Genomic DNA, 57,671 nt, shown 5'->3' with positions numbered 1-57,671 from the left:
CCGGCTGCGAGATCCTGGGCAAGGCCGAGTTCATGAACCCCGGCCAATCGGTCAAGGACCGCGCGGCGCTGAGCATCATCCGTGACGCCGAAGCACGAGGCATGCTGAAGCCCGGCGGCCGCATCGTCGAGGGTACGGCCGGCAATACCGGCATCGGCCTGGCGATGGTCGCCGCGGCCCTGGGCTACAAGACGACGATCGTCATCCCGCGCACCCAGAGCCAGGAGAAGAAGGACGCCATCCGCCTGCTGGGCGCCGAGCTGGTCGAGGTGGACGCCGTCCCCTACTCCAACCCCGACAATTATGTTCGTTATTCCGGACGCTTGGCTGAAGAACTTGCCAAGACCGAAGCGAACGGAGTCGTGTGGGCCAACCAGTTCGACAATGTCGCTAACCGCGAGGCCCACTACCAGGGCACCGGCCCGGAGATCTTCGAGCAGACCGGCGGCAAGGTCGACGGCTTCATCTGCGCGGTCGGCTCGGGCGGCACCTTGGCCGGCGTCGCCCAGGCCCTGCGCGAGCGCAAGCCTGGCGTGAAGATCGGCTTGGCCGACCCCTACGGCGCGTCGCTCTACAGCTGGTACAAGGATGGCGAACTCAAGTCCGAGGGTACCTCGATCAGCGAAGGCATCGGCCAGGGCCGCGTCACCGCCAACCTTGAGGACCTGGCCATCGACTTCCCGTTCCGCGTCACCGACGAGGAGATGCTGGAGGTGATCTTCGACCTCGTGCGGCACGAGGGCCTGTGCATGGGAGGCTCCACGGGGATCAACGTCGCCGGCGCCATCAAGCTGGCGAAGGCGTTGGGGCCTGGCCACACCGTCGTGACCATCCTATGCGACCACGGCTCGCGCTATCAGTCCAAGCTGTTCAACTCGCAATTCCTGGCGGAAAAGGGCCTGCCGACGCCGCCTTGGATGTAAAGTCCGGGCCGAGTCAGATTCCGAAAGGCCTCGCCATGAGCATCCCGTCTGATCCGCTGGTCTCCACCGCCTGGCTGGCCAAGCATCTCGACGCTCCAGATGTGCGCGTGGTCGACGCCTCGTGGCACATGCCGGCCGCCCAGCGCGATCCCGGCAAGGAGTTCCTGACCGTCCACATCCCGGGCGCGGTGTTCTTCGACATCGACGACATCTCCGACGAGACCTCCGATCTGCCGCACATGATCCCGACCCCGGTGAAGTTCGCTTCGCGGGTCAAGAAGCTGGGCCTGGGCGACGGCTCGCGGATTGTCGTCTACGATAGCATCGGCATTCTGCCGGCCGCCCGCGCCTGGTGGCACTTCCGCGCCATGGGCCACGAGGACGTCGTGGTGTTGGACGGCGGCCTGCCCAAGTGGATCGCCGAGGGCCGTCCAGTCGAGGACGGCCCGGCCTCGCCGCAGGAACGGCACTTCACGCCGCGCTATCAGGCCGACATCTACCGCTCCGTCGAGCAGATGCGCGGCATCGTCGAGACGGGCCGCGAGCAGATCATCGACGCCCGCGCCGCCGGCCGCTTCGAGGGCAAGGATCCCGAGCCCCGCGCCGGCCTGCGCGGCGGCCACATGCCCGGCGCTCGCAACATTCCACTGTCGGCCCTGCTGGCGCCCGACGCCACCATGCTGCCGGGCGAGCAGCTAGAGGCCGTATTCGAGAAAGCCGGCGTCGACATCGACAAGCCGATCGTCTCGACCTGCGGATCGGGAATCACCGCCTCGGTCGTGGCCCTGGCCCTGGCGCGCCTCGGCAAACCGCGCTCGGCGGTCTATGACGGCTCATGGACGGAATGGGGCGGCCTGGCGGATACGCCCGTGGTGACGGGTCCCGCCGCCTAACGCATCGGCGGGGCGTAAAGCAGGCCCGGCTTGGGTGCGTTCCACAGAGCGTTCAGCCCCCGGTCCAACTTCAATGCCGAGCCTTGGCCGATATCGCGGTCGAAGATCTCGCCGTAGTTTCCGCCGGCCATGATGGCGCGCGCGGCCCAGGCGGCGTCCAAACCCAGCTTGGCGCCGTAGTCGCCCTCGCCCAGCAGCCGCCGCGCCTCGGGATCGGCGCCGGTCCGCATCTGCTTCATGTTCGCCTTGGTCACCCCGCGCTCCTCGGCCAGGATCAGGGCGTAGAGCGTCCAGCGGACGATATCGGTCCAGGCCGCATCGTCCTGGCGCACCAGCGGCCCCAACGGCTCCTTGGAGATGGCGTCGGACAGGATAACGTGGGCGCCGGGGTCGTCCATCAAAGTCCGCGCCGCCGCCAGCGCCGAGATATCGGCCGTGAAGGCGTCGCACGTCTCGGCCTGGTAGGCCGCGCGCGTCTGCTCCTCGCTGTCGAACACCATGGCCGTATAGGCGATGCCGCGCGAGCGGAAGAAATCCTCCAGATTCTGAGACGAGGTCGCCGCGCCCTGGACGCAAATCTTGGCTGTGTTCAGCTCGACGGCGCTGGTCAGGTTCAAGCTGCGCCGCACGAGGAAACCCTGGCCGTCGAAATACGAGATCGCCGCCATGTCCAGTTGGTCGCCAGCGTCGCGCGAGAAGGTCCACGAGGTGTTGCGCCACAGGACGTCGACCCTGCCCGAACGTAGGGCCGCGATCCGCTCCTCGTTGCCCAGCGGTACGAAGGTCACCTTGTCGGGCTTGCCCAGCACCGCGGCGGCCAAGGCGCGGCAGAAGTCGACATTGAAGCCGCGCCAGCGCCCGCCATTGTCCTGGAAGGCGAAGCCCGGGAGGGCCGGGTTCACGCCACAGCGCAGTTCACCGCGCGCTTTGATGGCTTTCAGCGTCGGACTGGGCGCGGCGCCCTTGATCGGCAGCGACGCTTCTACCGGCTTAGGGTCTGATTTTTTTGACGCAGGGCGCTCACAGCCTAGTAGAGCCAGCACCGCCAAAATCGCCAAGCCGAAACGCACCGACACCGATCGCTCCTTGAACCGCGCGCGGGTGGCCTTAAACCACAGGCTAAGCCGCGTCGCCGAAGAGTGCCCCCAATGGATGAAGAAACCCGCCTGATCCGCAAGGGCTCCGAACCGGCGAACCTGGCGCGGACAGTCAATCCGCCGATCCAGCGCGGTTCCACGGTGCTGCTGCCCAATGCCGCGTCGCTCTATGACGACGACCAGGTCACCTACGGCATCACCGGCCTCTCGTCGCCCGCCGCTCTGCAGCGCGCCCTGGCCGAACTGGAAGGCTCGCCGGATGTCACCCTCTATCCGTCGGGCCTGGCGGCGATCACCGGCGCCATGCTGGCGGTGCTGAAGGCCGGCGACGAGATCCTGGTGGTCGACAGCGCCTACAAGCCCACTCGCCGGTTCTGCGACCGCGTCCTGACCCGGTTCGGCGTCGCGACCACGTACTACGACCCGGCCCTGGCGCCCGACGCCCTGATGGCCCTGGCGACTCCGAGGACGCGGCTGATCCTGCTGGAGGCTCCAGGCTCGCTGACCTTCGAGATGCAGGACATCCCGGCCATCGCCAAGGCGGCCGACGACCGGGGAATCATCACCCTGATCGACAACACCTGGGCGGCCGGCTTCTTTTTCAAGCCGCTGGCGCACGGAGTGACGATCAGCGTCCAGGCCTTGACCAAATATGTCGGCGGCCACTCCGACTGCTTCATGGGCTCGGCCACGACCATGGACATCGATATCGGCAACGAACTTGGCGACGCCATGTGGGACATCGGCTGGTCGGTCTCGCCCGACGACGCCTACACCATGCTGCGGGGCCTCAGGACCCTGGCGACCCGCCTGCCGCGCCACCAGGAGAGCGGCTTGGCCATCGCCCGCTGGCTGCGGGACCGGCCCGAGGTGGCGCGCGTGCTGCACCCCGCCCTGCCCGGCGATCCAGGCCACGCGATCTGGAAGCGTGACTTCACCGGCGCCTGCGGCCTGTTCGGCGTGGTGCTGAAGCCGTGCAGCCAACGCGCTGTCCACGCCTTCCTCGACGCCTTGCAGCTGTTCGGCCTGGGCTTCTCGTGGGGCGGCTATGAGAGCCTGGCCATCCACTGCGATCCGCAGCTGAAGAACCGCGCCGTGCCGGTCAATCTGGAAGGCCCGCTGCTGCGCTTCCACATCGGCCTGGAGCACGTCGACGACTTGAAGGCCGATCTGGACCAGGCGTTCGAGAAGCTGGTCTAGACGACCGCGCCGTCCCTCCAGTCGCGAGCCATGAACCGGCCCGGCGCGCCGCCCAGCACCGCCAGGGCGTTCTCGATGTTGCGTGTCCTGCTAGCGTCGGACTTCACGCTGTCGAAGCGGCGCATGATCTCCTTCCGCAGACTAGGCGTCAGGCCGTCCCAGGCCCGGGCGGCGGCCTCGTCGCGCTCCAGGCCCTGGGTGAAGGTGTCGGGCATCGGATGGATCGGACCGCCGCGATAGTCCTCGTCGAAGGCCACCGACACCTCGACCTCGTCGCCCACGCCAACCCCGGCCGCCGCCTCGCGTACGATGCCGTGCAGATATAGGAAGAAGCCGCCGTCGCCGCGCGGCATCATGTTGATCCGCCAGGGCTGCGCGGGCGCTCCGTTGATCTGGACGAGCACCGGCATCGGCTTGCGCCACCCTTCGCGCAGGGCCGCGGCCTGCCCGGCGTCGACCGGCACGAACGGATTGATGCCGTTGATGTCGATACGGGCGCGGTAGCGAAGGCTGGTCATGATGGGCCTAGAGGTAGCGCATTTCGGCCGCGCTGGGCTGCTCCCACCACAGATTGTCTCGACCATTGCCGTAGCTTATGGGCGCGGCGGCCAGTTCCTCGGGCTCGGCGTCCAGCGTGGCCACCTGGACCGAGACGACCTCGCCGCCCAACTGCTCGACATTGGCCTCGCCGTACACCCGCACGCCGCAGGTCATGCAGAAGCGGTGGTCGCCGCTCATCGTGCCGAACTGATAGGCGCCGAGACGGTCCTGGCCGGCCAGCAGGCGAAAGGCGTCCGGCTTCATCAACACGCCCCACGAGCGGGTCTTGGCGCAGATCGAGCAGTTGCAGCGGCCCGTGCCGGCCGCCAGGTCGATCTCTGCCTCGTAACGAACCGCGCCGCAGTGGCAGCCGCCGGTGTAGGTCTTCAGCATGGGTCGTCCCTCTCGCTTGGCGTCGTTTGTTGAACGCCGTTCTAGCGGAGGGCTGCTGCCACCCTACTGTCAGTATCAGGCCGTGAGGCGCGATTGCTCGACGATCTCGGACACCGCGTGAGCCTGGGCGGCGACCTCGCCGACCACGATCAGCAGCGGGCCATCACCAGCCTCGGCCACCCGTTCAGCTAGGGTGGCCAGCGTCGCCGGATAGAGCCGCGCATCGGCGCCGCCCGCCTTCTCGACGGCCAAGGCTGGAGTGTCTGCTGGACGGCCGGCTTCGATCATCCGCTGGGCCAGTTCGCCGGCCACCTCGCCGCCCATGTAGACCGCCAGGGTCGCCTCGGGATCGGCCGCGGCGCTCCAGTCGCCGGACAGCTTGCCCGCCTCCAGCCGCGCGGTGGTGAAGACCACCCGGCGGGCCTCTCCGCGATGGGTGAGCGGGAAGCCGAACTGAGCGGCGGCGGCGCAAGCGGCGGTGACGCCGGGCACGACCTCGGTCTGGACGCCGAAACCGTTCAGGAAGGCGGCCTCTTCACCGACACGGCCGAAAATCGAGGGATCTCCGCCCTTTAGCCGAACAACTTTCAAGCCCTTGCGCGCCAGGCGCAGCATCAGACGATTGATCTCGTCCTGCTTCATGCTGGGTTTGCCGGCCCGCTTGCCGGTCTGGATGCGCACGCAGCCGGCCGGCGCCAGGGCGATGGCCTCTTCAGAGCAGAGGGCGTCATAGAGCAGCGCCTGGGCGCTCTCGACGGCGCGGAAGGCGCGGACGGTCATCAGGTCGACGGGGCCGGGACCGGCGCCAACCAGCAGGACCTTGCCGAGCGTGTTCTCAACCGACATGGGCGGGCTCCTTAAGATTGGCGACCTGGGCCTTGATCATTCGCGCGACTTCCGGACGGCAAGACCCGCAGTTGGTCCCCGCGCCCGTGGCGGCGCCGACGGCGTCCGGGGTGAGTGCTCCGCGGGCGATAGCGGCGTTGACTGCCTTCGCCCCGACCTTCAGGCAGGCGCAGACCATCGGGCCTCTATCGACAGGCGCCCCAGGCGGACGGCCAAACAGCAGGGCCGATCGGGCTTCGGCGGTCAGCGGTCCGGCGAACAGTTCCGCCAGCCAGTCTCGCGGCGGCAAACGGCCGATAGTGGTCATGTAGAGGACGGCGACCAGTCGGCCCTCCTCGACCCAGGCTTGGCGACGGGCGCCGCTCGCTGGATCCTCGTAGGTGACGAGTTCGCCGACCAGGCCCTTGGTCAGGGCCTTGCGGAGGGCGTCACGCTCGACAGCGTCGCCCCGGCCGGCGAACTCGTGCTGCTGGCAGGCGTCGTGGGGGATACGCCGCCAGACAAGGTCCGTCCCCGCCGGGGAAGCCAGGGCGGACCGATGGAGGAAGAAGCCCTTCCAGGTCTCGCGATAGGCGCGGACGCGGGCGGGCGTGTGCTTGAATTCCGGCTGACCGGAGATCGGATCGGTGTGCGGCGCAACCAGCGTGTTGGCGCGGCCCGACGGCGCGAAGGCGTCGGTCCAGTGCATCGGCATGAACAGCGAGCCGCGCCGCTGGCGGTCGCTGACCTTGGCCACGGCGACAGCCTCGGCGCGCGCGGTCGTCACCCGCGCCAGGTCGCCGTCCTTGAGGCCCAGCGCCTCGGCGTCGTCGGGATGGATCTCGACATAGGGTTCGGGCGCGTGGCGGCACAGGTCGGGAGCCAGGCCCGTGCGGGTCATGGTGTGCCACTGGTCGCGGATGCGGCCGGTGTTCAGCGCCATCGGGAAGGCGTCGCCGATGGCCTCGGCCGGGCCCCGCGGCTTGACCGGGACCATGCGGGCGCGACCGTCGGGCGTCTGGAAGCGGCCATCGACAAAGAGGCGCGGCGTGCCTTTGCCGTCGGCCCCGACCGGCCACTGGATCGGCGGGAGATCGCCGTAAGCCTCTGGTGTCAAAGCCGAAAGACCAGACAGATTCAGCAAGCGACTTTCATTCTCATAGGCCGTCAGGCGCGCCCATTCGCGGAAGACGCCGGCGTTGCTGGCCCAGCTAAAACCGTCAAAGCCCATGGCCGTGGCGACGTCGGCCATGATCTTCCAGTCGGCGCGGGCATTGCCCGGCGCCGGGAACAGCGCTCGCTGGCGCGAGATACGGCGCTCGGAGTTGGTGACCGTGCCGTCCTTCTCACCCCAGCCCAGGGCCGGCAGCTTGACGTCGGCGAAGGCGGTGGTGTCGGTCTCGACGCAGTCGGAGACCACCACGAACGGGCACTTGGCCAGCGCCTCGCGCACCGCGCCGCTGTCGGGCAGGCTGACGGCGGGGTTGGTGGCCATGATCCAGATCGCCTTGATCCGCCCTTCGCGGACGGCCTCGAACATCTCGATGGCCTTCAGGCCCGGTGCGCGAGCGGTGTCGGGCGCGCCCCAGAAGCGGGCGACACGGTCGCGATCCTCCGGCGCGAAGTCCATGTGGCCGGCCAGGGTGTTGGCCATGCCGCCGGTCTCGCGTCCGCCCATGGCGTTGGGCTGGCCGGTGATCGAGAATGGGCACGCACCCGGCTTGCCGATCCGGCCGGTGGCCAGGTGGGCGTTGATGATCGACAAGCCCTTAGCCACGCCCTGGGCCGACTGGTTGGCGCCCATCGAGAACAGGCTGACCGTCCGCGCATGGGCCGCGAACAGGTCGTAGAAGGCCTGAAGATCCTCGATCGCCAGGCCGCAGTCGGCGGCGACAGCGCTGAGAGACTGGTCGTTTTCCGCAAGTACGGCGAGCACTTGGTCGAAATTATTCACGTTGCCAGCGATGTAGGCGCGATCGATCGCGCCACGCCGGACCAGGTCCGCCAGCAGGCCATTCCACAGACGCACGTCGCTCTGGGGCGCGATGGCCAGATGCAGGTCGGCGCCCTCGGCGGTGTCGGTGCGGCGTGGGTCGATGACCACGTGCTTCTGGCCCCGCGCCTTGGCCGCCTCCATGCGGCGGAACAGCACCGGATGGGTCCAGGCGGCGTTGTGGCCGCTGAACACCACGAGGTCAGCCAGGTCGAGGTCCTCGTAGCAGCCTGGCACCAGATCGGCGCCGAAGGCCTGCTTGTGAGCGGCGACGGCCGAGGCCATGCAGAGGCGGCTGTTGGTGTCGATATTGCCCGAGCCGATGAAGCCCTTCATCAGCTTGTTGGCGACGTAGTAGTCCTCGGTCAGCAACTGACCCGAGACGTAGAAGGCGACACTGTCGCGCCCGTGGCGCGCGATCGTGTCCTTGAAGCGCTTGGCTACCAGGGCCGTGGCCTCACTCCAGCTCGCGACCTTGCCGTTGATCGTCGGCTCCAGCAGCCGCCCCTCCAGCCCGACCGTCGCGCCGAGCGCCGAGCCCTTGGAGCACAGCCGGCCGAAGTTGGCTGGGTGGACGGCGTCGCCGGCGACGGACACCGATCGTCCCTCGCCCACCACGCCCTCTACGCCGCAACCGACGCCGCAATAGGCACAGGTGGTCTTGATCGTCTGGAGCGAGATGGAGCCGTCAGCCATCAGTCCGCCATCACCGGTTGGGCCAGATACACCCGGCCGTCTTTGACCATGACGGGCGCCACGGGCGTGCAGCCCTTGCCGGCGTCGGCGCCCGTGGGTTGGCCGGTGGCCAGGTCGATGACCCAGCTGTGCAGTGGGCAGGTCACGCCATGGCCGTGGACGATGCCCTGACTCAGTGGGCCATGCTTGTGCGGGCAGCGGTCGACCAGGGCGAAGACCTGGCCATCGCCGGTGCGGAACACGGCGATGTCGCCCTGGGCCGTGGCTACGCGTCGCGCGCCGCGCTCGGGGATGTCGGTCACGGCGCCGACGTCACGCCAATCAGGATCGATATGGGCTTGAACGGTCATTCGGCCGCCATCTCCAAAGGAAGGATCGCCATGGGCTTGAACTCGTCGGCCGCCACGCGACCGGAGGCGCGCTCGGCCCACGGGTCGATCTGGGCGGTTTCCTGCGAGACCACGAAGCGCGCGAAGAGCGCCGCGCGGTTGTCGAGGTCGTCCACGGTGGCCGCGCGGATCGTCTCAAGGCCGATGCGGGCCATCCACTTGTAGACCCGCTCCAGGTACCAGCCGCCTTCGCGGTACATCTGCATGACCGCGGCGATCAGCTGGATCGCATCCTCCTCGGTGGCGACCTTGGTCAGCAGTTGCGTGCCCTGGACGTGCAGGCCGGCGGCGCCGCCGACATGGATCTCGTAGCCGCTGTCGACGCAGATCACGCCGATATCCTTGCAGGTCGATTCCGCGCAGTTGCGGGGGCAGCCCGACACAGCCAGCTTGACCTTGGCCGGCGCCCACGAGCCCCACATGAACTTCTCGAGCTTGACGCCGAGACCCGTGGAGTCCTGGGTGCCGAACCGGCACCAGTCGCTGCCGACGCAGGTCTTCACCGTGCGCAGGCCCTTGGCGTAGGCGTGGCCGCTGACCATGCCCGCCGCGTTGAGGTCGGCCCACACCGCCGGCAGGTCGTCCTTCTTGACGCCCAGGAGGTCGATGCGCTGGCCGCCCGTCACCTTGACCGACGGGATGTCGTATTTGTCGGCGACGTCGGCGATGGCGCGCAGTTCATCGGGCGTCGTCATGCCTCCCCACATGCGCGGCACGACCGAATAGGTCCCGTCCTTCTGGATGTTGGCGTGGACCCGCTCGTTGATGAAGCGTGATTGGCTGTCGTCCGCGTACTCGCCCGGCCAGGCGCACAGCAGGTAATAGTTCAGGGCTGGACGGCATGAGGCGCAGCCGTCGGGCGTGTCCCACTCCATGGCCTGCATGACGGCGGGCATGGACTTCAGCTCGAAATCGACGATCGCCTTGCGCACGTCGCCGTGCGGATGGTGCGTGCACTTGCACATCGGCTTGGGCCCCGTCTGAGCCTTGAAGCCGTCGCCCAGGGTCAGGCGGATGACCTGCTCCACCAGCGGCGTGCACGAGCCGCACGAGGCCGAGGCCTTGGTCACCGCGCGGACATCGTCCAGCGTGGTCAGGCCGTTGGCCGTGATGGCCCCGGTGATCGCACCCTTGCAGACGCCGTTGCAGCCGCAGATTTCCTGCGTGTCGGGCATGGCCGCAACGGCCGCGCTAGGGTCCAGGCCCGAGAGGCCCTCCGTGATCGCTTGCCCGAAGATCAGGGTCTCGCGGATTTCCGCGACATCGGTCCCCGCCCGCATCAAGTCGAAGTACCAACCGCCGTCGGCCGCGTCGCCAAACAGCACCGCGCCGGCGACCTTGCCGTCCTCGATGACCACGCGCTTGTAGACGCCGCGCGCGGCGTCGCGGAACACGATGTCCTCGCAGCCGTCGCCGCCGGCGAACTTGCCGGCCGAGAACACATCTACACCCGAGACCTTCAGGCGGGTCGACAGGACCGAGCCCTGGTAGCCGCCCTCGCCATCCGTCAGTTCTTCGGCCAGGGCCCGGCACATGTCCCAGATGGGCGCGACCAGGCCGTAGCAGGCGCCGCGGTGCTCGACGCACTCGCCGACCGAGAACACGGCCGGGTCCGAGGTGCGCATGACGTCGTCGACGACGACGCCGCGATTGACCTGCAGGCCCGAGGCCTTGGCCAGCGTCGAATTCGGACGGATGCCGACGGCCATCACCAGCAGGTCGCATGGCAGGACGCGGCCATCCTTCAGCTTCAGGCCGGCGACCTTGCCGTCCTCGCCGACAATCTCCTCGGAGTGCGCGCCCAGCACCGTCTCGACGCCGCGTTCGGCCAGGGCCTCGCGCAGCAGATAGCCGGCGCTTTCGTCCAACTGGCGCTCCATCAGGACGTCCATCAGATGGACGACCGTGGCCGCCATGCCCCGCCGGGCCAGGCCGTAGGCGGCTTCCAGTCCCAGCAGCCCCCCGCCGATCACCACGGCGCGGGCGCCCGGCTTGCCGGAGGCCTCGACCATGGCCTCGACATCGTCCAGGTCGCGGAAGGTCACCACGCCCGTCAGGTCCGATCCCGGCAGCGGCAGGCGGAACGGGTCCGAGCCGGTGGCCAGGATCAGCTTGTCGTAGGCGACTTCCAGACCGCCCTCGGCGACCACCTTGCGGCCTTCCAGGTCGACCGCCGTCACGGCGCGACCGGCGTGCAGGGTGATGGCGTTGTCGCGGTACCAGGCCTCGTCGTTGATGACGATGTCGGCGAAGGTCTTCTCGCCCGCCAGCACGGGCGACAGCATGATGCGGTTGTAGTTCACCCGCGGCTCGGCGCCGAAGATGGTGACGTCGTAGCGGTTCGAGTCGCGCTTGAGCACTTCCTCGACCGCCCGGCAGCCGGCCATGCCGTTGCCGATGACGACCAGACGTTCTCTAGTCATGGCTATCTCGTTTGTCGGAGGAAGGGGGTCAGACGCGGATGCTGGCGGCGTCGCCTTGCAGGGTCGGCCAGATGGCGCGCCAGCGGGCCTTGAGGCTGAACAGGGCCACGAAGGCGAACAGCGCCAGCAGGGCGAAGCCGAGGAAGCCGGACTGGTAGGAGCCGGTCATCTTCTTGGCCATGCCCAGGGTCGAGGCCAGGTAGAAGCCGCCGATGCCGCCGGTCATGCCGATCAGGCCGGTCATCACGCCGATCTCCTTGCGGAACCGCTGCGGCGCCAGCTGGAACACCGCGCCATTGCCCGCGCCCAGGGCCAGCATCGAGAACATCAGCGCGGCCAGGGCGAACCAGGCGGTGGGCAGCTGGAAGCTGGCCGTGGCCAGGCCCAGAGCGGCCAGGACGTAGACGAAGCTCAGGGTGCGCACGCCGCCGAACTTGTCGGCTAGGGCCCCGCCCACCGGACGGATGAACGAGCCGGCGAAAACGCAGGCGGCGGTGAAGAAGCCAGCGATCACCGGGTCCAGGCCGTATTCCGAGTTGAAGTACATCGTCAGCGACGAGGCCAGGCCGACGAAGCCGCCAAAGGTCACGCCGTACAGCAGCATCAGCCACCAGGCGTCCGGAACCTTCAGGACGTCGAGATATTCGGTCATCTTCTTGGGAGCCGGCTGTTCCGGCGCGTCCTTGGCCAACAGCATGTAGACCACGAAGGCCACCGCCAGCGGGATGGCGGCCAGGCCGATCACGTTCTGCCAGCCGAACATCTTGGCCAGGGCCGGCGCGAACAATGCCGCCAGGGCCGTGCCGGAATTGCCGGCGCCGGCGATGCCCAGGGCCAGCCCCTGATACTCTTGCGGATACCAGCGCGAGGCCAGCGGCAGGGCGACCGCGAAGGAGGCGCCGGCCACGCCCAGGATGACGCCAAGGGCCAGGACCTGGTGGTAGTTGTGGATGCCGACCGCCCAGGCCAGGACCAAACCCGTGAGCACGATCATCTGGCCCACCATGCCAGTCTTCTTCGGCCCGATCCGGTCGACCAGCACGCCATTGACCAGGCGCAGCACCGCGCCGGCAAGGACAGGAATAGCGACCATCAGGCCCTTCTGGGCCGGATCCAGGTGGAAGTCCTTGGCGATGGCCACGCCCAGCGGGCCCAGGATCACCCAGACCATGAAGCTGAGATCGAAATACAGGAACGCTGCGAACAGGGTCGGCGCATGGCCGGCCTTCAGGAAGTCGCGGGAGATCATGACGGCCTCGGATGTTTGCGTGTCTGCGAGAGCGGGACGTCATCGCCCCGGACGGTTGACCGCATCCGAGCGGTCCTCTGGCAGCCGCGAACGCCGTTGTTCGGAGGCCTTGAACCTATGTGAGACCCGCGCCGGGCTTCATGTCACGGCCAATGCCGCGCCGCGGCGTCAGGAAGTGTGCGGCGCACGCTTGCTCAGCAAACGGGCGCCGGCGACGCCCTGGAAATGTGCAGATCAGGCCGGAACAGGGCTGGCGGGGTCGGCGAAGGCCAGCGCTTCCAGCAAGCCGAGCGACAACGCGGCCTCGCGATAGAGGTCGGGCCGGTAGACCCGGTCGACCAAGCCTTGCGGATCGGCGGCCGCGTCGAGCTGCCCCCAACGCTCCATCTGCGACAGGAACCACAGGCCGTGCTCGCGACGCGGCAGGCCGGCGGCGTCACGGTGGAAGACGATCTCGGACTCCAGCGCCCGCGCGATGGCGGCTGGCGCGGCGTCGATCCGATCCGGTCGCGCCAGCAACTCGATCAGCGCCATGCGGTTGTCGGGATCATCCGCCCAGGCCGCGCCACGGATCACGGCCCGCAGGCAGGCGCGCAGGTCGTCGGGCCGCTGGGCTTCCAAGTCGGCCGTGACGCCCAGCACCTTATCCGGCCCGCCCGGCCAGAACTGCGAGGCGGTGATCAGCATGCGCCCGACACCTTCGGCCTCGGCGACGGCGTTCCAGGGCGCGCCGACACAGAAGCCGTCGACCTCGCCGGCCCGCATCCGCTCGACCATGCGCGGCGGCGGGATGACCACGATACGGACGTCTTGATCGGGATCGACGCCGCCTCGCGCCAGCCAATCGCGCAGGAAGAAGTTGTGCATCGAGTGCGGGAAGACCATGGCGAAGGTCAGCAGCCCCTCCCCGCTCGCCTTTCGCGCCGCGATGACCGTCGCCAAATCCGCCGCACCGCCGACCGCCATGGCTTCGGCCAGAGCCGTCGAGACCGTGATCGCGCTGCCGTTTCGGTTCAGGGCCAGCGGCGCCAGGATCGCGCCCTGGGCCGCCAGCGCCATCGGCGCCAGCATGTGGGCGCCGTCCAGGGCGCCGACCGCGACCTTGTCGCGGATCGTGGCCCAGGAGCCTTCGCGGACCAGTTCGACCGCCAGCCCCTCTTCCTCGAAGAAGCCGAGCGCCTGGGCCACCGCCAGCGGCGCGCAGTCGGTCAGCGGGATGAAGCCCAGCTTCACGTCGGAAAGCCCGCTCACGACGCATCCCCCTTCAGCACGCCGGCGAAGGCCAGCAGGTCGGCGGCGATCGCGCCGATCGGCTTGCCCCGGTCCATGGCCAGCTTGCGCAACAGCCGATACGCGCCGTCCTCGTCCAGGCCACGCTCCTTCATCAGCAGGCCCTTGGCGCGCTCGACGGTCTTGCGGGATTCGAGATCGGCCTTCGCCTTGGCCAAGTCGCCCCGCAGCTGCTGGGTCAAGGCGAAGCGGCTCATGGCCACGTCGAGGATCGAGCGCACACGATTGGGCGCCAGTCCGTCGACGACATAGGCCGCCACGCCGGCGCGCACCGCCTGTTCGGCCAGGCCCGGCTCGGAGCGGTCGACGAACATCACCACCGGTCGCCCATGGCCATAGTCCTTGAGGCTGTCGAGGGTGTCGCGGTCGGGGCTCTCGGCGGCGATCACCACCACGTCCGGCGCGAAGGCCAGGACCTCGACCTCGTCATAGACCGCCGAGCGACGCACCTCGAGCGGCTGCACGCCCTCCAGCCCCTCGGCCACGAGGGCGGCGCGCGCGGTATCTGGATCAATGACGAGCACCCGCATCGCCCTTGTCCTAAGCGGCGCCGGCCGGCACGGGGGAACTTTCCCCTTCCAAGGGCGCCGGCGCTGGGGTTCGCCCAAAAAGCGGGCGTCGGCGATTATTCCTTGGGCGCCTCCCCAATGCGATGAGAACGTGCAAGACCGTCGATCGACCTTGCGTTGCCCTGCGTGAACGCGCCAGATCGGCGCGAAGACCAAGCGGAGCCATTCATGACCCTCTATCTGCTCGCCTTGCTGATCGGCGTGATCGCCGGCCTGCGCGCCATGACGGCTCCGGCCGCTGTCGCCTGGGCCGCCCGACTGGGCTGGCTGCCGCTGGCGGGCTTTCCGCTGGCTTGGCTGAGCGGCTGGATCGCGGTCGGCGTCCTGACCGTGTTGGCCGTTCTGGAATTGGTCGGCGACCAGCTTCCCAAGACGCCCAGCCGCAAGGCGCCCGTCCAGTTCGGCACGCGCGTGCTGACCGGCGCCTTCAGCGGCGCGGCCCTGATGATGCCCAGCGGCCACTGGCTGCGCGGCGCCATCATCGGCGCGGTCGGCGCGGTGCTCGGCACGCTGGGCGGCGCCGAACTGCGAGGCCGCCTGGCCGCGAAGTTCGGCAAGGACGCCCCGGCGGCCTTCATCGAGGACGCCATCGCCGTCGGCGGCGCCCTGCTGATCGTAGCCCTGGCCCGATGACCGCTCCGCGCGCGTTCGACGCCATCATCATCGGCGCGGGCCAGGCCGGCCCGTCGCTGGCCGGCCGCCTGACCACCGCCGGCCAGACGGTGGCGCTGATCGAACGCAAGGATTTCGGCGGGACCTGCGTCAACACCGGCTGCATGCCGACCAAGACCCTGGTCGCCAGCGCCTATGCCGCCCATCTGGCCCGCCGCGCCGCCGACTACGGTGTCGAGATCCCAGGTCCGGTCGGCGTCGACATGAAGCGGGTCAAGGAACGCCAGCAGACGGTCGTCCGCAACGCGCGCGGCAATGTCGAGACGTGGCTGCGCGGCATGCCCGGCATGACGGTGATCCAGGGCCACGCTCGCTTCGAGAGCGCTGACACCGTCCGCGTCGGCGACGATCTGCTGACCGCGCCGAAGATCTTTCTGAACGTCGGCGGTCGCGCCAACGTGCCGGACATGCCGGGCGTCGGCGACATCCAGTACCTAACCAATGTCGGCATGATGCAGCTCGATACCCTGCCCGAGCACCTAGTCATCGTCGGCGGCAGCTATATCGGGCTGGAGTTCGCCCAGATGTTCCGCCGCTTCGGCAGCCAGGTCACGGTGGTCGAGATGGGGCCGCGCCTGATCGGTCGCGAGGATCCGGAGGTGTCGGACACGATCCGCGAGATACTGGAGGCCGAGGGCATCGCCGTCCGCCTCAACTCCGAGTGCATCAGCTTCGCGCCGCACGAGGGCGGCGTCCGCGTCCACGTCACCTGCGAGGACGGCGCGCCGCAGGTGACCGGCTCGCACGTGCTGCTGGCCGTGGGTCGCAAGCCCAACACAGACGACCTGAACCTGGCCGCCGCCGGGATCGAGACCGACAAGCGTGGCTACGTCGTCGTCGACGACCAGCTGCGCACCAATGTCCCGGGTGTCTGGGCGATGGGAGACTGCAACGGCAAAGGCGCATTCACCCACACGGCCTACAACGACTTCGAGATCATCGCCGCGAACCTGCTCGACGATGATCCTCGCAAGGTCAGCGACCGCATCTCTTGCTACGGTCTATTCGTCGATCCGCCCCTGGGCCGGGTCGGCATGACCGAGGCCGAGGCCAAGGCGACCGGCCGTCCGCTGCTGGTCGGCAAACGCCCGATGACCCGCGTCGGCCGCGCCGTCGAAAAGGGCGAGACGCAAGGCTTCATGAAGGTGGTGGTGGACGCCGAGACCAAGCAGATCCTCGGCGCGGCGATCCTGGGTCTGAACGGCGACGAAGCCGTCCACGGCATGATTGACCTGATGTACGCCAAGGCGCCTTACACGGTGATCTCGCGGGCGGTGCATATCCACCCGACGGTGTCCGAGCTGATCCCAACGATGCTGCAGGACCTTAAGCCGGCTTAGACCTCAGATTTTGGCCGGGCCGCTATCAGACGAAATAGATCCTGTTGCGGTTGCGATAAGCGGCGCCATCCCCAGATAGCTGCGCAGACGCCGACGGAGGGTTGGCGCCCGTTCTTACGGAAACCGCGATGACCAACCTGTTCGACCCGCTGCGCGTCGGCGACTTGATCCTTCCCAACCGCGTCGTGATGGCGCCGCTGACCCGGCTGCGCGCTGGTCCGACCCACACCCCCAACGCTCTGATGGCCGAGTATTACGGCCAGCGCGCCTCGGCGGGCCTGCTGATCACCGAAGGCGTGCCGGTCACGCCGCAGGGCGTTGGCTACGCCGGCGTACCGGGCATCTGGTCCAAGGACCAGGTCCAGGCCTGGAAGCAGGTGACCAAGGCCGTGCACGACAAGGGCGGCCGCATCTTCATGCAGATCTGGCATGTCGGTCGGATCTCCGACCCCGAGCACCTGAACGGCGAACTGCCGGTGGCCCCCAGCGCCATCGCCGCCAGCGGCCATGTCAGCCTGCTGCGTCCCGAGCGCCCCTACCCCACTCCCCGCGCCCTCACGATCGAGGAGGTCGCTGGCGTGGTCGAGGCCTTCCGCCAAGGCGCCCAGAACGCCAAGGACGCCGGCTTCGACGGCGTGCAGATCCATGGCGCCAACGGCTATCTGCTCGATCAATTCCTGCAGGACGGCGCCAACCAGCGCACCGACCAGTACGGCGGCCCCATCGAGAACCGCGCTCGCCTGCTGCTGGACGTGACCGACGCCGTGGTCTCGGTATTCGGCGCCGGCCGCGTCGGCGTCCACCTGGCGCCGCGCGCCGACAGCCATGGCATCAGCGACAGCGACCTGCCGTCCACGTTCGGCTATGTCGCCAAGGCCCTGGGCGAGCGCAAGATCGCCTTCATCTCGACCCGCGAGCATGAAGCCGCCGACAGCCTCGGCCCGGCGCTCAAGGCCGCGTTCGGTGGCGTGTATTTCGCGAACGAGAAGTTCGACTTGGCCAGCGCGAACGCCGCGATCGACGCCGGCAAGGCCGACGCGGTCATGTTCGGCAAGGCCTATATCGCCAACCCGGACCTGGTGGAGCGTCTCCAGAAGAACGCCCCGCTGAACGCGCCGGTCCCGGCCACCTTCTACGCCCCCGGCGCCGAAGGCTACACGGACTACCCCACGCTGGAGCAGGTGACGGAAGTCGCCTAGCTGTCGAAGCTATGAAGGTTGTTCACCCGGGGTCGGGCTGAGAAGCTGGGGTTGCGACGCTCCAACCTCCAAGCCGGGAGACCCCGGATGAACATGCACAAGAATGCTCGGCTGACGCCTGTTGGTCGAGCCCTGATGATTTTCCGCATCGAACACCAGGGCTGGTCGGTGGCGCGGGCCGCCGAGGCCTCGGGTGTTTCCCGGCGCACGGCCAGCAAGTGGCTGCAGCGGCATCGGCGGGGCGGCGAGCGAAGGCATCACGACCGCAGCTCGGCGCCGCGCCGATGTCCGCGCAAGACGCCGGCCGGGGTGGTCGAGCAGATCGGGGTGCTGCGCCGCCAGCGGATGACTGGTCCGGCCATCGCCCAGGCCCTGGGCCTGGCCCGCTCGACGGTAGGCTTGATCCTGCGGCGACTGGGCCTGGGCAAGCTGACGGCCCTGGATCCGAAGGTCCCGATCGTCCGCTACGAACGCGCCGCGCCCGGCGAGATGATCCACCTGGACATCAAGAAGCTGGGCAAGTTCAACACCCAGGGCCACCGCGTCACCGGCGACCCTCGCCTGGGCCGCTCGCGCAAGGCCGGCTGGGACTTCCTGCACGTCTGCGTCGATGACGCCTCGCGCCTGGCCTATACCGAGGTCCTGCCGTCCGAAGGCCAGCACGATACGACCGCCTTCCTCCAACGCGCCCTGGCCTGGCTCGCCCGCCACGGCGTCACCGTCCAGCGGGTGATGACCGACAACGGCTCGGCCTATCGCTCCAAGCTGTTCGCCAAGGCCCTCCAGGCCGCCGGCGCCAGGCACGTGCGAACCCGGCCCTACACCCCTCGCACCAACGGCAAGGCCGAGCGCTTCATCCAAACCAGCCTGCGCGAGTGGGCCTATGGCCGGCCCTACGCCTGCTCGGACGACCGCGCCAAGGCCATCAAGCCCTGGACGGACGCCTACAACCTCAAGCGTCCACACGCCGGCATCAAAGGCCTCACCCCCTGGCAGCGTGTGAACAACCTTCTTGGAAACGACACCTAGCGCAGCCTCGACCGGGGCGTCGGGTCCAGGCGAAGCACCTGGGCCGGGCGCTCCTGGGCGTCGGCGATGTCGGGGTCAATGGCCAGCCAGGCCTTGTCCTCTACCCGAGAGAACCACACGAGCACCTTCTCGTGCTGCCGAACCGGCAAGCGCGGGAAGGTGTTTTCGCTTGTTTCGGGAACATAGACGCCCAGGGTTGGCAGGCCCGCCCCCGCGACCCGCTCGGCGAACAATCGGCCAAAGCCCTCGGCCGGATCCTTCCAGAGGTAAAAGATAGTCACCACGACCGGGCTCGGTGGCGCCGGCGGCTCCTGCCGGTCAGTTTCGGCGAAGGCCAGATCCGGCGTCAGCGGCTTGAGCAGCAGGACATTGTCGTTGTCCAGCAGCAGCGGATTGGCCTCGTCCCGATGCGCCTGCCAGACGGGCCCGAAATAGAAGGCGTTCAGCGATCGCTCCCGCGCCGCCATGTTTGGAAAGCCGCGGATCCAGGTAAAGCGGTTCGGGTCATCCCGGTCGGTGAACTGGCCGACCAGGCGCATGCCCTCGGCCTCCTGGCTCTCGACGAACCAGCGCTCGAAGACATCGATCATCTCGTCCCGGCGACCAGGGACGATCTTGTACTGGCGGAGCTCAAGGACAGTGTTCATGGCCCCGCTTAGATCAGGCGCCAGGCCCGATCCTGTCAGCAGGCTTCGGCCAGCCCCTTGGCGATGTAGGCCTGCGCGACGGCCTCGGCGACCTTGATGCCATCCACCGCCGCCGAGAGGATGCCGCCGGCATAACCCGCGCCTTCGCCGGCCGGGAAGAGGCCGGGGGTGTTAAGGCTCTGGAAGTCCTTGCCGCGGGTGATCCGGATCGGAGATGACGTCCGCGTTTCGACCCCCGTCAACAGTACGTCGGGATGGTCGTAGCCGGCGATCTGGCGGCCGAAGACCGGCAGCGCCTCGCGCATGGCCTCGATCACGAAGTCCGGCAGACAAGCGGACAGGTCCGTCAGGGTGACGCCGGGCTTGTACGACGGCGCCACCTCGCCCAGTTCCGTCGAAGGCCGGCCGGCCATGAAGTCGCCGACCTTCTGGCCCGGCGCCTGGTAGGTCGAGCCGCCAGCCACATAGGCCAAGCTCTCCCACTTGCGCTGGAATTCGATGCCGGCCAGCGGATGGCCCGGATAGTCACGCTCGGGATCGATGCCGACCACGAAGCCGGAATTGGCGTTCCGCTCGTTGCGCGAATACTGGCTCATGCCATTGGTGACGACGCGGCCGGGCTCGGACGTCGCCGCGACCACCGTGCCGCCCGGGCACATGCAGAAGCTGTAGACCGTGCGGCCGTTCTTGCAGTGGTGCGACAGGCTGTAATCGGCCGCGCCCAGGTCCGGGTGGCCGGCGCAGGTCCCGAAGCGGGCCTTGTCCATCCACGACTGCGGATGCTCGATCCGCACCCCGATCGAGAACGGCTTGGCCTCGATGTGGACGCCGCGCTCGTACAGGACTTCGAAGGTGTCGCGGGCGCTGTGCCCCAGAGCCATGACCACATGCGCGGCCGGCAGATAGTCGCCGCCAGCTATGTGCAGGCCCCGCAGTTGGCGCGAACCGTCGGCACGGATCTCGATGTCGAAGTCCTCGACCTTGTGCTGCCAGCGGTATTCGCCGCCCAGGCTCTCGATCAGCGCGCGCATCCGCTCGACCATGTGCACCAGACGGAAGGTGCCGATGTGCGGATGGGCTTCTGTCAGGATCTCTTCCGGGGCGCCGGCCTTGACGAACTCCTCCAGCACCTTGCGGCCCAGGAAGCGCGGATCCTTGATCTGGCTGTAGAGCTTGCCGTCCGAGAAGGTCCCCGCTCCGCCCTCGCCGAACTGGACGTTGGACTCCGGGTTCAGCTCGCTTTTGCGCCACAGGCCCCAGGTGTCCTTGGTCCGCTCGCGCACGACCTTGCCGCGATCGACGATGATCGGCTTGAGGCCCATCTGGGCCAGGATCAGACCGGCGAACAGGCCGCAGGGACCGGCGCCGATGACGACTGGACGTGGGCCGTCGAACCCCTCCGGCGCCTTGGCCACGAAGCGATAGTCGGTATCGGGCGTGACGCGCACATGGTGGTCGCCCTTGAAGCGCTCCAGCACAGCGGCTTCGTCGCGCAGCTCCACATCCACCGAATAGACCATCAAGATCGCCGCCTTGCGACGCGCGTCGTGAGCGCGACGGGCGACGACGTGGCTCAGCAGATCCTCGGGCGGGATCCCAAGGCGCTCGACAATGGCCGGCGCCATGGCCTCCGGCGGGTGGCCGAGCGGCAGCTTCAATTCCGAAATACGCAGCATGGCGCGCCTCTTAGCCGGAACTGGGCCCGCGCGCCATCCGGGCGAGACGTCGCGGCGCCGCCTTTACCTGCCGCATAATCGCGCGGCCTCTCTGGCAAGGGCATCAAGAGCGGGCCTGGAGACGCCAGGCGCTTTGCAAGACGGAGACCCGCCATGACCGACGCCGCCCAAATCGCCCAACGTTATGTCGACAGCTGGAACGAAACCGACGCCGAGCGTCGCGCCGACCTGCTGGCCGCCCTGTGGACCGAGGACGCCCGCTATGTCGACCCGATGATGACCGGCGAAGGCCGCGCCCAGATCGACACCCTGATCGCCGGCGTCCACCAGCAGTTCCCCGGCTTCCGCTTCAATCTGGCGGGCAAGCCTGACGGCTATGGCGACAAGATCCGCTTCTCGTGGACCCTGGGGCCGGACGGCCAGAGCCTGGTCGAGGGCACCGACTTCGGCGTCGTCGAGAACGGCCGCCTGCGCGCCGTCACCGGCTTCCTCGACAAGGTCCCAGCCTAGGCCTTGGGATAGCCGCCGACCTCCTGCTCGTCGTCGATCACGCGGCCTGTCCCGGTCTTCACCTCGCGGACGATCCGGCGGTCGACGGCGTCGCGGTCCCAGGGCCGCGCGCCGGCATTGGCCAGCACATAGGCCTCGACCTGGCTGGAGGGCATCAGCTTCAGCCCTTCCGGCCAGAACGGCGCCTTGGCCAAGTGCTTGATCCTGGGGAACGGGTCGGTGTTGAGGATCCGCACCGGCGGCATCTCGCCGCCATCGGCATAGTGGGCCGGATTGTCGAAGGCGTAGAGCTCCAGATCGCCCTGCCCCTCGACGATCAGGAACGGCAGATCCGGTCGCGTCGACGCCCCGCCCCTCACGACATTGCCGGCGATGGCCAGCTGGCCGACGCGCCACTGATGGCCGACCCACTCGCTGGCGTTCAGGGCGTAGTGCATGCAGCGCGTGCCCGGATCGTAGACGAAGTTGTTGACTGTCACGGCCTCGACCCCGCCCTTGAACAGCTGGTTGCGCTCGCGGTTGTGGGCATAGAGGTTGCGGGCGATCAGCACGTCATAGGCGTTGTCGTGGATCAGGCTGCCCTTGGAGTGCTCGCCCTTCACGTGACTGGCGTTCGACAGGCCCTCGGCGACGATGTTGTTGCTGAAGGTGATGCTGTGCGAAGTCCCGTCGCGCCACTTGGCCGGCTCCTCTCCGCCGGTGAAGCGTGGCCCCGAGGCCGACAGATTTTCATCGGTAGCCCAGCTGACCGAGCAGTGGTCGACGATGATGTCGTAGGCCCTCCAGCAAGTGATGCCGTCGACCTCCCAGCCGCTCTTGCTGGCCGCGCCGTCGCGGCCGGCCCGCACGCGGATGTGGCGGACGATGACGTCGTGGCTCTCGATGGCCAGGCTGCCCTTGATCAGGGTGATGCCCGGCGAAGGCGCGGTCTCGCCGGCGATGGTCAGGAAGGGCTCGGTGACCTTGATGCTGTGACGGGCCAGGTCGATCACGCCGCCGACGTCGAAGACGATCGTGCGCGGTCCCTTGGCGGCGATGGCCTCCCGCAGCGAACCAGGCCCGCCGCCGGCCAGGGTCTTGACCCGGATGACCTTGCCGCCGTCGCCGCCGGGGGTCTTGCCGGCCCAGCCCAGGCGTTCGAACGGCGCCTCGCGCGGCGCGGCCATGACGAGGCCGGGCGTCGCCGCCAAAGCGGCGGCCAGCAGCGTGTCGCGTCGGGTGATCATCGAAACCCCTCCCTGCTTTCTTGTTTTCTAGGCGCCGGTCGCCAGCCAGGCGACGGCGTTGGCCAGCCAGCGCTGCTGCAGCGGCCCCACCATGTCCGGCAGGCGATGAACCAGCACCCGCGCCTTGTCCTTGCGGACGACGAAGCTGGCCGCGCCGTTCTTGCGATCGTGGTCGCGGCTGTAGGCGGCGATGACCTCGATGTCGTCTCCTTCGATGACGAGCCCGTTCGAAGGCTGGCCCTCGACCTGGTGCAGCACGCTCATGGCCATGTCGGCAGGCAGACCGGCGAAGGTGGAGTGAGCGCGGACATAGTTCCAGTTGCCCATCCACGGCGCGCGCAGGCCACCGACCTGGCCGGCGTAGCTGAACAGGCCCAGGCCCGAGAGCTGCTTGGCGACGCCGTCGGCCAGGCCGTCTTCCTGGACCATGGCCAGCAGCGGCGTGCCCGCCTTGGCGGCGGCCATCACCTCGGGCGGCAGTTCGCCCAGCACCACGACCGGCTTCTCGCCCTTCTTGGGCTGGGCCTCGAGACCGGTCTGCTCCCCGACCTGGCGGCGGATGATCTCGTCGGTCTTCAGGCCCGAGGCGACGATGCCGGCGTACCGCGCGCCCGGCTTGAAGTCCTCGATCACGACGTTCGGCAGGGCCGTGAGCTGTTCGCGCAGGCTCTTGGCGATCCCCGAGACACCAATCCTGACCGGCTTGGCGGGCTTCTCCGCGGCCGCCGTCACCCAGATCTCACGGTCCGAGACCACGTCGCCGAACGCCACGCGCAAGGTGTTCAGCCCCGCGCGGGTCAGGGCCGGTGTGCGGAAACTCTCGGCCAGCAGGTAGCTAAGCTGGTCGGGTGTCTGGGCAGGGACCGGCCAGCGGCCCAGTTCCTGGACCTGACCGCCATCGCCGACCAGGCTCAGCACGACGTCGCCCGTCGCGGCCTGGCCGGTGTCGTTGAAGAACCAGATATCCAGCTCGGCGGTCTCGCCGGCCGCATAGGCCAGGGCCCGGGGCTTGGCGATCGCCACGACCGGCCGTAGGGCCTGGCTCATCAGGGTCGGATCGGCCTTGAAGCCGCGCAGCGCGTCGACGATGCCCGAGTGGTTCTCGATCGAGGTCGTCTCCCAGCCCGAGATCGCCGCGACGTCGACGGTCTCGCCCAGGCGGATGTTCTCCAGGTAGTTGCGCCAGGACTCGTAGACCTTGCGACCGACCGACAACCACAGCTTCTCGCTAGTCGGGAACGCGGACTTGAATCCCCAGCGCTCGATATAGCTGTTGGTCGCCGCGACGATGTCCTTGTGGTCCTGCAGGTCGTAGCTCTTACCGCCCTTGGCTAGGATCTCGACGACCATGGCCTCGTGGTTGTCGGCTGTGGCGCAACCCTGCATCTCGCCGAACTCGACGATGAAGGGCTTGCCCTTCTGCATGTGGATGTAGTCGTCCTTGGACTTGTAGAAGCGGTCGTACCACTGGTCGCCAGCGCCCTGGTGCTCGACCCACCAACCGCCCCACTGCTCGACGTCCGAGCGGTAGTAGTGGTCGTTGTACGGCAGGTACATCGCCTGGGCCGCGCCGCGCTTGACGAAGCCGTCGTTCAGGATCATCGCCCGGCTGGGGTCCAGGTCGTGCATGGCCTTCAGGACGATCTGCACGTCAGGATTGGCCAGGTTCGCGCCGATCTCGTTCTGCAGGGTGTACTGCACCAGCGACGGCCGCGAGCGGAACGCGCGGACCATGGTCTTACACTTCTCGAGCAGGAAATCGCGGCTGAACGCATCCGCTTCCGACAGCTTCTCGCCGGGCTTGAGATCGCGACCGATGGCGTGACGACCGCCGCCGGGCTCCATGACCCGCAGCAGGCCCATCTCGTCCATCGCGTCGAACACCTCGGGCTTGCCGACATTGCGGTGGAAGTGCAGCGCGTTGAGGCCCAGGGCATGGGCCGAGGTGACCTCACGCTTGGCCAGCTCGGGCGTTGGCCACAGGCCGTTGAAGCCCCAATAGCCCCATGAGATCGCCGAATAGAGCCGCACGCGACGACCGTTCAGGCGCAACAGCGCGTCGGTCCCGACGCCGTCGACGCCGAACCAGCGGAAGCCGAAGCGGACCTCGCGCGTGTCGACCGCGCCCTTGGCCTCGGCCCACCGGAACCGCAGGCGGTGCAGGACGGGAGTCTTCAGGTCCCAGATCTGGGCGTTCGGGGCCGCGACCGTGAAGCGGACCCTCAGGCGGTGTTCGTCGAGCACCTCGACGGCCTCGACCGTGACGGCGGCCGAGACCGGCGCGCCGGCGTCGTCCACGAGCTCGACAGCGGCCTTGCTCTTCAACCTATCCAGGCCTGTCTTCGGCGCCGGTTTGTCGAGCACCACCTCCATGAAGCCGGTGACCTGGCGCGCGTTCGGCGTGTTCAGCACCCAGGCGTCGTCGATCCGCGCGGCGCGCGGGTGGACGCTCAGGGTCAGGCCACGATCGAGACCGCCGAAGCCATGCGAGGCGAAGAACTTCAGCTTGCCCCACATCATGGTGGTGGCGTCGCGCCAGTCGAAACGACCGCCGGGATTGGTGACGCGGATCGACAGGCGGTTGGCCTCGCCGGGCTTCATCGCCTCGGATAGATCGCAGTGGATCGGCAGCTCCGACATGATCGAGTAGCCGACCAGCTGCTCGTTCAGGAACACCTCGGCCCGCATCCGTGCCCCACGGATGTTCAGGAAAACCCGCTGCCCCTTGGCCGAGGCTGGGATGTCGATGGTGCGGCTCCACCACGACACGCCCTTGTAGGCGCCGTACTTGGGAACATCGTCGTCCTCGGCGTAGCGGTACTCGTCCGCGCCATAGGGCCGCGTGCCGAACGCGCCCCAGAAGTGCTGCTCGACCGTGGTCGGCAGTTGGACGGTGATCGCCTCGCCCGAGGCCAGCGCGCTCCAACCGCCGGTCGGCGGGTTCACGGGCAGCTTGGCCAGCTCGAACGTCCCCGGCAGGTGGATGACGTCGTCCTTCCAGGCCGCGCCCCGGTCGATCCAGAGGCGCCAGCCGTCGTCGGGAATGGCCAGGGACGGCTCGGCGGCCAGGCTGGCGGTCGGCGTCAGACCCGTGGCGGCGGCGACGCCCAGGCTGGTGGTCAGGAATCTGCGGCGGTCGATACGCATCGGGTCACTCGGTCTCAAGGTTTCCAGCCGTCGGAGCCGGCCAGGAATTTACGTCGGTCCCAGGCCTTGGCCTGGTCGTCGGTCAACTGATGGGTGCGCGGCTCGCGGGTCTGGGGGCTCGCGCCCGGACCGGTCGAGGCGTACTCGGCGAAATAGGCGGTGTTCAGGGTGTCGGTCTTGCCCGGCGTCCACTCGCGCCAGCCGGCGGGATCCAGCGGGGCCTCGATGCGCGAGCGCATGAAGATCACCGTGGCCAGCGGCCGCCAGGCGCGGCCGAAATAGATGCCCTGGGCGTCCTTGTCGGCGGTGATCAGGGCGTGGTCGAAGACATAGGCGCTGTCCTGGTCGGACTTGTTCTTGCTCTGCGCCGTGATCATCACGCTCTGGTGGGCGATGCCGTGGATATGGCAGCGGTCGAAGAACGCCTTGGCGTCGCCGAAGATGAAGTCGACATGGCCCTCGACATAGCAGTCCTTGAAGTACTGCCGGCTGGGCTTGTCCTTTTTGCTGCCCGCGAACAGCGTGTCCTGGGCGCCCAGCAGGCGGACCTTCTCCAATACGGCGCGGTCGGCGGTGATGAACAGCGCCACGGCCTGAGAGGGGATCGGGTCCTTCAAGTGATAGTCGTTCTGGATCGTCAGGTTCTTGGCGCGAAAGCCGTCGCCTGAGACGTTCATCGTGAACGACTTGAAGGTGCCGCCGGCGTTCCGAGCGCCGTCGCTCCAGACGATGACCACGTCCCGCGGCCTGGCGCCCTTGCCGACCAGACGGACGTTGGGCCTGGCGATCGTCACCTTCTCCCGGTACTCGCCGGGCTGGAGCTCGATCGTACCGCCGTCGGCCGGCAGCGCCTCGACCGCGGCGGTCAGGGTCTTATAGGCGGCCTTGGGACCGACCCGGAGGGTCTCGGCCAAGGCGACATTGGTCAGGGCCGTGGCCAGCAGGAAGCCGAGGAGCGCGTGTTTGCCGGTCATGCGCGCACCAAGGCGCCGTTACGGACCACGAGGCGAGCGCTCTGGCCCGTCTTCAGCGCGACCTTCAGCGTCGAACCGGCATGGACCACGGTGTGCTCGCCGTCGGCCTGAGCCGTCAGCATCGCCTCGGAAAGCTTGCCGCCCGTCCAGCGGACATCGACGCCAACCGCGCCGCGCGCCCGCAAGCCCGTGATGTGGCCGGTCGGCCAGGCCGACGGCAGGGCCGGCAGTAGGTAGATGCGGTCGTTGCGGCTTTGCAGGACCATCTCGGTCATGCCCGAGGTCCCACCGAAATTGCCGTCGATCTGGAACGGCGGGTGGGCGTCGAACATGTTCGGATAGGTGCGCTCGGGACCCAGCAACAGCTTCAGGATGCCGTGGGCATGGTCGCCTTCGCCCAGCCGCGACCACAGATTCAGGCGCCAAGCGATGGCCCAGCCCGTCGACAGGTCGCCGCGCGTCACCAGGGTGGTCTTGGCCGCCGCCGCCAGCTTCGGCGTGGTGTCGACCGAGATCTGGTCCGACGGGAACAGGCCGTACAGGTGCGAGACGTGGCGATGGTGGACATCCTTGGCGTCGGCGTCCCAGTCCTCCTGCCACTCCTGGAGCTGGCCATCCTTGCCGATCTTGTACGGGGCCAGCTTGTCGCGCGCCGCCTTCAGCTCGGCGACGAAGGCTTCGTCAGCGCCCAGAATGACTTCGGCCTTCAGGCAGTTGTCGAACAGGTCGCGGACGATCGCCTGGTCCATGGTCGGACCGGCGGCGATGGACGAGCCGTGGCCGTGATCATTCTCCGGCGAGATCGACGGGCTGGTGACCAGCACCCCGAACTTCGGATCGACCACCAGGGTATCGAGGAAGAACCGCGCCGAACCCTTCATCAGTGGATAGACCCGCTCCAGATAGGCCCTGTCGCGACTGTAGTCGTAGTGGTCCCAGACATGCTTGCAGAGCCAAGCGCCGCCCGTCGGCCAGACGCCGTACTTGGCGCCGTCGATCGGGGCCGTGGCGCGCCACAGGTCGGTATTGTGGTGCGTGACCCAGCCCCGCGCGCCGTACATGGCCTTGGCCATCCGAGCGCCGGTTTCCGAGATGTCCTTGACCAGGGCGATCAGTGGCTCGACCAGTTCCGGCAGACTGGTCGGCTCGGCCGGCCAGTAGTTCATCTCGGTGTTGATGTTGATCGTATACTTGCCGCCCCAGGGCGCGGACGGCTTGTCGTTCCAGATCCCCTGAAGGTTGGCCGGCTGGCTGCCCGGACGCGAACAGGCGATCAGCAGATAACGACCGTACTGGTAGTACAGCGCCGCCAACGACGGATCATCGGTGGTCGGCGATTGCTTGATGCGCTCATCGGTCGGCAGCAGGTCGGCGCGCGTGCGGCCAAAGTCGACGCCAACGCGGCGGAACAGTGCGCGGTGGTCGGCCTGGTGGTCGGCCAGCAACTTGGCCCACGGCTTGGTCACCAGCTTGGCCAGGGTCGCCTTGTTCAGCGCGGCCGGATCGCCCGAGACGTCATCATAGCGGCGATAGTTGGTGGCGGCCGCGATCAGCAGCAGCACCTCGTCGGCGCCGGCGACCGACAGCTTTCCGCGGTCGCCGGTCACCTTGCCGCCCTTGGCGCGGACGTCGACGCGGCACTCGAACTTCAGCTGGGCGGGAATGCCTTGCTGACTTTCGTTGACGCCGGCGAACACCAGGCTCCCGCCGTCGACCGAGGCGCCGGGATTGGACTTCAACGGGCTGGCGAAGCTCAAATCGACGCTGATCGCGCCCTTCCTGTTGGCCGTCAGGCGCACGGCGATGACGCCGTCCGGCTCGCTGCCAATCACTTCGCGGACATAACGGACGCCGCCCGCCGTGAAGCTGGTCGTGGCAAGAGCCCCGTCAATATCGAGATCGCGAACATAGTCGCCGCCCGCCTCGGCCAGGCCCGGGAAGTCCAGCTTCAGATCGCCGATCGTCTGGTACGACATCTGCCGCTTGGGGACGCCCATGAACTTGGCGTCGGCCAGTTCGGTGGCTTTGGCGTATTCCCCCGCGTTGATGAGGCGGCGGATCTCCGGCAAGGCCGCGTTGGCCTCCGGATTGATCGGCTCATACGGACCACCGGCCCACAGGGTGTCCTCGTTCAGTTGCAGCCGCTCGGCCGCGACGCCGCCGAAGATCATCGCCCCCAGCTTGCCCGAACCGACCGGCAGGGCCTCGACCCATTCCTTGGCCGGCTGGCGGTACCACAGACGCAGCGGCTGAGCCTTGGCCTGGGCGCGGGCGGGCGCGGCAGTCAGAGTCGAAACGGCGCCGAGGACGGCGAGCGTGGAGCGGCGGGTCAGGGTCATGGGGGGCCAAGCCTATTGGATCAGGTAGCGGCGCAGGGTCGGGACGGACTTCGAGAGCTCTTCGGTGACGATAGCCGAGAAATAGTCAGCGCCCACGACACCCAGATGAGTGTAGTCGAACGACAGCTTGGCCTGCCCCATCGGCTCGACGGCGGCGTTGTTCTGGCCGGCGGGCGACGCGCCGGGCGCGGCCGGAACGCCGGTGCTGGCGGCGATGGTCGTGCCGGTTTTGGTCGCGGCCTCCAGCACCTCGGCCGACGGCGGGCGCTGGGCGAACTTCATGGCTTCGACCGGGCCCAAGGCCTGGACGGCGGCCTGGCTGCGGGCGTGCAGGTCGACCAGCGGTGAGCCCGTTTCAGAAGCGACCTTGCGCACCGCGTCGGCCCACGGACCCAGGTCGTCCAGCAGCTTGCCGTCCTTGAACGAGCGACGGGTCAGCGGCGTGACTAGGATCGGCTTGCCGCCGGCCGCTTTCACCTCGTCGACATAACGCTTCATGTTGACCGGGAACTCGGTGGCTAGGTCCGTCGAGCGGCCCGGCTTGCCCGGCTGGTCATTATGGCCGAACTGGATCAAGACGTAGGTGTCCATGAAGCCGCCCGACTTGATCTCGTCCATGGCCAGGGCCCACGAACCCTCGGCGCGGTAGTTTCCGCTGGAGCGGCCGCCGCGCGCCAGGTTGATGCAGGCGGCGAACGAAGTGACGTGCCAGCCGCAGAAGCTGGGGCCCCAGCCGCCCTGAACGGCGCTGGTGGAGTCCCCGATCAGCACGATCTTGACGGCTTTGAACTTCGCCGGCGAGGGCTCCGCCGTCTGGGCCTGAACGGCCAGCGGCGTCAGCGCCAAGGCGGTCGCCAGGGTCAGGACCTTCAAACGCATGGAGTACTCCGAAGAAGGGGGGCGGCGCCGGGAAAGGACCTGCGCCGCCCTAGTTTTCACCTCGGGAGGAGGCGGTTTCGAACGCCTAGGCCCGGCCGACGAAAAGCTGTCGGTCCTGAGTTCCGGAGGCGGCGATTTGGGAGTGATCGGCGAGGGAATCGCGGACGCCCGTGCAGCGCGGCGCGCGCGGTGGCGTGGACATTGTTCGCTCCCCAACTGTCGGCCATCGAGGGCCGTTCTTCACCGGATCTCTGCCACCGGTGTCATGGAGATAAGCATGCCGCCACGGGTGGAAAAAGAGAAAAGTTACCGGTAACTTATAGAAATACCTGGGCTTTCCTTGCGCCCGCGAAACTAGATTTCAACAACGTTTCATGCCCGGCGATCCGCACAAAAAAGTTCCGGATTTGTCTGATTTATCCGCCGCGCCATTGATCGACGCGGCTTTCCCCCGCATCGTCGCCGGCAACAAGGATACCGAGAACAATTGGGGAGTGGCGGTGTCCGGGGCGGGGCGTCCGAAGCGTAGGACCGTTAGGGTGGAGGTTTGGTGTGATCACCCGGCCTGCGCGGTCGCGCGCGCCAAGGCGTGGCGGGCTCTCAACGCGTTCCCGCGCGCCCGATGATCAGCAGCCATCTGCTCGGATCCGCGACGGCCTTGGCCGCGCTGCTGGCTGGCGCTCCAGCCGTCGGCTCGCAAACTCATGCGATCCACGCCTTCGACCAAGCTGAGCAGCCCCTGGCCCGCGCGCTGCTGGCCGTGTCCGAGCGCACCGGCGTTGTCGTCCTGGCCCCTGCCTCGCTGATCACCGGCCGCCCGGCGCCCGCCCTCCGCGGGACGATGTCGCTGCAAGCCGCGCTGGCGACTCTGCTAACCGGCTCGCGGCTGACCTTCGTGATCGGCGCCGACGGGGTGGTGACGATCATCCCGCTTGCACAGGCCGTCCCGCCGACGAAACGCGCCCCGCCGCCCCTGCCCGCCTCCCAACGTGGGTTCGACGAGGTCTCCGCGGAGGTCGCGCCAGTTAATGTCACGGCGATCGCCAACGCTGACCTGCCGGCCTATCTGAAGCGCCGCACGCCCTCGCCCGTCGAAATCTTGACCGAGGACGAGATCGCCCGCTCCGGCGCGCTCAGCCTGGGCGACGCCCTACGCGACCTGCCCGGCGCGGCGGCGATCGGCGACGGCGGCGAGACCCGCCAAATCGCCCTGCGCGGCGTCGCCAGCCGTTTCACCCGCGTGCGTATCAACGGCATGGAGACTTTGGCGACGTTCGGCGGATCCAACGTCGGCGGCGGCACCAACCGGGGTCGCTCATTCGACTATAACGTCTTCGCCGCTGACCTCTTCCGCCAGATTCGGGTGCAAAAGACGGCCACCGCCGACATCGACGAAGGCTCTTTAGGCGCCACGGTCGACATCCGCACGCGTTCGGCCTTCGACTTGCGCGACAAGAGCGTGCTGCTGTACGGCGAGCAGACCTATAACAGCCGCGCCGACCGCCTGGCGCCACGCGGCTCGATCGTGCTGTCGCGCCGTCTGGCCGACGATCGCCTGGGCCTTCTGATCTCGGCCGCTTATTCACGCCGTTACGCCGTCGACGCCGGCAGCACGGCCGGTGGTTGGCAGACCGGCTACGCCCTCTATCCAGGCTTCGGCGCGACCACGGGCGCCGCCAGCCTGAGTCAGGTCAATGCCGCCCTGCACGCCCGCATCCCGCGCCTTGAACTGATGACCGCCGACCAGTCGCGGCTGGGCCTGACCGGCGCACTGGACTGGCGCCCTTCGGACAGGACTCGCGTTTCGCTTGATCTGCTGTACGCGACCCTGCGCGCCAAGCGGCGCGAATATCTGCTGGAGAGCTTCACGTTCCGCACGGCCGGCCCCTGCGGCCCGGCCGCGCCACCGATCTGCGGGCTGAACGCGGTGACCGCCATCGATCCGGTGATCCGCATGGGCGACGGCCCCTCCGTGCTGCTGGCCGGGACCTTCGACGGTGTGGATGTGAAATCCGAGGCTCGCTATGACGAGCTCGACACCATCTTCCGTCAGGCGACGCTCTCGGCGACCCATCAGCTTGCTGGCGGCGTCGAGGCCACCGCGTTGCTGGGCTTCTCGCGCTCGGACTTCAGCAATCCGGTGCAGAATACGTTGCACATGGACCAGTACGGCGTAAACGGCTTCGCCTACGACTTCCGCGACGCGCGCAATCCCTATGTCGGCTACGGCGACGCAGTGCTGGACCGGGCCTCGGCCTGGACGTTGTCGGAAGTCCGCGACGATCCCAATTGGGTCGACAACAGCTACAAGACCGCTGGCCTGGACCTGAAAGGCGCGGCTGGCGGCTTCGAATGGCGCGCGGGAGTCCTACACAAGGACTACCGCACCCAAGCCGTCAGCCTGTCGCGGTCCAACGGCACGACGGCAAACCTGAACGGCATGATCCCGGCCCCTCTCGCCACCGTCCCGATCGCTGACTACGTGCGCATGGTCGGCGTCGGCGCATCGTTCGGCGCCCTCAACCCGCCCGCCCAGTGGCTGGCGCCCGACATGATCCGAGGCCTGTCACTGCTGCGTCGAGCTTGCGCTCAGGTCGGCTGCGACGCCTTCCGCCTGGGCCCCGAACCCACGGCGGCGACCAACTATGCGATCGGCGAGCGTGATGACGCGGCCTACGTCCTGCTCTCGCGCCCGCGTCGGGAGGGGCGCCCGCTATGGGGCGATGTCGGCTTGCGCTTGGCTCGGACGGCGCAGGATGCGCGCGGGTTGCAGGTCCAGACTGACGGCGCGCTGAAACCCGTCCGCGCAAGGCGCAGTTATGTCGATGTCCTGCCGTCGGCGAACCTGGTCTGGGAGCCGGCCAACGACCTGACCGTGCGGATGGGCGCGGCGCGGGTGATGGTTCGCCCCGATCTGCGCGGCCTGCGACCCGGCTTCACCATCTCGACCCCCAGTCTGAAGAGCATCTCGGCTGGCGATCCAAACCTGACGCCAACCCGCGCCACGACCCTGGACCTCGGCGCCGAATGGTACGCGCCGAACGGCGGAGCGGTGACGGTCGCGGCCTATCACAAGGCGATCGCCTCGGTAATCCAGCAGACCATCAGTCCGCCGGCGCCGTTCTCGACCAACCCCTACGGCCTGCCCGACAGCGTCGCGGCGCAGGCTTGCGGCAGCACGCCAGGCTGCGATCCAGCCTTGCCGATCTGGCAGTTCGTCCGCCCGGCCAATACCGGCAAGGGTCGGCTGAGTGGAGTGGAGATCTCGGCGGTCACGCCTTTGGGCGCCGCCGGCTCGCGCCTGGCGCGTTGGCGTTTGCAGGGCTCGCTGGCCTATACGCGTTCGCAGGTTCTCTACCGCATGCCCAGCGGCGCTATGGAGAAGATCGAGGATTCCCTGGGCGGACCGCGCCTCGTGGGCAATCTGGCGCTGAACTATGACGGCCGCCGCCTGGACGCCCGAACCGCGGTCAGCCATCGCGGACGCTATCTGGGCACGGTGCCGGCCGTAACGGGCGGCGACGCCGAGGGTTTTTCCGCGCTGACCACGGTGGACGTCTCGCTTCGCTACAAGATTTCGCCGCGGCTGACCCTCGCCGCCGACCTGACCAACCTGACTGACGCCATGGGCCGTCAGTTCATCGACCGCAGTCAGATCCCCAACTACCAGCATCGCACGGGACGGGATTTCCGGTTGGGGCTACGCTACCGCTATCGTTAGTCCTGCTCGCTCAGCGCGAAAATCTGGCGCATGGCGATCCACTTCTCGCCCTCACCGGCGCCGGATAGCGGCTGTTGGAATTCCCACATCAGGCGCTCCCAGGCCTGGACATCCTCGGACGCCATGTCGGCGGCCGCCTTGGCCTCGGGCGAGAAGGCCGGGCCGGTCTCCATGATCATGAACAGCCGCGTGCCCAGCCGCCAGATCTGCATGTCTCGGATGTCGGCCGAGCGGATCGAGGCGATCACCGCAGACGGCACAGCGCCCGGAGCATGCCAGCCCTCATACCGTTCGATCAGCGCCGGGTCGTCCTTGAGGTCGAGCGCCAGGCAGTGGCGCATGTCAGTTGATCCAGCCGCCGTCGATGATGTGGATCTGGCCGGTCGTGAACGCCGACTCGTCGCTCGCCAGGTACAGGGCCAGTTGCGCCAACTCTTCCGGCTTGCCCAGGCGGCCCATCGGCTGGCGGGCGGTGAAGGCCTTGTGGGCGGCCTCGTAGTCGCCGGTGTCTGCGAGGCGCTGGTTCAGCGACGGGGTGTCGACCGTACCCGGGCAGATGGCGTTACAGCGCACGCCCAGCCCCACGAAATCGGCGGCCACGGCCTTGGTCAGACCGATCACGGCCGCCTTGGTCGCGCCGTAGGCGAAGCGGCCCGGCACGCCTTTGATCGAACTGGCTACCGACGACATGTTGACGATCGAGCCCTTCCCCGCCGCCAGCATTGCCGGCAGGAAGGCGCGGATCGTGCGGTACTGGGCGGTGACGTTGATGTCATTCGAGAACGCCCAGGCCTTCTCGTCGCAGTCCAGGATCGTGCCGGCGTGGACATAACCGGCGCAGTTGAACAGCACGTCGATCGCGCCCAGCTCGGCGGCCAGGGCGTTGATGGCGTCCAGGTCCAGCACGTCCAGGCGGCGCACTTCACAGCCCTCGACCTTGGCCAGCAGCTCTTCATTGAGATCCGTCGCGATCACCCGCGCGCCTTCGCGGGCGAACAGCTCGGCGCTGGCCTTGCCGATGCCTTGCGCCGCCGCCGTCACCAGCGCCGTCTTTCCAGCCAGTCGTCCCATGGATCGCCCCTTAACTCGCGCGCCGCAGCGGCAGGCAGGCCGGACCGATCGGGTCGAAGGCCTTATAGGTGAGGATGAATTCCTGATGCCCGAGTTCTTCGGACACCGTCCGCCGCCCCCCGGCCACGGCTAGAACCAGGTCGAAGATCTGGTTACCGACCTCGTCCAGCGTGCCCCGGCCTTCCATGATCCGGCCGGCGTCGATATCCATATCGCCCGTCAGCTTACGGTAGGTCTCGGGATTGGCGCAGACCTTGATCACCGGCGAGACGGCCGAGCCGACCACCGAGCCGCGCCCCGTGGTGAACAGGGTCAGGTGCGCCCCGCAGGCGATCAGCTCGACGATCTCGGCATTGTCGGAGATGTTGGGAAAGCCGAAGCGGACTTCGCCGTCGGGCACCACATCCAGCAAGTAGAGCCCGCCTGAGGGCGGCACGTCGCCGGGCTTGAGAATGCCCACGATCGGGGCCGAACCCGACTTGGAATAGGCCCCCATCGACTTTTCTTCCTGGGTCGTCAGCCCGCCCTCCGCGTTGCCGGGCGCGAAGCTGCCGTAGCCCATGACCGTGTAATAGGCCTCGGCCTTGCGGACGCTGGCCTCCAGCGCGGCGCCCAGTTCCGGAGTGATGGCGCGGTCGGCCATGATCTTCTCGCAGCCGACCAGCTCCCCGGTCTCCTCGAACACGCAGGCCGCCCCGGCCGCGCCCAGGCGGTCGAAAGCCCGGCCGACGGCGGGGTTGGCGGTGATGCCGCTGGTGCCGTCCGAGCCGCCGCAGATCGTACCGATGACGAGTTCGGAGACGTCCATCGGGACACGCCGCGTCTGGTTAGCCACGGCCTTCAACCGGTCCACGGCCTCGACGCCCTTGCGGATGGTTTCGGCGGTGCCGCCGTTCTCCTGGATGACCAGCGTTTCGACCGGCCGGCCGCTGGCGGCGATGGCCGCTCGCAGGGCTTCGCGATTGAAGCTCTCGCAGCCCAGAGAGATCAGCAGCACGCCGCCGATGTTTGGATGGGTTCCGATCGCCTGCATGACCTTCAACGCGTAAGCGTTTGGATAACAACCGGGAAAGCCGATCAAATGGACGTCCGCGTCTTCGCTCCGGGTCACGATCGTGCGGGCCACATGGTGGGCGCACTCGACCAGATAAGCCACGGCCACGACGTTGCGGATGCCCTTGCGGCCGTCGGCCCGCGGAAAACCCTGGATGCTCATCAGCCTTGGTCCCCGCCGGTCGCTTGCCGGGTATGGCTGGCGATGTAGTCGCTCTTCATGTTGTGCATGTGGACATGCGCGCCGGCCGCCGCCGCGGCGGTCATCGAACCTATCGGCGCGCCATATTTCAATATCTTGTCGCCAACAGCTAACGTTCGCCGGGCGATCTTATGGCCGACGGCGACGTCGTCGGGCGCGACCAGGGACCGGCCGTCGATCTCGAGGGCTTGACCGGCCCGAATGGGCTCGGCCAGCACCAGGACATTGTCGTCGGGATGCAGCAGGATCGGCTTCATGCGGCCTCTCCCACGGCTGGCGCGTCGGCGCGGATCAGCCCTTCGCGCCTCAGATCCGACCAGAGCGCATCCGGAATAGTCATTTTCAACCAGCGCGTTGCATCGATGACCTGATCCGGCGTCGCCACGCCCGGAATGACACTCAACACCGCGGGATGCGCCAACGGGAACTGTAGCGCGGCGGCGGCCAGCGGCACGCCGTGAGCAGCGCAGACCTGGCGCAGACGCGCCACTCGCTCGACGATCGGCGCCGGCGCGGCCTCGTAGTTGTAGTGCGGTGTCCCACCGGTTTCGACCAGGACGCCCGAGTTGAACGGCCCACCGACGATGATCCCGACCCCCCGCGCCACGCAGCGCGGCAGGAAACCGTCCAACGCTGTCTGTTCCAGCAGCGTGTAGCGGCCGGCCAGCAGGAAGACGTCGACGTCGGTGTGGTCCAGGACCTCCTCGCAGACGGCCCGCTCGTTGACGCCCAGACCGATCGCCCCGACGACGCGAGCGTCGCGCAGTTCCCGCATCGCCGGGTAACCGCCCTCAAGAAAGTCGCGCATGCGGCAGGCATGGGCCTCGCCGTGGGTCTCGCGGCCCAGGTCGTGGGCCAGCAGCACATCGACCCGATCGCGCTTCAGGCGGCGCAGGCTGCTCTCGAAGGCGCGCATGACGCCATCGCGAGTGTAGTCGAACACCGGTTCGAACGGCGCGGCGTCGACGAAGCCGTGGCGCTCACGCTCGGCGGTGTCGATCGGCTCCAGGCGGCGACCGACCTTGGTGGAAATCGTCACGTCATGGCCAGTCAAGGCCTCGCCCAAGCGGGTTTCGCCGAGGCCGAAACCATAGTGCGGCGCGGTGTCGAAATAGTGGATGCCGGCGGCCAGGGCGGTGTCGATCACCGCGCGCGCGGCGGCGTCGGACATGGGCGCATAGAGGTTGCCGACAGACGCTCCGCCGAACCCCAGGCGCGGCAGACGCGCCAAGGTCTCCGAGCGCCGTTCGCCGCCTGCCATCCCCGCTCCCATCCCGTTCATTTATAAAATCAATCTTGCTGATAAAATTTCACTCCGCGCGCGCCAAGTCAATCGGCCGGCGCCCGAAAGCGTGTCCAGCCTAGGCGGTCGGACGGATCTCGCCGGTGATCTCGGCGGCGGCCTTCTGGAGGCTGGTGACGGTGTCGGCGATCGGGAGCGCGGTCGGGGTGTCGACGTACGGACAGGTCAGGGCCGCCGCCACGCCGTCAGGGCCATGGATCGGCACCGACAGGTCGACGACGGCGCTGGTCACGTAGCTGCCGGCCCGGACATAACCGTCCTTGCGGGCCTGGGCGGCGTTGGCCTCGAAGGCCTTCCAGGTCGCCGCCGAAGCGCCGGCCTTCAACTCGCCGCCCCAGCGCTCGCGGACGCCGTCGGGCTGAAAGGCGTAGAGCACCAGGCCCGAGGTCGCCGCGACGATCTGGCGGCGATAGCCGACGCGTACGGAAAAACCCTGGTCGCCCGGCGCCTCGATGCGGGCGACGACAACCATCTGGTCGCCGCTGGCCACGGCTAGGTGACAGGACTGGCTGATCCGCTGGGCGACCGACCGCATGACCGGCAGCGCCGCTTCCAGCAGGTCCTTGGCCGGCGCGCGGGTCATGCCCAAGGCGAACAGCTTGTTGGTCAAAACGAGGCCGTCCTCGTCGGCGGCGCGGCCGACATACCCTCGCGCCTCCAACACTTGGACCATGCGGAACAGCTCGCTGGACGAGCGATCCAGGGCGTTGGAGATCTGGGCCAAGGTCAGACCGCCGCGATGGGCGGCCAGCAGTTCCAGCACGTCGAGACCCTTCTCCAGGGCGGGCGCGCGGTATTCGCGCTTCTTGGCGGGCACGTCGGACATGGCTTCCTATAAGCGATAGAATCGGCGCGCCGTCTCGCCGAATAGCGCCGCTCGGTGCGCCGGCGGGACCCAGGCTTCGCAAAGGGCGCGCCAGGTGGCGTAGTCGCCGGCCAGGTTCAGCACTGGCCAGTCGCTGCCCCACATCAGGCGGTCGGGTCCGAAGAGCTCGAGCAGGTGCGCGGCATAGGGCGCGACAGCCTCGGCGGTTGGCGTCTCGCCAGCCTCGGTCAGCAAACCCGAGAGCTTGCAATGGACGCCCGGCTGCTCAGCCAACGCCGCCATCTGCTCACGCCAAGGCTCCAGGCGCCCAGCCGCGATCTCGGGCTTGGAGCCGTGGTCGATCACCACGCGAAGTTCAGGCCAGCGACGGACGAGCTCCAGGATCGACGGCAGGTGGCGCGGCTTGACCAGAGCGTCGAAAGACAGGTCCGCGACGATCATGGCTTCGATGGCGGGCGCGAGCTTGGGATCGAGGATCCAGTCGCTGGCCAAGTCCTGTAGCATCGGCCGCAGCCCCTTCAGCCACGGGTCGCGCGCCAGGGCCGCGATCCGGGCCGGCGTATCGGGCGCGACCATGTCGGTCCAGCCGACGACGCCCAGCGCCAGCGGGTCGGCGGCCGCCAGGCTCAGCAGCCATATCGTGTCGCGCTCGCTCGGCTGCGATTGGACGAGAACGACACCGGAAAGATCAGCTGAATTAGCGGCTTGCTTAAAATCCTTGAGATCGAAATCACGATGGATCGCCGCCAGGTCTGGCGTCGGCCAAGCGTGATCGTTCTCGCCGATCCGCCAGACGTGGCAGTGGGCGTCGATCACCGGGCTAGTGACCCCCGGCCAGCACGGCGTCGTGGGCGGTGACCTCGCGTCGCTTGGCGGTCATGCCAAAGACCCCGACCACGGCGAAGCAGGCGCAGGGCACGAGGATCGCGAAGCGGATGGCGCTGGCGTCCGAGATCGCCCCCATCACCGCCGTCAGGACCGCCCCGCCGATGATGCTCATGACCAGGAACGACGAGCCGGTTTTGGTCAGCGGGCCCAGGCCCTTGATCGAGCTGGCGAAGATGGTCGGAAACATGATCGACATGAAGAAGCTGGTAGAGGCCAGGGCCAGCAGGCCCAGGTGTCCGCCGACAGCGACGGCGACCAGGGTCAGGCCGACATTGGCCGCCGCGAAGATCGCCATCAGCCGCGAGGGATCGACCTTGCTCATCAAGGCCGTGCCAGCGAAGCGGCCGGCCATGAAGCCAACCAGCGACCACGAAAGGTAAGCGGCGGCGGTCTTCTCGCCCATGCCTGGCATCTGGTCCTGGCCATAGCGGATCATGTAGCTCCACACCCCGACCTGGGCGCCGACATAGAAGAACTGGGCCGCGACGCCAAACAGGAAACGCGGACGCGCGAACAGGCCCAGGATCGGCTTGTCGACCCGCTCGTCGTGCTCGGCGGTCGGACGGCTGGCCTGTGGCGGAAACTTGGTGATCGCCACCAGCACGACCCACAGGATCACGACGGCGGCGATGATCAGATACGGCAGCTGGGTCGACTTGGCCTCGGCCGCCTGGAACGCAGACAGCTGGGCCGGGCTCATGGCCGCGAACTGCGCCTTGCTCGGCTCGACGCCCGACAGGATGAACTGGCGGCCCACGACGACGGCGGTGATGGCGCCCAGCGGATTGAAGGCCTGGGCCAGGTTCAGGCGCTGCTCGGCCTTGGCCGGGTCGCCCAGCACGGTGATCAGCGGATTGGCCGAGGTCTCCAGGAACGCCAGACCCGAGGCGATGACGAACAGGGCGCTGAGAAAGAACTCGTATCGGCGCAGCTCGGCGGCTGGCCAGAACAGCAAGGCCCCTGCCCCGAACAGCAGCAGGCCCACGATCACCGCGGCCTTGTAGCCGTAGCGACGCATCAGGAGGCCGGCCGGCAGGGCCAGGAAAAAGTAGCCCAGATAGAACGCCGACTGCACCAAGCCCGACTGAAGGTCGGTCAGGAAGAAGGCTTTCTTCAGATGGGGTATAAGGACGTCGTTGAGGTTGTTGGCGACGCCCCACAGGAAGAACAGGGCGACGATCAGCACCAGCGGGGCCCAGCCCGTGCGCGGGCCCGAACCTTGGGTCATGGATGTTTCCTCCGGCCGCTCTCTGACGGAGCGACTATGGAATGGACACCATATGTGAATTAGGTCGTCAAATATGAAATTATGGGGAGCGCCGTATAGGCGGCGCTCCCCGCAGACCCACTTAGTCGATCGCGACGACCACGACCGACTTGGCCGGGATGTCGAGCGTCAGCTTATCGTCGGAGAGCTTCGCGCCCCTGAAGGCGACCGGCGTGACGACCGGCTTGGCGCCGAAGGCGTTCATGGCGTCCATTTTGTCGGCGGTCAGCACCTGGCCCGTCACGGCCTTGGCCTTCAGCGCGCCCAGCGCCACAGACAGCTTCACGCTGTCGTCCGGCGCCATATTGGCCACGGCGATATAGGTCTTGCCGTCCTTGCCCCTGGCGGCCGAGGCGTTGAAGGCGGGGATCCTGCTGCCCGCCACGTCGATCTCGGGCGCGGTCACGTCCAGCGGGATCGCCGTCGAATCCTGGAAGGGCACGTACATCTTGTAGGCGTAGTACGTGGGAGTCAGGACGATCTGGTCGCCCTTGGTCAGGATCATCGCCTGCAGAACGTTGATGGTCTGGGCGATGTTCGTCATCTTCACGCGGTCGGTATAGCGGTGAAAGATGTTGAAGTTCGCCGCCGCCACGACGCCGTCGCGCAGGGTGTTGAGCTGGTAGAGGTGCCCCGGATTGGTACCGGGTTCGACATCGTACCAGGTCCCCCATTCGTCGACATAAAGGCCGATCCGCTTCTTGGGATCGTTCTTGTCCATGACCGCGATATGCTTCTGGAGCAGGTCCTCCATGCGCAGGGTCTGGGCCAGGGTCTTGCCCCAGGCAGCCTTATCGAAGCCGGTGGCCGCGCCCTTCGTCTTCCAGTCGCCGGTCGGCAGCGTGTAGTAGTGCAGCGAGATGGCGTCCATCTGCTTGCCGGCGTTCTTGGTGACCACGTCAGTCCAGTTGACGTCGAACGAGTTGGCGCCCGAACCGACTCGCACGGCCTTGTTGTCGTCGTTCTTGTGGAAGAACGCCGAAAAGCGGCGATATTCGTTGGCGTAGTATTCCGGCGTCATCTCGCCGCCGCAGCCCCAGCTCTCGTTGCCGATGCCGATGAAGGGCACGTTGAACGGTTTGTCACGGCCGTTGGCCCGGCGCTCCTGGGCCAGAGTGTCGTCGCCCGGCGAGATCATATACTCGATCCACTCGCGCATCTCGGTCGGGTTGGATGAGCCGACATTGATCGAGACGTAGGGGTCGGCGCCGACCTGCTCGGCGAAGTCCATGAATTCGTGGGTGCCGAAGGCGTTGGTCTCGGGCGAGCCGCCCCACCAGTTGTTCTTGCGCGAGGGACGCTTGTCGCGCGGGCCGATACCGTCGCGCCAACGATACTCGTCGGCGAAGCAGCCGCCCGGCCAACGGATCACCGGCACGTGGATATCCTTCAGCGCCGCCACGACATCGGTGCGGATGCCACGCACGTTGGGGATTTTCGACCCCGTCCCGACCCAGACGCCATCATAGATACCCGCGCCCAGGTGTTCGGAGAACTGGCCGTAGATGTAGCGTGAGATCGGCGCACCCGGCTGATCGGCCTTCAGGGTCGCGGTGGCGGTCAGCTCCGCGGCCTTAACCGTCATTGGCGCACCCGCCGCCATCGCCAGGGCCGCGATCGCCGCGCCCAGGAATCTCTTGGCCTTCGCCATGGTCTCTCTCCCTCCTGTTGGAAGCTGTACGCCGCTCCCTGAAAATCGTTGGGCGATTTGGTAGCAGGCTTATTTTTGTCCTACAATAACTGGCAACGCTTCCAGTGTTCCCAGCTTGTAGGATACGTGAGAGCTCCTGCGTTGACGGGCTGCCAGTAGCAATATACTCGGACAATAAATCCAGAGCGGCCCTCAGCCGCCGAAGCCCGCATCGAAGGAGAGGAAATCCATGCCCGCCATTCCGCGGAGCGCGCCGCCCACGGCGAGCGCCGACGCCTCGCGGCAGCGCTACGGCTCGGCCTCGAGCCTGACCAACGCCCTCCCCGACCAGCACGTCGAGTAAGGAGACGCGCCATGACCGGACCGTCGCGCCGCACGGCCCTGAAGACAGGCGTCGCGCTCGGCGCGGCGGCCCTGGCCTCGCCTGTCCCGGCCCAGCCTGTCAGGGCGCGGCTAGCGCCCTTCCCACTGTCGCAGGTCCGGCTGAAACCCTCGCGCTTCCTGACCGCGCAAGAGACCAACCAGCGCTACCTGCTATCGCTGGAACCCGACCGCCTGCTGCATAACTTCCGCGCCGGCGCGGGCCTTGAGCCCAAGGGCGCGGTCTATGGCGGCTGGGAGGCGGCTGGCATCGCCGGCCACAGTCTGGGCCACTACCTGTCGGCGGTCTCGCTGATGTGGGCCCAGACCGGCCAACCGGAGTTCAAGCAGCGCGCCGCCTATATCGTCGATGAGCTGGCCGCCTGCCAGGCCGCCAACGGCGACGGCTACGCCGGTGGCACGACGGTCGAGCGCGGCGGCAAGACCGTCGACGGCAAGGTCGTCTACGAGGAGATCCGGGCCGGAAACATCGACACCTTGGGCGGCCTGAACGGCGGCTGGGTGCCGCTGTACACCTATCACAAGGTGCTGGCCGGGGCGCTCGACGCCCACCTCCACTGCGGCGATCCCGAGGCCCTGGCCGTCGCGATCGGCCTCGCCGACTACCTGGGCCGGATGTTCCAGGCGCTGGACAACAAACAAGTCCAGACCGTGCTGCGCATCGAACACGGCGGCATCGTAGAGAGCTTCGCCGAGCTGCACGACCGCACCGGCCAGGCGCGGTGGCTGGAGCTGGCCCGCCGCGTCCAGCACAAGGACATCATCGATCCGCTGGTCGCGGGTCGCGACGACTTGGCCGGTAAGCACGCCAACACCCAGATCCCCAAGCTGATCGGCGAGGCCCGTGTCTACGAGACCGGCGGCGACGCCAACGCCGCCAAGGACGCGCTGTTCTTCTGGGATACGGTCGTCCACGACCACAGCTACGTCATTGGCGGCAATTCCGAGTTCGAGCACTTCGGCGAGCCGCGCCAGTTGTCGACGCGGCTGGGCCAGCAGACCTGTGAGTGCTGCAACACCTACAACATGCTGAAGCTGTCGCGGCATCTCCACGCCTGGTCGGGCGAGAGCCGCTATTTCGACTTCTACGAACGCGCACATCTGAACCACATCCTGTCGCAACAGGATCCGGACACGGGGATGTTCACCTATTTCTCGCCGCTGGCCTCGGGCTATGCGCGGGGCCACTCGACCCCGACGGATTCTTTCTGGTGCTGTGTTGGGACCGGCATGGAGAACTATTCCAAGCTGGGCGACAGCATCTTCTGGCGCGACGGCGAGCGGGTGCGGGTCAATCTCTACTATCCGGCGACGCTGGACTGGTCCGAAAAGAGCGTGAGGCTCGAGATCGACACGCGGTTTCCCTACAGCGACCAGGTCACCCTGACACTGACGAAGGCCAAGGCGCCAACGCCCGTTTCGCTGCGGGTTCCTGACTGGTGCGCCAAGCCATCGGTGCGGATCAACGGCCACGCCCAGGCCGTCACCGCCAAGAACGGCTATCTCGACCTCATCTTGCGCGTCAGCGACCGCGTGAGCCTGACCCTGCCGATGGCGGTGCGGACGGAGGCCATGCCCAACGATCCGGACCTGATCGCCTTCCTGAGCGGCCCGCTGGTGCTGGCCGCGGACCTTGGCCCGGTCGACCAGCCTTGGGAGAGCGTCGATCCGGTCGTGATCGGCGAGACCAGCCTGATGCCGGCCAATGGCTCGCAACGGTTCTCGTTGGTCGACCACAGCCGCCCCAAGAACCTGCCGCTGCGTCCCTATGCCGAGCAGCACCACAACCGCACGGCCGTCTACTTCCGCCGCCTGACTTCGGCCCAGTGGGCCGAAGCCGAGCCGCGACTGACAGCCGAGGCCAAGGCCCGCGCCGACATCCGCGCGCGCACCGTTGACACCATCCGCTTCGGCGAGCAGCAGCCCGAGATCGATCACGCCCTCAAGGCCAGCCCCGGCACCCAGGACACCGGCAACCTGACGGTCCGCAGCCGTATCCTGAACAAGGGCTCGATCGCGTTCCAGATGGCGACCGCGCCCGGTCCGCTGACCCTGCAGGTTACCTATGACGGCGCCGCGCGGAACAAGGACTTCCGGATCCTGGTCGAGGGCCAGGAGGTGGCGCGCGAGACGCTGAGCGGCGACCGCACCGCGACCTTGAACGTGAAGACCTATGCCCTGCCCCCGGCCCTGACGGACGTGAAAAGCAAGGTCACGGTGACGTTCGAGATGGCCGCCAACCAATGGACGGCCATCTTCGAGGCTCGGATATTCCGAACGCCTTAGTGGTTATCGCGCGGCAGGCCCTTGGTTTGGGCGATGCGCTGATACTTCACGGCCGGCTCAAGAACCGCGCCGGTGTCCATCTGGCCAACAACCGCGCGCTGCATCTCCTGCCACGGCGTCTGGCTTTCTGGATAGGCGAAACCGCCCGCGGCCTCCAGGGCCTTGCGACGCTCGACGATCTCCGACGGCGAGACCAGCACGTCGACGCGCGACTTGCGCAGGTCGAAACGGACCCTGTCGCCGCTCTTCAGCAGAGCGAGGCCGCCGCCCGCCGCCGCTTCGGGCGAGGCGTTCAGGATCGACGGCGAGCCCGAGGTGCCCGACTGGCGGCCGTCGCCGATGCACGGCAGCTGATGGATGCCCTGCTTGATCAGGTAGTTTGGGGCCCGCATGTTCACGACCTCGGCCGCGCCCGGATAGCCGATCGGGCCCGCGCCACGCATGAACAGGATCGAGTTAGCGGTGATGCCCACCGACGGGTCGTCGATCCGGCGGTGGTAGTCTTCTGGCCCGTCGAACACGATCGCGTCGCCCTCGAAGGCGTCCGGGTCATCGGGGTTGGACAGATAGCGGTCGCGGAACTCCTGACTGATCACGCTGGTCTTCATGATCGCCGAGTTGAACAGGTTGCCGCGCATCACCGCGAAACCGGCCCGCTCGACCAGCGGCCGCGAGAACGGACGGATGACGTTCTCGTCCTCGATCTCGGCGCCGCGATACTGCTCGCCAATGTTCTGGCCGGAGACGCAGCGGGCCTCCTCGCGGATCAGGCCCTGCTCGATCAGCTGGCCGAACACGGCGGGCACGCCGCCGGCGCGGTAGTAGTCCTCGCCCAGATATTCGCCCGCCGGCTGCAGGTTGACCAGCAGCGGCACGTCCTCGCCGGTCTGCTGCCAGTCGTCGATCGTCAGCTCGACACCAACATGGCGCGCCAGGGCGTTCAGGTGGATTGGGGCGTTGGTCGAGCCGCCGATCGCCGAATTGACGACGATGGCGTTCAGGAACGCTTCGCGGCTCAGGATATCCGAGGGCTTCAGATCCTCATGGACCATGTCGACGATACGCAGGCCCGTGCGGTAGGCGTTTTCCTGGCGGTCGCGATACGGGGCCGGGATCGCCGCCGAACCTGGCAACGACATGCCCAGCGCCTCGGTCAGCGAGTTCATGGTCGTGGCCGTGCCCATGGTGTTGCAGTAGCCGGTCGACGGGGCCGAGCTGGCCACCAGTTTGATGAAGCCGGCATTGTCGATCTCACCGGCGGCCAGCAGTTCGCGAGCCTTCCAGACGATGGTGCCCGAGCCGGTGCGTTGACCCTTGTGCCAGCCGTTCAGCATCGGGCCGACCGACAGGGCGATGGCCGGGATGTTCACGGTCGCCGCCGCCATCAGGCAGGCGGGCGTGGTCTTGTCGCAGCCGATGGTCAGCACCACGCCGTCCAGGGGATAGCCGTACAGCAGCTCGACCAGACCCAGGTACGAGAGGTTGCGGTCCAGGCCCGCCGTCGGGCGTTTGCCGGTCTCTTGGATGGGGTGGACCGGGAACTCCAGCACGATGCCGCCGGCGCTGCGGATGCCTTCACGGACACGCTCGGCCAGCACCAGGTGGTGGCGGTTGCACGGCGACAGGTCCGATCCCGTCTGGGCGATGCCGATGATCGGCCGGCCCGACTGCAGCTCCTCCAGCGACAGACCGAAGTTCAGGTAGCGCTCCAGATAGAGCGCCGTCATGTCGATGTTGTCGGGATTGTCGAACCAGGCGCGCGAACGCAGGGCGCGGGGCGGAACGGGAGGAACGCTCATGACAATCCTTGAAGGCGATGGGCCTTGTCGACGGGGAGTGCGGGCTACCGACGAACATATAAACTAGGCGCGAAAATCGCGCGCTTGCCCCGTCCGTGGCCCCGCCTAAATCGTATTTGTCTGACTATACCGCGCCGTACTAAGCGTCAATCACGGCAGGCTCTATTGCGAGTGCGTCACAAACGCCGATACAGCGCTAGATCTACCCACCAAATGATTGTCCGATGATTGCGCCTCAGCGCCCCGGACGCCGCTCGATCGCCGCGCGCGTGTCGTCCAGCGCCAGGCTGACCAGCTTCTCCATGGCCTGACGGGCCTGGTCGCCACGGCCGGCGGCGATGGCGTCGAACACCTTCCAGTGCTCGGGCATCGGATCACGGGCCAGTTCGCGATCGCGCTGCTTGAAGATCGTGGTCCAGCGAACGGCCGCGCCGATGCTGCTGCTGAGAGTGAACAGCGGGGCGTTGTTGGTCGCTTCCAGCACGGTGTCGTGGAAATCGCGGTCAGCGGCCTGGCCCGCCTCGTTCGCCAGGCTGTGATGCTGCATGGCCACCAGGGCCGCGCGCATGCGCTCCAACTGGGCGTCATCGCGGCGCTGGGCGGCCAAGGCGGCGGCGGCCGGCTCGACGATCATACGCAGTTCGTAGAGCTCCTGCAGGAACTGCTCGCTGGGCTCCGATTCGAAGAACCAGGCCAGCACCTCAGGGTCCAGCAGGCTCCAGCGTGCGCGGGCGCTGACCCGCGTGCCGGTCTTGGGGCGGCTCTCGACCAGCCCCTTGGCGGCCAGGATACGGATGGCCTCGCGATAGGCGCTGCGCGAGACCTGCAACTGCTCGGAAGCGTCGATCTCGTTGTTCAGCACATCGCCGGGCTGGTGCTTGCCCGAGACAATGGCGATGCCCAGGGCCCGCGCGATCGAACCGTGGATCCGGCCGGAGAAGCCCTCTTCGCGCTCGCCTTCACCGCCAACGCCCGCTTCCTTGGCCCTCGACACGCCTGTTTCGCTCCCGCCGCGTAAATCGTTCCGGGCAATCCATGCCCCTTGGCGACTCTATCGAGACCAATTGTCGGAGAACAAGCGAATTCGCCAAGGCCGCGCCGGTGGTCCCTGGCGGCTTGTCGGATCAAATGTACGATGAATTGATCCTTCAAAACGCCTCGAAGTAACAGGGAGAGATGAATTTCCGCACACCGATAGAGTGAAACGTCGTTTGACAGACCGCGCCGTCACGATATTTGTCGGACTATTAGAAAGCTTCAGAAGGTCGATCGCCGTGGTGTTCCGGTTCGTGCAATTGAAAACCTCGGCCGGCGCGCGGCTGCTGGCGGCCGTCGACGACTCGGGCCGCGCCCGCAAGGTCGAGGTCGCCGACACCCTGTACGACCTGGCCCGGGCGGCCCTGAAGGTCGACGCGACCCTGGCCGAGGCCGCCCAGGCCCGCGCCCTGGGCGAAGAGATCGACATCCCCGCCGCCCTGGCCGAAAGCCGCGTGCTGGCGCCGATCGACCATCCCAATCCCGCCCACTTGTCCATGACCGGCACCGGCCTGACCCACCTCGGCTCGGCCGAGGGGCGCGATAAGATGCACAAGGCGGCGCAAGTCGGCGAGCAACTCACCGACTCCATGCGGATGTTCCTGATGGGTGTCGAGGGTGGCAAACCCGCGCTGGGCCAGGAGGGGGTGCAGCCGGAGTGGTTCTACAAGGGCGACGGCACACAGCTGGTCGGCCCGGGCCAGCCCCTGACCTCGCCCAGCTTCGCCAAGGACGGCGGCGAGGAGCCCGAGATCGCCGGCGTCTATATGATCGGTCCCGACGGCACGCCGCACCGCTTGGGCTTCTGCCTGGCCAACGAGTTCTCGGACCACGTGATCGAGCGCGGCAACTATCTGTGGCTGGCCCACTCCAAACTACGCAACGCGGCCCTGGGCCCGGAACTGCTGACCGGCGAACTGCCCGCCGACGTGCGCGGCGCCAGCCGCATCGTCCGTGACGGCGCGACGATCTGGGAAAAGCCCTTCCTGTCGGGCGAGGCGAACATGTCCCACACGATCGCCAACCTCGAGCATCATCACTTCAAGTACGACCTGTTCCGTCGCCCAGGCGATATCCACGTCCACTTCTTCGGCACGGCCACCCTCTCCTTCTCGGAGGGTTTCCAGACGCAGGTCGGCGACGTGTTCGAGATCGAGGCCGCGCCGTTCCGTTACGCCGTGCGCAACCCGCTGGCCCAGGCCACGGCCCAGCCGGTCGTGGTGAAGTCGCTGTGACGCCCATCCGTCTCGCGCTGGTCGGCCTGGGCAAGATCGCCCGCGACCAGCACCTGCCGTCGATCGACGCCGATCCGCGCTTCGAGCTGGTCGCCATCGTCAGCCGCAACGCCGAGCTGGACGGCGTCGCCCACTTCGCCGCCCTCGCCGACTTGCTCGCCAGCGATGTGGCGGTGGACGCGGTCGCGCTGTGCACGCCGCCCCAGCCGCGCCACGCTCTGGCCCATCTGGCCCTGGCCGCCGGCAAGCACGTGATGCTGGAAAAGCCGCCGGGCGCGACACTCAGCGAGGTCGAAGACCTGCGCCAGGCCGCGGCCGCGCGCGGGCTGACTCTGCAGACCACCTGGCACTCGCGCTACGCCGTCGGCGTCGAGCCGGCCCGCCAGTGGCTTGTCGAGCGCGCGGTCAAGGCCGTGCGAATCCACTGGAAGGAAGACGTTCGTGTCTGGCACCCCGGCCAGGATTGGATCTGGGAAGCCGGCGGGCTGGGGGTGTTCGATCCGGCGATCAACGCTTTGTCGATCGTCACCCGCATCCTGCCGCGCCCGTTCTTCCTGTCAAAGGGCGTGCTGCACGTGCCGGAGAACCGGCAGTCGCCGATCCAGGCCGAGCTGGACTTCCGGGACGCCGCCGGCGCCCCGATCCGCGCCGAGCTCGACTTTCTGCAGACCGGTCCGCAAAGCTGGGACATCGAGGTCGACACCGACGACGGCCAGCTGAAACTGACCCATGGCGGCGCCAAGCTCTACATCGATGGCCAGCTGATGCGGGAAGGCCCCGACCGCGAGTACGCGGGCCTCTACGACGCCTTCGCCAAGCTGATCGCCGATGGCGCCAGCGACGTCGACGTCAGCCCACTGCGCCATGTGGCCGACGCCTTCCTGCTCAGCGAGCGGGTCGCCGCACCAGCCTTCATCGAATAATCAAGAACGACAAAGGGAGAGAAACATGAAGCTGAAGACCATCGCCCTCACGAGCGCACTCACCCTTGTCGCGGTCTCGTCGGCCAGCGCCGCCGAGCTTTCGCGCAAGCCGTTCGGCGCTCTTGCGTCCGGCGAGGCGGTCGAGGCCATCACCCTGACCAATGCTCACGGTGTCAGCGCCACCATCATCACTTACGGCGCCACGCTGCAGTCGCTGATCGCTCCCGACCGCGCGGGAAAAAAGGCCGACATCGCGCTGGGCTTCGCCGATGCCGCCACCTACGAAAAGAACGCCAGCTATTTCGGCGCCTCGGTCGGCCGCTTCGCCAACCGCATCGGCAAGGGCCGCTTCACCCTGGACGGCAAGACCTACCAGCTGGCCTTGAACAATAATAAGGTCGCCGCCCTGCACGGTGGGGTGAAGGGCTTCGACAAGGTCGTCTGGAAGGTGCTGGACGCCAAGTCCGGCCCGACGGCCTCGGTGACCTTCAGCTATGTCAGCCCCGACGGCGAGGAGGGCTATCCCGGAACCCTGACCGCCACGGCGACCTACGCCTTGGACGAGCAGAACAACCTGACGATCACCTACGGCGCCACGACCGACAAGCCGACCATCGTCAACATGACCAACCACGCCCTGTTCAACGTCGCCGGCGAAGGCGTGGCCGAAGGCGCGATGGGCAACGTCCTGACCATTCCCGCCGACGGCTATACCCCGGTCGACGGCGAGCTGATCCCGACCGGCGAGACCACGCCGGTGGCCGGCACGCCCTTCGATTTCCGCCAGCCCACGGCCGTCGGCGACCGCATCCGCGACGCCCGCGATCCGCAGATCGTCGTCGGCCGCGGCTACGACCACAACTACGTGTTGAACGGCAAGGCTGGCGGCGCTCCGCGCTTCGCCGCGCGCCTGGCCGACCCCAATAGCGGCCGCGTGCTGGAGATCCTCAGCGACCAGCCGGGCATCCAGTTCTATGCCGGCAACTTCATCGACGGCACGACCATCGGCAAGAGCGGCAAGATCTATCGCCAGGGCGATGGCATCGCGCTGGAGCCGCAGCACTTCCCCGATGCGCCGAACAAGCCGCGGTTCGCGCCGGTCCGCCTGGATCCCGGCCAGAAGTACAGCAACACCATGGTCTTCAAGCTGACCGTCCAGAATTAAGGCCAGCCACACGACCAACGAAGGGGAGCGCGGCGACGCGCTCTCTTTTCTGTTGCGCCCAGACGGCTTGCCACACGGGCGCGGATCGCCGAGAAATCTCTACCCACTTCGTAGAGTATCCACATGTCCCCAACGCCAGCGCCTGTTATCGCCGTGGTCGGCGCGGGGTTCAGCGGCGTGATGACCGCCCTCAACATCCTGAGACGCTCGGCGGACGCGAAGGTCATCCTGTTCGAGCGTCGCACGCCCGTGGGCCTGGGCGCGGCCTATGCCACCCACAATCCCGGCCACCGGCTGAACGTACGCGCCGGCAATATGAGCGCCTGGCCCGACCAGCCGGGCCACTTCGTCGAGTGGCTGCGCCGCGAACGGTTCGGCCTGGGCCCCGCTGACTTCGCCACCCGCGCCGACTACGGCCGCTATCTGCAAGGTCAGGTGGCGGAGGTCGCCGAGGGTCCCGCCGGGGCCGGGCGGCTGGTGGTGGTTCCGGACGCCGTTGTCGGCATCGAGCCTGGCGGCGACGGCTGGCGGCTGACCTGCGCCATGGGCAATGCCGTCACCGCCCACGCGGTCGTCCTGGCCCTGGGCAATCCGCCACCCGCGCGGCCGCCGGGCGTCGACGAAGCCTTCGCCAGCTCAAGCGCTTATGTCGCCGATCCCTGGCGCTGGAACGCCGCTGACCTGCCGTCGGGACCGGTGCTGCTGATCGGCACGGGCCTGACCATGGTCGATGTCGCCCTGTCACTGAACCAGGCCCAGCCCGGCCGGCCGATGCTGGCCCTGTCGCGACGCGGCCTGGCGCCGCTGGAGCACGACGGGGCGCCGCCCCTGTCCCTGCCCTTTCCGCCCGCGAACGACCTCTCACCGCTGGAGGCCTTCGGATGGCTGCGAAACACGGCGGCCCAGCACGGCTGGCGCACAGCTATCGACGCCACCCGTCCCGCGACCCGGAGCCTGTGGCGCGGCTGGTCGGCGGCGCAAAAGCAGGCCTTCCTGCGCCACGCGCGGCCCTTCTGGGACATCCATCGTCACCGCCTGGCCCCGCAGGTCGCCCGTCACATCGGCGCGATGCGCGCCACCGGCCAGCTTACGCTCGCCGCCGGCAAGATCCGCAGCCTGCGCCTGGAGGGCGACGGCTTCGCCCTGTGCCGCTGGCGGGGGCGTGGCGAGCATGGTGGCTACGTCTTCCGCGCCGCCTCGGTGATCAACTGCACCGGCCCGACCGGCGACGTGCTGACCTCGGCCGATCCGCTGATCAAGGACCTGGTCAAGCGCGGCCTGGCCCGGCCCGACGCCCTGCGCCTGGGTTTCGACGTCGATGACGACTACCGCGTGCACGACGTCTCGGGCGAGGCCTCTCCGACCCTGCTGGCCGTTGGCCCCGCCACGCGCGGGACTTCGTGGGAGATCACCGCCGTTCCCGACATCCGTGGCCAGGCGGCGGCCGTGGCTCAAACGGTATTGGCGACGCTGGGATGATGTCACATTTCAGATACCAAATTAATACCAATTAGACACCAACTGTCGCCAAACGACGCCGATCGTCTTGTTTCCACGAGATTTTCGTAGGGCGAGCCACGCCACTGCTGATAAGGCTGGTTGAAATAGGATCTAAATTGGTATCTTTTTGATCCAACCAATCTTCACTTCAGCTGCGAAGTGAGTCGTGTTGAGGAGCGTTCTTCATGTCGCTGGCCGCCCAGATCGGCCCCGTGGGCCAGGGAGACTCAGCGCCGCTCTACAAGCAGCTGCAGAAAGCCCTGCGCGAGGCGATCCAGGACAAGGTCCTGGCGCCGGACGACGCCCTGCCGCCCGAACGCGATCTGGCCGGGGACTTCAACATCTCGCGCATCACCGTGCGCAAGGCGCTGGACGGCCTGGTCAGTGAGGGCCTGCTGACCCGCCGCCAGGGCGCGGGCACCTTTGTCGCCGCCCGGGTCGAAAAGAACTTCTCGAAACTGACCTGCTTCACCGAGGACATGATCTCGCGCGGCCGCACGCCGCACAGCGAATGGATCGCCCGGATGGAAGGCGGCGTGACGCCCGAAGAGTCCCTTACCCTGGGCCTGTCGCCGGGCGCCGCGGTATACCGCTTCCACCGCGTGCGCTGCGCCGACGGCGCGCCGATGGCCATCGAGTACACGACCGTAGCCGCCTTCGCCCTACCCTCGCTCGAAGCGGTCGGCGCGTCGCTGTACGAAGCGATGGCGGCCACGGGCCACCGCCCAACACGCGCCCTGCAAAGGCTGCGCGGCGTGCTGATCACGCCGGAGCACGCCGAGTTGCTGCATGTGAAGCCCAAGGACGCCGGCCTGCTGGTCGAGCGTCGTGGCTTCTTGCGCGACGGCCGTCCGGTCGAGGTCTCGCACTCCTACTACCGCGGCGACGCCTACGACTTCGTCGCGGAGCTCAACGACCTGGGCTGAGGCCTGGGGGCTAGCGTGTCGCCCAGGCCTTGCCGACCTCCGCCAGCGGGACGCAGCCATGATACGCGCCGGGGACTGGTTCGTACCGCAGCGCCACGGTCGCGCCGGGCTCGGACGTGAAGTAGCCGACCGTGACCATGTCCTCCAGCGCCGGGAAAAAGTGCGACTGGCCTTGCCCGCGCGCGATACCGCCTTCCTGATCGTAGGTCGTCAGTAGCGCGACCTGCTGTTCGGGCGTCAGCGCGATGAAGACGTCGCCATGCGCCGCGCGAGCATCGGCGTCCATGCGCGCCAGGCCGCCCAACAGCTGGTCCACCTGATCCTTGGTGTAGTAGTCGGCCAAGGCGCGGTCGATAAATTGCGGCACGCTGGCGTCGCGCGCGCCGGGTGTGTCCGTCGCGGGGATGATCAGCTCGGCCACCACGTCCAGCAGCCGCGCCTGATCGGCCGTCAGGGCCGTCGGGGTCCAGGCCAGGGCTGGCGCTGGAGCCGCGGCGGCCAGGGCGCGTTCGGCCCAGCCGCTTGAGGCGACGCCGACCGTGAGGGCTAGGCCGCGTAGGGTGTCGCGTCGGTTCAGCATCACAGGTCTCCCCGCTTGCGCGCCTGGACCGCGTGGTCGGCGGCGCGGGCCGTCAGGGCCATGTAGGTCAGGGACGGGTTCACGCATGAGGCCGAGGTCATCGCCGCCCCATCGGTGACATAGACGTTCTTGCACTCGTGGACCTGGTTGTGGGCGTTCAGCACCGAGGTCTTTGGATCGCGCCCCATGCGCGCGGTGCCCATCTCGTGGATGCCCAGGCCCGGCGCGTAGCCGCCGTCGTGGCCTTTCACGTTCTTGAAGCCCGCCGCTTCCAGCATCTCGGCCGCAGCCGTCTGCATATCCCGGCGCATGGCGATCTCGTTCTCGCGCATGGTGACGTTCATCGACAGGGTCGGCAGGCCGAACTGGTCCTTCACCTCGCGGTTCAGGGTGATGCGGTTGTCCTGGTAAGGCAGGATCTCGCCAAAACCGCCCAAGCCCATGCTCCACGGACCAGGCTGGGTGAGCGCGGCCTTCCGCGCCGCGCCAAAACCTTTGGCGCCCTTGGCCCGGTTTCCAAGGTCGCGGTCCCAGATGGGACGCGACGCCCCGCCCTGGTATCCGAAGCCCCGCAGGTAGTCGCCGCGCTTGGTGGCCTCGTCGCCCAGGTTGCGGAAGCGCGGCACGTAGATACCGTTCGGGCGGCGACCAGAATAATACATGTCGGCGAACTCGGGCGCGTCGCCGGTGGCTCCGACGCCCAGGTGATGGTCCATGACGTTGCGACCCAGCTGGTCGCTACCGTTGCCGAAGCCGTTCGGGAACCGCGAACTCGTGGAGTTCATCATGATCCAGGCCGAATTGAAGGCCGAAGCGCACAGGAAGACGACGTCGGCGTAGAACTCCTCGTCCTGCTTCGTCTCGGTGTCCAAAATCCGCACACCGGAGGCCTTGCCGGCCTTCTCGTCATAGATCAGCTCGGTGACGATCGAATTGGGCCGGATCACCAAATTGCCGGTGCGCTCGGCCGCCACCAACCCGCCGGAGTTGGAGCTGTAGTAGCCGCCAAACGGACAGCCGCGGATGCACATGTTGCGATACTGGCACTTGGTACGGCCGAGGCTCAATTGCTCCTCGGTCGGCTCGGTCAGGTGGGCCGTGCGGCCGATGCTGATCCGGCGCTCGGGGAAGCGCGACTCCGAGCGGCTCTTGAAGGCCTTCTCGACGCAGTTCATCTCCATCGGCGGCTGGTAGTGGCCGTCGGGGAAATGGCTGAGGCCCTCGTGCTGGCCGGAGACGCCGATGAAACGCTCGACATGCTCGTACCAGGGCGCGAGCTCTTCATAGCGGATCGGCCAGTCGACGCCGATCCCCTCGCGGGCGTTGGCCTCGAAATCGATCGGACTGTGGCGATAGCTTTGCCGGCCCCAGGTCAGCGAACGACCGCCGACGTGATAGCCGCGGATCCAGTCGAAGCGGTTTTCCTCGGTGTAGGGATCCTGATCATCCCGGACGAAGAAGTGCTTGGTATACTCCGTCATCGTGTAGTTGGTGCGGCGCTGCACTTGGTAGTGCGCGTCCAGCTCTGCCTGCGGTAGCTGCCCCTGCGGGTACTTGGTCTGCCAGGGGTCCAGGACCGCGGTAGGATAGTCCTCGAGGTGGCGGACCATACGGCCTCGTTCCAGCACCAGGACCTTGAGTCCCTTCTGGGTCAGCTCCTTGGCGGCCATGCCGCCGGTGATACCGCTACCGACTACGATCGCGTCGTAAGTGTTCTTGCGACGCGCGCGGCCGCTCAGATTGGCCATGTTCGCTCCCTTTGCGGCCGCTCGATGGACCACGCCGGAAGCTTTAAGCAACACGACGCCCCGACCTCGGCGAACCCTTCATTCTTGCCTGGAGGCTTCCATGAAATGGGTTACATTGCAAGAAAGCTCGGCATTTCACGTTAAAATCACCGAGCGCCTGGGAGGGACGAGAAATCATGATCGGATTGACGACTCGCGCGCGCCAAGTCGCGGCGGGCTTGCTGCTGGCGCTATGCGCGGGCGCCGCTAACGCCGAAGACATCAAGGCCGGGCCATGGCGCTCGCTATTCGACGGCAAGACCCTGAACGGCTGGACGGCCAAGGTCGCCAAGCATCCGGCCGGCGAGAACTATCGCGACACCTTCGTTGTCGACCACGGCGCCATCCGGGTCTCGTACGCCGGCTACGATACGCTGGGCGGCCAGTTCGGACACCTATTCTACAAGACGCCGTTCAAGGCCTATCGCCTTAAGCTGTCCTACCGCTTCCTGACCGAAGGCGGCCTGGCCGACACCCCGGCCTGGGCGCGCGGCAACAGCGGCATCATGTTCCTCAGCCAGAGCGCCGAAAGCATGACGGTCGAGCAGCCCTTCCCGGTCTCGGTCGAATTCCAGCTGCTGGGCAAGGATGGCGATGCGCCCCGCCCCACAGGCGCGGTCTGCACGCCGGGCCTGACGATCACCATCGATGGCGCCAAGGTGAAGGAGCACTGCACCGTCCCGGCCAATGCTCCGACCATCCCGAACGGGACCTGGGTGCAGGCCGAACTGGAAGTCCTGCCCAACGGCGAGATCACTCAGAAGATCAACGGCGTGGCCGTCCACCACTATGCCGGCGTGACCCTGGATCCGGACGACACTGTCGCCGGCGGCGCCAAGCCCTACATCCTCGCGCGCGGAGCCCAGCCGGTGACCGAGGGCTATATCGCCCTGCAGAGCGAGGGCCACCCGATCGAGTTCAAGGATATCCAGATCCAGGAACTGACGGCGCGCTGAACGCCGTCAGAACTGGCTACTTCTTCACCGATGTCAGGTACTCGATGACCGCGGCGCGCTGGGCCGCGTCCGGCGCGCCCAGCAGCATCTTGGTGCCGGGAACGACCTTGCCTGGGGCCTTGATGAAGGCGTTCAACTGGTCAGGCGTCCAGGTGATGCCCGAGGCCTTCAAGGCGGTGCTGTACGCGAAGCCCGGCGCGGTCCCGGCCTTGCGACCGGCGACGCCGGCCAGGGGCGGTCCCATCTTGCCCGGCGCGGGTTGCAGCGAGTGGCAGACCGTGCAGCGCTGCTCGAACACCTGCTGGCCGGTGGGCGCGGCGGCGGCGCTCGTCGCCGTCCCCATCAGAATGGCGGCGAGCGTAAGCTTGAACTTCATCGAGGAAACTCTCCGTCAGACTTTGGCGGCGGTTACAGACCCAATAGCCGGCGATTGCGACCGGCGTCTGTCGCGCTGCCAGCAAAGTCGTCGAAGGCCTTGTCCGTGACCTGGATGATGTGGTCGCGGATGAACGGCGCGCCTTCGCGGGCGCCCTGCTCGGGATGCTTCAGCGCGCACTCCCACTCCAGCACCGCCCAGCCGTCAAAATCGTACTGGGCCAGCTTGGAGAAGATCGCCTTGAAGTCCACCTGGCCATCGCCCAGCGAACGGAAGCGGCCCGGCCGCTCGGCCCAACCCTGGTAGCCCCCATAGACGCCCGACTGCGCCGTGGGCCGGAACTCGGCGTCCTTGACGTGGAAGGCCTTGATCCGCTCGTGATAGCGATCGATGTAGCCCAGATAGTCCAGCTGCTGCAGGACGAAGTGGCTGGGATCATAGAGGATATTGGCGCGCGGATGGCCGCCGACCTCGTCCAGGAACCGCTCGAAAGTCGCGCCGTCGTGCAGGTCCTCGCCCGGATGGATCTCGTAGGCGACGTCGACGCCATTGTCTTCGAAGACGTCCAGGATCGGCTTCCAGCGACGGCCCAGTTCGGCGAAGGCCTCCTCGACCAGACCCG

48 protein-coding genes (2 of these 48 cut by a window edge) are annotated in these 57,671 nt (G+C 67.6%); 16 read left to right on the top strand and 32 right to left on the bottom strand.

Going from position 1 to position 57,671, the window contains the following annotated elements:
- Together ACW173_RS18310 and sseA are read left to right on the top strand one after the other, a co-directional pair.
- Window positions 1-923, top strand: the 3' portion of a protein-coding gene (locus tag ACW173_RS18310; protein WP_492081520.1) for a cysteine synthase A. It extends 76 nt beyond the left edge of the window; only the last 923 of its 999 coding nucleotides appear in the window; the start codon falls outside the window, past its left edge; it ends in the stop codon at window positions 921-923.
- 35 nt (window positions 924-958) lie between these two features.
- A complete protein-coding gene (sseA, locus tag ACW173_RS18305; protein ID WP_492081519.1) occupies window positions 959-1,816 on the top strand; it encodes a 3-mercaptopyruvate sulfurtransferase in 858 nt (285 codons plus the stop codon).
- Here sseA and ACW173_RS18300 read toward each other — a convergent pair.
- Window positions 1,813-2,718 (bottom strand): amino acid ABC transporter substrate-binding protein, encoded by a 906-nt coding sequence (locus ACW173_RS18300; RefSeq protein ID WP_492081518.1) that lies wholly within the window; start codon window positions 2,716-2,718, stop codon window positions 1,813-1,815. The two genes, sseA and ACW173_RS18300, sit on opposite strands and share 4 nt — an antisense overlap.
- A 246-nt stretch (window positions 2,719-2,964) precedes the next feature.
- Between ACW173_RS18300 and metC the strand changes: the two genes are divergently transcribed.
- Window positions 2,965-4,113 (top strand): cystathionine beta-lyase, encoded by a 1,149-nt coding sequence (gene metC / locus ACW173_RS18295; RefSeq protein WP_492081517.1) that lies wholly within the window; start codon window positions 2,965-2,967, stop codon window positions 4,111-4,113.
- On the opposite strand, the gene ACW173_RS18290 is transcribed toward metC, so the two are convergent.
- The 9 genes from ACW173_RS18290 to ACW173_RS18250 all read right to left on the bottom strand — a co-directional run bounded on the left by ACW173_RS18290 (window position 4,110) and on the right by ACW173_RS18250 (window position 14,441).
- Entirely contained in the window at window positions 4,110-4,631 is a 522-nt protein-coding gene (locus ACW173_RS18290) for a YdeI/OmpD-associated family protein (protein WP_492081516.1), read from the bottom strand. The genes metC and ACW173_RS18290 overlap by 4 nt on opposite strands.
- 7 nt (window positions 4,632-4,638) lie before the next feature.
- Window positions 4,639-5,046, bottom strand: a complete 408-nt coding sequence (locus tag ACW173_RS18285; protein WP_492081515.1) for a GFA family protein — start codon at window positions 5,044-5,046, stop codon at window positions 4,639-4,641.
- A gap of 75 nt (window positions 5,047-5,121) precedes the next feature.
- Complete coding sequence (gene cobA, locus ACW173_RS18280; protein ID WP_492081514.1) at window positions 5,122-5,892, bottom strand: uroporphyrinogen-III C-methyltransferase; 771 nt, start codon at window positions 5,890-5,892, stop codon at window positions 5,122-5,124.
- Complete coding sequence (locus ACW173_RS18275) at window positions 5,882-8,560, bottom strand: nitrate reductase (protein ID WP_492081513.1); 2,679 nt, start codon at window positions 8,558-8,560, stop codon at window positions 5,882-5,884. Before ACW173_RS18275 ends, cobA begins: the two co-directional genes overlap by 11 nt.
- Window positions 8,560-8,910, bottom strand: coding sequence for a nitrite reductase small subunit NirD (gene nirD / locus ACW173_RS18270; protein ID WP_492081512.1), 351 nt, complete (start codon window positions 8,908-8,910; stop codon window positions 8,560-8,562). Before nirD ends, ACW173_RS18275 begins: the two co-directional genes overlap by 1 nt.
- The gene (nirB, locus tag ACW173_RS18265; protein ID WP_492081511.1) at window positions 8,907-11,372 is read right to left on the bottom strand and encodes a nitrite reductase large subunit NirB; all 2,466 of its coding nucleotides are present in this window, start codon (window positions 11,370-11,372) and stop codon (window positions 8,907-8,909) included. Before nirB ends, nirD begins: the two co-directional genes overlap by 4 nt.
- A 28-nt stretch (window positions 11,373-11,400) precedes the next feature.
- The gene (locus ACW173_RS18260) at window positions 11,401-12,621 is read right to left on the bottom strand and encodes a nitrate/nitrite transporter (protein ID WP_492081510.1); all 1,221 of its coding nucleotides are present in this window, start codon (window positions 12,619-12,621) and stop codon (window positions 11,401-11,403) included.
- A 234-nt stretch (window positions 12,622-12,855) separates the two neighbouring features.
- Window positions 12,856-13,872: a CmpA/NrtA family ABC transporter substrate-binding protein gene (locus ACW173_RS18255; RefSeq protein ID WP_492081509.1), complete on the bottom strand. Its 1,017-nt coding sequence runs from the start codon at window positions 13,870-13,872 to the stop codon at window positions 12,856-12,858.
- A complete protein-coding gene (locus ACW173_RS18250; protein WP_492081508.1) occupies window positions 13,869-14,441 on the bottom strand; it encodes an ANTAR domain-containing response regulator in 573 nt (190 codons plus the stop codon). Before ACW173_RS18250 ends, ACW173_RS18255 begins: the two co-directional genes overlap by 4 nt.
- A 207-nt stretch (window positions 14,442-14,648) precedes the next feature.
- Here ACW173_RS18250 and ACW173_RS18245 point away from each other — a divergent pair, with 207 nt between their 5' ends.
- The 4 genes from ACW173_RS18245 (at window position 14,649) to ACW173_RS18230 (ending at window position 18,720) form a co-directional block, all read left to right on the top strand.
- Window positions 14,649-15,113, top strand: a complete 465-nt coding sequence (locus ACW173_RS18245) for a DUF4126 family protein (RefSeq protein ID WP_492081507.1) — start codon at window positions 14,649-14,651, stop codon at window positions 15,111-15,113.
- Entirely contained in the window at window positions 15,110-16,492 is a 1,383-nt protein-coding gene (locus tag ACW173_RS18240) for an FAD-containing oxidoreductase (RefSeq protein WP_492081506.1), read from the top strand. Before ACW173_RS18245 ends, ACW173_RS18240 begins: the two co-directional genes overlap by 4 nt.
- A gap of 128 nt (window positions 16,493-16,620) precedes the next feature.
- Complete coding sequence (locus tag ACW173_RS18235) at window positions 16,621-17,691, top strand: alkene reductase (RefSeq protein WP_492081505.1); 1,071 nt, start codon at window positions 16,621-16,623, stop codon at window positions 17,689-17,691.
- Window positions 17,692-17,778: 87 nt separating this feature from the next.
- Window positions 17,779-18,720: an IS481 family transposase gene (locus tag ACW173_RS18230; RefSeq protein ID WP_492081504.1), complete on the top strand. Its 942-nt coding sequence runs from the start codon at window positions 17,779-17,781 to the stop codon at window positions 18,718-18,720.
- Here the strand turns inward: ACW173_RS18230 and ACW173_RS18225 are convergent.
- Window positions 18,717-19,367 carry an NIPSNAP family protein gene (locus tag ACW173_RS18225; protein ID WP_492081503.1) on the bottom strand — a complete coding sequence of 217 codons (651 nt, stop codon included), beginning with the start codon at window positions 19,365-19,367 and terminating at the stop codon, window positions 18,717-18,719. The genes ACW173_RS18230 and ACW173_RS18225 overlap by 4 nt on opposite strands.
- Window positions 19,368-19,402: 35 nt before the next feature.
- Window positions 19,403-21,043 carry an NAD(P)/FAD-dependent oxidoreductase gene (locus ACW173_RS18220; RefSeq protein WP_492081502.1) on the bottom strand — a complete coding sequence of 547 codons (1,641 nt, stop codon included), beginning with the start codon at window positions 21,041-21,043 and terminating at the stop codon, window positions 19,403-19,405.
- A 153-nt stretch (window positions 21,044-21,196) separates the two neighbouring features.
- On the opposite strand from ACW173_RS18220, the gene ACW173_RS18215 reads away from it, so the two are divergent.
- Complete coding sequence (locus tag ACW173_RS18215; protein ID WP_492081501.1) at window positions 21,197-21,553, top strand: nuclear transport factor 2 family protein; 357 nt, start codon at window positions 21,197-21,199, stop codon at window positions 21,551-21,553.
- Here ACW173_RS18215 and ACW173_RS18210 read toward each other — a convergent pair.
- From ACW173_RS18210 to ACW173_RS18190, 5 genes are read right to left on the bottom strand one after another with little or no spacing between them, the layout of a single operon-like run.
- A complete protein-coding gene (locus ACW173_RS18210) occupies window positions 21,550-22,779 on the bottom strand; it encodes a pectate lyase family protein (RefSeq protein WP_492081500.1) in 1,230 nt (409 codons plus the stop codon). The two genes, ACW173_RS18215 and ACW173_RS18210, sit on opposite strands and share 4 nt — an antisense overlap.
- Before the next feature lie 27 nt (window positions 22,780-22,806).
- Window positions 22,807-25,926, bottom strand: coding sequence for a sugar-binding domain-containing protein (locus ACW173_RS18205; RefSeq protein WP_492081499.1), 3,120 nt, complete (start codon window positions 25,924-25,926; stop codon window positions 22,807-22,809).
- Window positions 25,927-25,940: 14 nt separating this feature from the next.
- Entirely contained in the window at window positions 25,941-26,900 is a 960-nt protein-coding gene (locus tag ACW173_RS18200; RefSeq protein WP_492081498.1) for a pectinesterase family protein, read from the bottom strand.
- Complete coding sequence (locus ACW173_RS18195) at window positions 26,897-29,239, bottom strand: glycoside hydrolase family 95 protein (RefSeq protein WP_492081497.1); 2,343 nt, start codon at window positions 29,237-29,239, stop codon at window positions 26,897-26,899. Before ACW173_RS18195 ends, ACW173_RS18200 begins: the two co-directional genes overlap by 4 nt.
- A 12-nt stretch (window positions 29,240-29,251) precedes the next feature.
- A complete protein-coding gene (locus ACW173_RS18190) occupies window positions 29,252-30,118 on the bottom strand; it encodes a rhamnogalacturonan acetylesterase (protein WP_492081496.1) in 867 nt (288 codons plus the stop codon).
- A 622-nt stretch (window positions 30,119-30,740) separates the two neighbouring features.
- On the opposite strand from ACW173_RS18190, the gene ACW173_RS18185 reads away from it, so the two are divergent.
- Window positions 30,741-33,839: a TonB-dependent receptor gene (locus ACW173_RS18185; protein ID WP_492081495.1), complete on the top strand. Its 3,099-nt coding sequence runs from the start codon at window positions 30,741-30,743 to the stop codon at window positions 33,837-33,839.
- Here ACW173_RS18185 and ACW173_RS18180 read toward each other — a convergent pair.
- The 9 genes from ACW173_RS18180 to ACW173_RS18140 form a co-directional block, all read right to left on the bottom strand.
- Window positions 33,836-34,180 (bottom strand): L-rhamnose mutarotase, encoded by a 345-nt coding sequence (locus tag ACW173_RS18180; RefSeq protein WP_492081494.1) that lies wholly within the window; start codon window positions 34,178-34,180, stop codon window positions 33,836-33,838. The genes ACW173_RS18185 and ACW173_RS18180 overlap by 4 nt on opposite strands.
- Window position 34,181: 1 nt before the next feature.
- Complete coding sequence (locus ACW173_RS18175; protein WP_492081493.1) at window positions 34,182-34,910, bottom strand: SDR family oxidoreductase; 729 nt, start codon at window positions 34,908-34,910, stop codon at window positions 34,182-34,184.
- A 10-nt stretch (window positions 34,911-34,920) separates the two neighbouring features.
- On the bottom strand, window positions 34,921-36,126 hold the full coding sequence (locus tag ACW173_RS18170; RefSeq protein ID WP_492081492.1) for a UxaA family hydrolase: 1,206 nt from the start codon (window positions 36,124-36,126) through the stop codon (window positions 34,921-34,923).
- The gene (locus tag ACW173_RS18165; protein WP_492081491.1) at window positions 36,126-36,422 is read right to left on the bottom strand and encodes a UxaA family hydrolase; all 297 of its coding nucleotides are present in this window, start codon (window positions 36,420-36,422) and stop codon (window positions 36,126-36,128) included. The genes ACW173_RS18170 and ACW173_RS18165 overlap by 1 nt, the downstream gene beginning before the upstream one ends.
- Entirely contained in the window at window positions 36,419-37,396 is a 978-nt protein-coding gene (locus tag ACW173_RS18160; RefSeq protein WP_492081490.1) for an aldo/keto reductase, read from the bottom strand. The genes ACW173_RS18165 and ACW173_RS18160 overlap by 4 nt, the downstream gene beginning before the upstream one ends.
- Before the next feature lie 130 nt (window positions 37,397-37,526).
- Window positions 37,527-38,294, bottom strand: coding sequence for an IclR family transcriptional regulator (locus ACW173_RS18155; RefSeq protein WP_492081489.1), 768 nt, complete (start codon window positions 38,292-38,294; stop codon window positions 37,527-37,529).
- A gap of 6 nt (window positions 38,295-38,300) precedes the next feature.
- A complete protein-coding gene (locus tag ACW173_RS18150; RefSeq protein WP_492081488.1) occupies window positions 38,301-39,110 on the bottom strand; it encodes an amidohydrolase family protein in 810 nt (269 codons plus the stop codon).
- A gap of 4 nt (window positions 39,111-39,114) precedes the next feature.
- Complete coding sequence (fucP, locus tag ACW173_RS18145) at window positions 39,115-40,410, bottom strand: L-fucose:H+ symporter permease (protein WP_492081487.1); 1,296 nt, start codon at window positions 40,408-40,410, stop codon at window positions 39,115-39,117.
- 121 nt (window positions 40,411-40,531) lie between these two features.
- Window positions 40,532-42,100 carry an alpha-N-arabinofuranosidase gene (locus ACW173_RS18140; protein WP_492081486.1) on the bottom strand — a complete coding sequence of 523 codons (1,569 nt, stop codon included), beginning with the start codon at window positions 42,098-42,100 and terminating at the stop codon, window positions 40,532-40,534.
- Between the two features lie 354 nt (window positions 42,101-42,454).
- On the opposite strand from ACW173_RS18140, the gene ACW173_RS18135 reads away from it, so the two are divergent.
- Window positions 42,455-44,767 (top strand): beta-L-arabinofuranosidase domain-containing protein, encoded by a 2,313-nt coding sequence (locus tag ACW173_RS18135; protein ID WP_492081485.1) that lies wholly within the window; start codon window positions 42,455-42,457, stop codon window positions 44,765-44,767.
- On the opposite strand, the gene ACW173_RS18130 is transcribed toward ACW173_RS18135, so the two are convergent.
- Together ACW173_RS18130 and ACW173_RS18125 are read right to left on the bottom strand one after the other, a co-directional pair.
- On the bottom strand, window positions 44,764-46,566 hold the full coding sequence (locus ACW173_RS18130; RefSeq protein WP_492081484.1) for an IlvD/Edd family dehydratase: 1,803 nt from the start codon (window positions 46,564-46,566) through the stop codon (window positions 44,764-44,766). The genes ACW173_RS18135 and ACW173_RS18130 overlap by 4 nt on opposite strands.
- 235 nt (window positions 46,567-46,801) lie before the next feature.
- Window positions 46,802-47,560, bottom strand: a complete 759-nt coding sequence (locus ACW173_RS18125) for a FadR/GntR family transcriptional regulator (RefSeq protein WP_492081483.1) — start codon at window positions 47,558-47,560, stop codon at window positions 46,802-46,804.
- 280 nt (window positions 47,561-47,840) lie between these two features.
- Here ACW173_RS18125 and araD1 point away from each other — a divergent pair, with 280 nt between their 5' ends.
- From araD1 to ACW173_RS18100, 5 genes are all read left to right on the top strand, one after another.
- Window positions 47,841-48,836, top strand: a complete 996-nt coding sequence (gene araD1, locus ACW173_RS18120) for an AraD1 family protein (RefSeq protein ID WP_492081482.1) — start codon at window positions 47,841-47,843, stop codon at window positions 48,834-48,836.
- Window positions 48,833-49,759 carry a Gfo/Idh/MocA family protein gene (locus ACW173_RS18115; RefSeq protein WP_492081481.1) on the top strand — a complete coding sequence of 309 codons (927 nt, stop codon included), beginning with the start codon at window positions 48,833-48,835 and terminating at the stop codon, window positions 49,757-49,759. Before araD1 ends, ACW173_RS18115 begins: the two co-directional genes overlap by 4 nt.
- Before the next feature lie 25 nt (window positions 49,760-49,784).
- Window positions 49,785-50,924 (top strand): aldose epimerase family protein, encoded by a 1,140-nt coding sequence (locus tag ACW173_RS18110; protein WP_492081480.1) that lies wholly within the window; start codon window positions 49,785-49,787, stop codon window positions 50,922-50,924.
- Between the two features lie 123 nt (window positions 50,925-51,047).
- On the top strand, window positions 51,048-52,403 hold the full coding sequence (locus tag ACW173_RS18105; RefSeq protein ID WP_492081479.1) for an FAD/NAD(P)-binding protein: 1,356 nt from the start codon (window positions 51,048-51,050) through the stop codon (window positions 52,401-52,403).
- A gap of 206 nt (window positions 52,404-52,609) precedes the next feature.
- Window positions 52,610-53,350 carry a GntR family transcriptional regulator gene (locus tag ACW173_RS18100; RefSeq protein ID WP_492081478.1) on the top strand — a complete coding sequence of 247 codons (741 nt, stop codon included), beginning with the start codon at window positions 52,610-52,612 and terminating at the stop codon, window positions 53,348-53,350.
- 10 nt (window positions 53,351-53,360) lie between these two features.
- On the opposite strand, the gene ACW173_RS18095 is transcribed toward ACW173_RS18100, so the two are convergent.
- Together ACW173_RS18095 and ACW173_RS18090 are read right to left on the bottom strand one after the other, a co-directional pair.
- Window positions 53,361-53,930 carry a gluconate 2-dehydrogenase subunit 3 family protein gene (locus tag ACW173_RS18095; RefSeq protein ID WP_492081477.1) on the bottom strand — a complete coding sequence of 190 codons (570 nt, stop codon included), beginning with the start codon at window positions 53,928-53,930 and terminating at the stop codon, window positions 53,361-53,363.
- The gene (locus ACW173_RS18090; protein ID WP_492081476.1) at window positions 53,930-55,678 is read right to left on the bottom strand and encodes a GMC oxidoreductase; all 1,749 of its coding nucleotides are present in this window, start codon (window positions 55,676-55,678) and stop codon (window positions 53,930-53,932) included. The genes ACW173_RS18095 and ACW173_RS18090 overlap by 1 nt, the downstream gene beginning before the upstream one ends.
- Window positions 55,679-55,854: 176 nt before the next feature.
- Between ACW173_RS18090 and ACW173_RS18085 the strand changes: the two genes are divergently transcribed.
- Window positions 55,855-56,673, top strand: coding sequence for a 3-keto-disaccharide hydrolase (locus ACW173_RS18085; RefSeq protein WP_492081475.1), 819 nt, complete (start codon window positions 55,855-55,857; stop codon window positions 56,671-56,673).
- A 16-nt stretch (window positions 56,674-56,689) separates the two neighbouring features.
- Here ACW173_RS18085 and ACW173_RS18080 read toward each other — a convergent pair whose 3' ends face one another.
- Complete coding sequence (locus ACW173_RS18080; RefSeq protein WP_492081474.1) at window positions 56,690-57,049, bottom strand: c-type cytochrome; 360 nt, start codon at window positions 57,047-57,049, stop codon at window positions 56,690-56,692.
- A 32-nt stretch (window positions 57,050-57,081) separates the two neighbouring features.
- On the bottom strand, window positions 57,082-57,671 hold the 3' portion of the coding sequence (locus ACW173_RS18075; protein ID WP_492081473.1) for a sugar phosphate isomerase/epimerase family protein. 466 nt of this gene lie beyond the right edge of the window; only the last 590 of its 1,056 coding nucleotides appear in the window; its start codon lies beyond the right edge, outside the window — the gene reads right to left on this strand; its stop codon occupies window positions 57,082-57,084.

The sequence above is a fragment of the Caulobacter sp. ALps2 genome (assembly GCF_058681635.1).
The sequence above is the reverse complement of the archived record's forward strand: the minus strand, read 5'-3'. Positions and strand labels throughout refer to the sequence as shown.

Bases quoted from the DNA above. Each gene is read 5' to 3' on its own strand.
- ACW173_RS18165 (WP_492081491.1), bottom strand. From the start codon at position 36,422: ATGAAGCCGATCCTGCTGCATCCCGACGACAATGTCCTGGTGCTGGCC.
- ACW173_RS18195 (WP_492081497.1), bottom strand. From the start codon at position 29,239: ATGACCCTGACCCGCCGCTCCACGCTCGCCGTCCTCGGCGCCGTTTCG.
- ACW173_RS18080 (WP_492081474.1), bottom strand. From the start codon at position 57,049: ATGAAGTTCAAGCTTACGCTCGCCGCCATTCTGATGGGGACGGCGACG.
- ACW173_RS18205 (WP_492081499.1), bottom strand. From the start codon at position 25,926: ATGCGTATCGACCGCCGCAGATTCCTGACCACCAGCCTGGGCGTCGCC.
- ACW173_RS18085 (WP_492081475.1), top strand. From the start codon at position 55,855: ATGATCGGATTGACGACTCGCGCGCGCCAAGTCGCGGCGGGCTTGCTG.
- ACW173_RS18095 (WP_492081477.1), bottom strand. From the start codon at position 53,930: ATGCTGAACCGACGCGACACCCTACGCGGCCTAGCCCTCACGGTCGGC.
- ACW173_RS18290 (WP_492081516.1), bottom strand. From the start codon at position 4,631: ATGACCAGCCTTCGCTACCGCGCCCGTATCGACATCAACGGCATCAAT.
- ACW173_RS18225 (WP_492081503.1), bottom strand. From the start codon at position 19,367: ATGAACACTGTCCTTGAGCTCCGCCAGTACAAGATCGTCCCTGGTCGC.
- cobA (WP_492081514.1), bottom strand. From the start codon at position 5,892: ATGTCGGTTGAGAACACGCTCGGCAAGGTCCTGCTGGTTGGCGCCGGT.
- ACW173_RS18180 (WP_492081494.1), bottom strand. From the start codon at position 34,180: ATGCGCCACTGCCTGGCGCTCGACCTCAAGGACGACCCGGCGCTGATC.
- ACW173_RS18260 (WP_492081510.1), bottom strand. From the start codon at position 12,621: ATGATCTCCCGCGACTTCCTGAAGGCCGGCCATGCGCCGACCCTGTTC.
- ACW173_RS18210 (WP_492081500.1), bottom strand. From the start codon at position 22,779: ATGATCACCCGACGCGACACGCTGCTGGCCGCCGCTTTGGCGGCGACG.
- ACW173_RS18245 (WP_492081507.1), top strand. From the start codon at position 14,649: ATGACCCTCTATCTGCTCGCCTTGCTGATCGGCGTGATCGCCGGCCTG.
- ACW173_RS18100 (WP_492081478.1), top strand. From the start codon at position 52,610: ATGTCGCTGGCCGCCCAGATCGGCCCCGTGGGCCAGGGAGACTCAGCG.
- ACW173_RS18215 (WP_492081501.1), top strand. From the start codon at position 21,197: ATGACCGACGCCGCCCAAATCGCCCAACGTTATGTCGACAGCTGGAAC.
- ACW173_RS18175 (WP_492081493.1), bottom strand. From the start codon at position 34,910: ATGGGACGACTGGCTGGAAAGACGGCGCTGGTGACGGCGGCGGCGCAA.
- ACW173_RS18155 (WP_492081489.1), bottom strand. From the start codon at position 38,294: ATGTCCGACGTGCCCGCCAAGAAGCGCGAATACCGCGCGCCCGCCCTG.
- ACW173_RS18230 (WP_492081504.1), top strand. From the start codon at position 17,779: ATGAACATGCACAAGAATGCTCGGCTGACGCCTGTTGGTCGAGCCCTG.
- ACW173_RS18170 (WP_492081492.1), bottom strand. From the start codon at position 36,126: ATGAGCATCCAGGGTTTTCCGCGGGCCGACGGCCGCAAGGGCATCCGC.
- ACW173_RS18200 (WP_492081498.1), bottom strand. From the start codon at position 26,900: ATGACCGGCAAACACGCGCTCCTCGGCTTCCTGCTGGCCACGGCCCTG.
- ACW173_RS18240 (WP_492081506.1), top strand. From the start codon at position 15,110: ATGACCGCTCCGCGCGCGTTCGACGCCATCATCATCGGCGCGGGCCAG.
- ACW173_RS18130 (WP_492081484.1), bottom strand. From the start codon at position 46,566: ATGAGCGTTCCTCCCGTTCCGCCCCGCGCCCTGCGTTCGCGCGCCTGG.
- nirD (WP_492081512.1), bottom strand. From the start codon at position 8,910: ATGACCGTTCAAGCCCATATCGATCCTGATTGGCGTGACGTCGGCGCC.
- ACW173_RS18235 (WP_492081505.1), top strand. From the start codon at position 16,621: ATGACCAACCTGTTCGACCCGCTGCGCGTCGGCGACTTGATCCTTCCC.
- ACW173_RS18135 (WP_492081485.1), top strand. From the start codon at position 42,455: ATGACCGGACCGTCGCGCCGCACGGCCCTGAAGACAGGCGTCGCGCTC.
- metC (WP_492081517.1), top strand. From the start codon at position 2,965: ATGGATGAAGAAACCCGCCTGATCCGCAAGGGCTCCGAACCGGCGAAC.
- sseA (WP_492081519.1), top strand. From the start codon at position 959: ATGAGCATCCCGTCTGATCCGCTGGTCTCCACCGCCTGGCTGGCCAAG.
- nirB (WP_492081511.1), bottom strand. From the start codon at position 11,372: ATGACTAGAGAACGTCTGGTCGTCATCGGCAACGGCATGGCCGGCTGC.
- ACW173_RS18140 (WP_492081486.1), bottom strand. From the start codon at position 42,100: ATGGCGAAGGCCAAGAGATTCCTGGGCGCGGCGATCGCGGCCCTGGCG.
- ACW173_RS18275 (WP_492081513.1), bottom strand. From the start codon at position 8,560: ATGGCTGACGGCTCCATCTCGCTCCAGACGATCAAGACCACCTGTGCC.
- ACW173_RS18185 (WP_492081495.1), top strand. From the start codon at position 30,741: ATGATCAGCAGCCATCTGCTCGGATCCGCGACGGCCTTGGCCGCGCTG.
- ACW173_RS18285 (WP_492081515.1), bottom strand. From the start codon at position 5,046: ATGCTGAAGACCTACACCGGCGGCTGCCACTGCGGCGCGGTTCGTTAC.
- ACW173_RS18090 (WP_492081476.1), bottom strand. From the start codon at position 55,678: ATGGCCAATCTGAGCGGCCGCGCGCGTCGCAAGAACACTTACGACGCG.
- ACW173_RS18220 (WP_492081502.1), bottom strand. From the start codon at position 21,043: ATGCTGCGTATTTCGGAATTGAAGCTGCCGCTCGGCCACCCGCCGGAG.
- ACW173_RS18105 (WP_492081479.1), top strand. From the start codon at position 51,048: ATGTCCCCAACGCCAGCGCCTGTTATCGCCGTGGTCGGCGCGGGGTTC.
- fucP (WP_492081487.1), bottom strand. From the start codon at position 40,410: ATGACCCAAGGTTCGGGCCCGCGCACGGGCTGGGCCCCGCTGGTGCTG.
- ACW173_RS18250 (WP_492081508.1), bottom strand. From the start codon at position 14,441: ATGCGGGTGCTCGTCATTGATCCAGATACCGCGCGCGCCGCCCTCGTG.
- ACW173_RS18110 (WP_492081480.1), top strand. From the start codon at position 49,785: ATGAAGCTGAAGACCATCGCCCTCACGAGCGCACTCACCCTTGTCGCG.
- ACW173_RS18190 (WP_492081496.1), bottom strand. From the start codon at position 30,118: ATGCGTTTGAAGGTCCTGACCCTGGCGACCGCCTTGGCGCTGACGCCG.